The sequence below is a fragment of the Shewanella sp. GutDb-MelDb genome, from assembly GCF_002836075.1.
GTDB lineage: Bacteria > Pseudomonadota > Gammaproteobacteria > Enterobacterales > Shewanellaceae > Shewanella.
On sequence record NZ_PJBM01000125.1, the window covers coordinates 1 to 51,726 of the forward strand.

The window sequence follows — 51,726 nt, forward strand, 5'->3', positions numbered from 1 at the left end:
CAAATTCCCGAGGAGATTTAACTCTCTAACACCGCTGCAAGTCCCGTACTACCTAAGTAGTTGGCCTGCTGTGCCGTGTCAGTGGATGCGCATTATAGGGGAATACTGATGGAGCACAAGAGGCTTTCTGAATAAAAAGGTTCTATTGTTGCTGTTTGATGATAAAACACCCTGACTAGCTACTTTTTAGGCTTTATAATGCCTAAAACAGCCACTTTAAGGATTTTAAGATGACTAGCTCGCAAAATAACAAGTCACTACGCTCATACAAAGGAACGGTGCCACAGCTTAAAAATGATGTTTATGTCGATGAAGCATGTGTTTTGGTAGGTGATATCACCTTAGATGATGATTCGAGTATTTGGCCTTTAGTTGCTGCCAGAGGTGACGTTAACCATATTAGCATTGGCAAACGTACAAACATTCAGGATGGCACTGTACTACATGTCACTCGCAAGTCTCCTTCATTACCTGAGGGTCAGCCGTTAATTATTGGTGACGATGTCACGATTGGGCATAAAGCGATGCTGCATGGCTGTAAAGTGGGTAATCGTATTTTAGTCGGTATGGGGGCGATCATCCTTGATGGTGCGATATTAGAAGATGATGTGATTTTGGGTGCGGGTTCCTTAGTGCCGCCCAATAAAGTATTAAAAAGTGGTTATCTTTATGTCGGTAGCCCGGCTAAGCAGATCCGCGCACTGACCGAAGCTGAGTTTGCCTTCTTACCTCGATCTGCTGACAACTATGTCAGACTTAAAAATGAATATTTGCAAGAAGGCGAATAAAGAACCTAGCTATATAAGTTTGACCCCATCTAACTCATCGAATGCCTCTTGTTCGATGAGTTGCTCAATCTCATCTTCAATATCAAATCGATACTCGTCAAAAATAGCCAATGCCTTGCTAGCGATATCATGTTGATCCGCACTCAGTACTGTCGCAGACAATTCAGCTAACTTTGCTAAGCCTATTCGACACTCTATATTGACGCCTTCCACCTGAACGGGGAAAACAACACTCAGGGCTTGTGGTTCCCAATCTTGTAAGTCAGGAAACAATATACTTTGATTCATTTTGCTCTCTATTAAAGCTCTGCTCTCAACTGCGTTAAAACTGCTTCAACGCCAGGTTTAACCTTACGCCAAATCAAAAAACTCTGCGCAGCTTGTCCCACCAGCATCCCTAAACCATCAACTGCTTGCTTGGCGCCTTGCGCTAGTGCCCAAGCGTTAAAGGCGGTTTGTTCTTTGCCATACATCATATCGTAGCAAACAGTGTCACCAGCTATTGTTTGATGACTGATCTTGGGTACATCACCGCTTAAGCTAGATGAGGTCGAATTGATAATAATATCGTAGCTTTGCCCTGTATGCCCGATAGGTAATGTGACGACATCACCGTACTCAGCAAATATGTCGACCAATGCTTTAGCTTTAGATTGAGTGCGATTAACGATCGTCAACTTAGCGATACCAGCCTGCAATAATGGCAATATACAGCCTCTAGCCGCTCCCCCCGCACCCACCAGCAAAATATTTAAGCCTTTTAGGCTACCGAATTGTCGCTGTAGATCGGTAACCAGGCCCAGCCCGTCGGTATTATCCCCACGAATTGTGCCATTGCTTAATACTGATAGCGTGTTTACTGCCCCAGCAAGCTGCGCTTGGTCACTTAATTCATCGCACAGTGCAAATGCTTGTTCTTTGAAAGGCACGGTAACATTTGCCCCCAAGCCTTGGTTGGCAACAAAAGTACGAAAACTAACTTCAAATGCATCCACTGGAGCCAAAATGGCTTCATATCGTAATGACTGATTTGTTTCAGCAGCAAACACGGCGTGGATTTTCGGTGACTTACTGTGCCCAATAGGGTTACCAAATACTGCGTATCTATCCGTCATCATCAACACTCTGTTGCTAGCTAAACTTAGTGGGGGTTAGTTTACCGCGGATTTAGCGACTAGCAATCTATTCTGTCGCCGTTATTTTCACTGTGCATAATTGCTATAATGGCGGCATGACGAGTAATAGAAGATGAAAGATGAATTGGTTAAAACGCCTGGTAAGTAAAAAAGAGACCACAGAAGAGCGAGATCCGCAGCAATCGAATGCTTATGATCGTATTGGTGGCGAGAAAACCATTCGCGCAGTTGCTCATCAGTTTTATTTGCAGATGCAGTCTAAACAGGAAAGCAAACAGTTACTCAGTATTCATCGAGCGCCGCTGAGTGAATCAGAACAAAAGTTATTTGAATTTCTAAGCGGTTGGTTAGGCGGACCGCAGCTATATCAGCAGAAACATGGCCACCCCGCTTTAAAAGCAAGACATATGCCGTTCAACATTGACGAGAACATGCGCGAACAATGGTTAGCTTGTATGAAAACGGCTATTGAAATAGAGATAGAAGATAAGCAACACCAACAAGCCATTTACGCTGCGATATCGACACTTGCGGATCATATGCGAAACCAGTAACGCCCTTTTATCGATGCGTGACTGATTTCACCTTCTATATAATCATTGCAGTTTATGCACTTAACCACTCTCTTGGCTTAAGGAAGTCACTGTATAACGCGGCTTCTGGGCTGCCGGCTTCTGGAGTGTAGGCATATTCCCAACGTACCAGTGGTGGCATAGACATCAAAATTGACTCGGTACGGCCTCCGGTCTGTAATCCAAACAAGGTGCCACGATCATAAACCAAATTAAACTCAACATAACGACCACGGCGATACAGTTGGAATTGGCGTTCATGTTCGCCATACTCAGTATCCTTACGGCGTTCAACAATGGGTGCGTAAGCTGTTATAAAGCCATTACCTACTGCTTGCATAAAGGCAAAACTCTTATCAAAGCCCTCTTTATTGAGATCATCAAAGAATAACCCGCCAACACCACGGGTTTCATTGCGATGTGGTAACCAAAAGTATTCATCACACCATTGCTTATATTTTGGATATGCCTCATCGCCGAAGGGTTCACACAAAGACTTGGCATTTTGGTGCCACTCCACAACATCTTCTAGGTAAGGGTAATAAGGGGTCAAGTCAAAACCACCACCAAACCACCATACCGGATCCGCGCCCTCTTTATGCGCGATAAAAAAGCGTACATTGGCATGAGTTGTTGGTATATGTGGGTTCTTTGGATGAATAACTAACGAAACCCCCATCGCCTCGAAGCTACGCCCAGCGAGTTCAGGACGGTGAGCGGTTGCCGATGCAGGCATAGATGCACCTGTCACATGAGAAAAGTTAACCCCCGCTTGCTCGAATACCGCACCATTGGTCAATACGCGACTTTGTCCGCCACCGCCCTCTTCACGTTTCCAAGAGTCCTCCACAAATTGTGCAGAACCATCTAGTGCTTGGAGTCCATTACAAATTCGAGTTTGAAGATCGAGTAAGAAAGCTTTTACTATTGCAGAATCTGGTGTGCTCATACTTTTCCTTGATTAACCTTTTCTTATAATGTTGCCGCTCTTGGCATCGATAATCGTTGAAGGAGCAGTCTGACTTCCTAGCTCTCCAACCACTAACCCAGCAATAATGCCCTCAAACTGCTGTCGAACGGCTATAGGTGATAACGCGGGCTCTTGACCTGATAAATTGGCACTGGTTGAAACAATGGGTTTATTGATTGCAGCGCATAGCCCTTTCACACCGATATGCGAGGTAACTCGTACGGCTATGGAATTAAAGGTACCGCTTAATAATTTAGACAGCCCAGATTTGATTGGCATGATAAAGGTAAAAGGGCCGGGCCATTTACTGTGAACAAATGCTAGCTGCTCAACACTAAGCTGAGATTCATCAATATAGGGAAGGAGTTGTTGATAGTCACCCGCAACGAGTATCAAGCCTTTGTGCCAAGGACGCTGCTTTATTTGCAGCAACTGATGAATAGCTTCATCATTGTCGGGATCGCAACCTAAACCATAAACGGCCTCCGTTGGGTAGGCGATGATGCCTCCTTGTTCAATAAGCTCAGCCACTTCAGCAGGCAATACTTCTAACATTTATCTCACTGTTCCTTACTCAATATAAGCTGCACTGTTTAATGTCACTATGATTACTCAAAAGCGACATTAGTGGAAGGTAATATGATTATTTAGACAGGCCGTTTATATTTGCACGTTTTCTCGGGACATTCTAAGCGCATTCCTGCCGCCCCTTTACGCTCAACTAAAATCCCAAAACCACAATCAGGACACGCTTCAGCTCTAGGTGGATAGTTCACCAAAAACTTACATTTAGGATAAGCACTGCAAGCATAGAATGATTTACCAAATCGACTGGTTCTATGCTCAACATGACCCGACTTACACTTTGGACAATCAATTTCATCTTCTGCGTCGGCTTGATCGTGTTTTTCGATGTGACTGCATTGAGGGTAATTGGTACAACCAATAAAAATACCAAATCGACCAGACTTAACGGCAAGCTCATTACCGCACTCGGGGCAGCTTGAGCCTTCAATCACTTGAGTTTCTATAGACTCATGCTGCACTAATGGCCGAGTGTAATCACAACTAGGATAGTTATTACAGCCGATAAACCCACCATGCTTACTGTGTCTTACTGACAGTTCACTGCCACACTTAGGACAGAGTTCATACTCTTTTTCTAATGCGTGTTCATGTGTTGTAAACAGTTGCTTATCGATTTTAGCCATGATTATCTCAGTTCTTCAATATAGCGCTATTCTACCAAGTATTAGCGTAACTTTTGTATTCATCTAATAGGTTTTGATAAAAAGTGGTGGTATATTGTATCCAAAAAAATAAAGGGTTAATTGATGAATACAAAAAATAAAATTGCTTTAACTATCATAGCGGCGCTATCTGGCTCAATATCTGGCTGTTCAAGCACAAACAATCCCCCACTTCAGCCAGAACTAGTACAACAAATATCTACAGCTTCAGAAAGTACACTCTTTGATGCTTCAAGCCCACTGTTAACCGTTGCTCATTTCCAACAAGCAAGCGCGGCTTTAGCAACCACAACTGAATTTAATAGCCTTGATAAGCTACTCTATTACTTCCGTGCATTTAGTTATTATGGTCCCATAGAACAGCTAGAAGCGACCGACTATGCTGGGTTATCTGTTGCGCTTGAACAACTTGCAAGCTCAGGTCAATTAAATAACCAAGCTCGCTTGCAGGAGCAGTATGCGGTAACGGTTTATCGCTATTTCTCAAGCAATGAACGTGCAGTGCAACTCGCACCATTACTACCGCAGCTAAACACTCAACTAGCCCAACTGGCAAGCACTGCCAGCCTACAGTCAAACGACTACGCTTTGCTTGAAACATTAAAAGCCTATGGTTTTTTGTTTAACGTCAGTCGCAAGGAGATTGATGGCGAACTCAATGCCACGTTACTCTCAGCACAGCTCAATGAGCCTTTAGTTTCATTTGCAGCCAGCGATGCAAGTATTCGCGCAGATAAAGACTGGCCGCGAACCAATGCATATTGGGCGTTAGCACTCTATAGACTATCATTACCATCATCAGAGGATGGCGAAACAACTGCACTTGAAAAAGCCGTCGATGAGGCCGTTGCAAATATTGCTAAGCAAGATGTCGCTAAACGCGGAGAGAGCGCCAAAGATGCATACAGCAAGGGCTATCATGTTAATACCTTTGCAGCCCAAGAGCGTTGCCAAGAAAATAGCGAAATATGCCGTATCCCAGAACTTAAAGAAGCGCTGCCGATAGAGCACCGTTGCTCTGACTCGTTATTTATTTTAGCGCAAGATCTTAACCAACAAGAGCTAACTGACAGCTGTACTAAGCTCACATCTCAAGAGTCGCATTTTCATCAACTGCTTGAAACACAGCAGCAGCCCACAGCCAACGATAACAATGATGCATTAAGAGTCGTGGCATTCAAAAACTGGAGCCAATATCACTACTATGGCCAGTTAGTCTTCGACATTCAAACCGATAACGGCGGCATGTATATCGAAGGAAAACCGTCCAAACCGGGCAACCAAGCGACTTTCTTTGCCTATCGCCAATGGTGGATAGAGCCTGAGTTTGCGATTTGGAACTTAAATCATGAATATGTTCATTATTTAGATGGCCACTTTGTAAAGTATGGCGGTTTCGGACACTTCCCTAGCAAAATGGTGTGGTGGTCAGAAGGCTTAGCTGAATACATTGCGCGGGGAGATCAAAACCCAACCACGCTTAAAATCATCAAGCGCGACATCGAAGAGGCCCCGTCATTAGAAGATATATTCGCGACTGAGTACAAAGATGGCGTAGATATGACCTACAAATGGAGTTACATGGCGGTGCGTTTTCTTGCCGAGCATCACCATAGTGATTACGTGAAGCTGAGCCAGTTCTTGAAAACAGATTACTTTGAAGGTTATGAGTCACTACTCGCCGAGTTGACTCAACATCAGCAGGAGTTTGCAGGTTGGCTTGCAGCCCAAGTCGAACAATTCGATGACAGTGAAGAAAAAGCTAAGCCTAGACTGCATAAACAGAACCGCTATGCTTATCGTGACTACTTGCAGCCAGAGCACTTAACTCAAGACAGCAAACACTTACATTTTTAGTGCTAGCTAATAATGATACTAAAAAGGAGGCGTTAGCCTCCTTTTTATATGCTCAAACAGATGCTTACTTATGAATGTAGACGACCATCAGGTTGCTCAAAGATGAGATCTTCCATCTGTTCATAGGCCAACTCATGGCCTGGCGCATTAAATAACACCATTAAGATAACCCATTTTAGATCATCTAAATTTAACGTCGTTTCGTCGAGCTCCATCACCCGATCGATAACCATTTCACGCGTTTCGACACTGAGCACTTTAATTTGCTCTAGAAACAGCAGAAAGCCGCGGCTCTCCACATCAATTTTATTTATCTCATCTTTGGTATAAATACGGAAAGATTGTTGATCATGATTGCAAAGGTAAGGTGTTCCCGCCTCTTGCAACTCGGCTAGGCCTTCCAACCAAGTCAAAGCCTTAATTATCTCCGACTGGTGAAAGCCAGCACGCGTTAATTCTTTTGTGAGTTCGTCTTCATCGACTAAAAACTCAGCTTCACTATGCACATAGTTTTCAAATAGATACATGAGGATATCAAACATGGCTAGCTCCTCTTAAGTCTTACATAACCACCGGGTACAGCAGTAACCCAACCTTGTAATTCAAGCTCAAGCAACTGCTCCAATACTAGCTCTATGGCTTTTCCACTATGCTCAACCACGTTATCGATCGTTGTGGTTTCATAACCTACACTAGCTAACAGCGAAGCAAATGGCAAATCAGAGACTATCTCACCCCCTATATGGTGGCAGGCCTTCACTTCTTCAAGGTGGTAGCCAGATAAAACCGCGATTTCTTCTAAAATGTCGCCAGCAGACTCCACTAATTTGGCCCCATCACGAAGAAGTTGATGACAGCCTTCACTCTGACCACTCAATACACTTCCCGGCATCGCAAACACTTCTCGCCCTTGCTCATTCGCTAACCTAGCACTAATTAAAGAACCACTTTTTAAGCTAGCTTCTACAACAAGGGTTCCTAGAGTTAGACCGCTAATGATCCGGTTTCGTTTCGGGAAATTACCAGAATAGGGTTTCACCTGCGGCCAAAATTCGGTCATAACGCAGCCATCATTCTGAATATCATGATAAATACTCCGATGCCTTTTGGGATAAATAACTTCAGCCCCTGTGCCCAGAACCGCAATGCTGACGCCTCTGTTATCAATAGCTGCCTGATGCGCAGCCCCATCGATCCCTAACGCCATACCACTGACAATGCAAAGCTGCTGATCCACCAGCTGCGAAGACAACGAGTAAGCCATTTTCAATCCCCCCGGCGTGGCATTACGACTACCAACTATCGCAATACCCGGGCGTATTAAACTGGTGATATTACCTTTGATGAACAGGACGGTTGGCGGGTCACTAATCTGTTTAAGCAAAGGCGGATAGAGAGGATCAGCCAAACACAATAAGTGGTTGAACTCACTTTGTTGTTGCCATTCAAGTGCAGTATCAACTAAGGCGTAATCGGGGGTTAAATTAGCATTGAGTAATGACTCTGGTAGAGGTAATGCATCGGGTTCATGGGTTAACCTTTGCCTTAGCTCTTCCACATCCATGTAGTTTATTAATTGTTTAATCCGAGCGGGTCCTAACCCGGATACAGCAGAAACAACTAGCCAATCGACCAGCTTGTCATTAATAACTTAGCCTCTAATGTCAGTGCAGCACTATCGCTGCACTGGTATAAGCTCTAACTCTAGACTATTCACCCGCTATCAGCGAATCGGGAATAGTGAGTTTATCCGCAATGCGGACAGGCCTTTCATTTTTGAGGATAATTCCTAAGCTGACCTTTTCGAAAACTTTGAAGACCATTAACTTACCACGATATAGATCCGGCATTTGTACTGCATTATCCGCCGAGACATTGGCTAACATCTTCTCGTAACGATTACGATCGTTAGGCTGTACAGGTATACCATCACCATCGATAACGACGACATCACCCTCTTTGAAAATAGAGAACACATGCCCAGTTTCAACACCGTCAATATAGCCTCGGTCAAGGTAGGCGACATCTAGCTTACCCATTGCTCGAATGTCTTTACCCGATGCCAAAACGGTCGTAACAGCGGTTAACTCCGCAGCTCTCGGCATAAAGTAGGCTGACATCAACGAGTCATCTTCAATCGGTAAGATACGGTTGCCAGCTCTTGTTTCGCGTAAGCTACTGAGTAATTCAACCTTAGAAACAGCGCCGGATTCAACCACTCGACCACTGGCCGCCAACACAACTTCTAACCCAAGAGACTCGCCCTCAGCATTAGAGAACTCACGGCCCTGCGCATAAACGCCAAATTTATCACCGACGGTCAGCTCACCTTGAACATAGACAATATCTGACACCACATGATATTTAGACGGACTTTCACCGCCCATAATCATAGGCTGCGCTTCAAACCACTCTGCATCGACAACTCTGTTTTGCAGTAAATAAGGTTGAATAAGTGACAAATCGACCGCGGGGATGGCACCGTTCTTTGCCGAGATACGCCCAGCAGGGCTCTTGCTTAAATGAGGTTTAACCACCAAACGTGGCACACCATCAATAAACACCAACGTCAGTTTATCACCGGGATAAATTAAGTGCGGGTTCGCCACTTGCGGGTTCGCTCCCCACAATGTTGGCCATCGCCAAGGATCCTTTAGGAAAAAAGTTGATATGTCCCAAAGGGTGTCGCCTTTTTTGACAACATAGGACTCAGGGTGTCCAGATTTAAGTGTCAAGGTATCAGCGAATACGAACGTACAACCAAGCATAAGTGAGGCAAGTAATAGTAACCGTTTCATCAGGGTATCCATGCTATTTGCTCTTTATTAGATTATAAGTAGAGCTTTTGCTGTTATTGAATGCCGCTAAAGACTAAAATTGAGTCATTAGCCAAAGCCAGTATAACCAACTGACTTAGATTTGACAGACCTGTTAAGAGTTTAGGTATGAGTTTACTAAAAGTGTTACGTTTTCCAGATGAAAGATTACGCACGATTGCCCAGCCAATCACTGAGTTTAGCGCTGCACTGCAGACGCAAATCGACGATATGCTTGAAACCATGTACGAAGAAAAGGGCATTGGCCTAGCAGCCACCCAAGTTGATTTTCATCAGCAACTCATCGTATTAGACTTACAAGATGAGGTCGAGCGGCCAAAAGTGTTCATTAATTTAGAGATTACCGCCAAAAGTGGTGATTTTCGTAATGAAGAAGGCTGTCTGTCTGTTCCAGGGATATATGCCGAAGTGGATCGGGCAGAGTTTGTCACCATCAAAGCGCTTGACCGTGACGGTAATGAGTTTACGTTAGAAGCAGAAGGCTTGTTTGCGATTTGCTTGCAACATGAACTCGACCATTTGGCAGGAAAGCTGTTTGTTGACTACTTATCACCATTAAAACGTCAACGTATTAAGCAAAAGCTAGAAAAAGCAGCTCGATTAGATGCAAAACAAGGATAAATTTTTGAAACCATTAAATGTCATTTTTGCGGGCACGCCTGACTTTGCCGCTCGTCACCTTCAAGCACTAATCGAATCGCAGCATAATGTTGTCGCTGTATATACTCAACCCGACCGCCCTGCCGGCCGAGGTAAGAAACTGCAATCGAGTCCAGTAAAGGCGTTGGCACTCGAAAATGACATTCCAGTGCTACAACCCAAATCTTTACGTGATGAAGCAGCGCAACAAGAGCTTACCGCCCTCAATGCAGATATCATGGTCGTTGTTGCCTACGGTTTGATTTTACCTAAAGTGGTACTCGATACTCCACACCTAGGTTGTATTAACGTGCATGGTTCGATATTGCCTCGCTGGCGAGGCGCTGCGCCAATTCAACGCGCTTTGTGGGCGGGAGACAGCGAAACTGGCATCACGATTATGCAGATGGATGTTGGTTTAGATACCGGTGATATGCTACTCAAAACTAAGCTCACCATTGAAGATGAAGATACCTCTGCGACTCTATATGAAAAATTAGCATTGCAAGGTCCTGACGCGCTTATTGGAGCACTTGCCGCGCTAGCGGAAGACAACTTACCCGCTGAAAAGCAAGATGAAAGCTTAGCAAATTATGCCGCCAAGCTTTCAAAAGAGGAAGCGCGCTTAGATTGGTCAAAATCAGCACTGGCACTGTGGCGTGAAATCAGAGCCTTTAATCCGTGGCCAGTGAGTCACTATCAGCATGAAGCTAACACCATTAAAGTGTGGCAAAGTCATGTCAGCACCAACAGCACCACTGCAGCGCCAGGCACGATTATTTCAGCAGATAAAACCGGTATCAGTATCGCTACTGGTGATGGCGTATTAACCATTACCAGTATGCAACTTCCAGGTAAAAAACCACTCAGTGTGGCCGACATCCTTAACTCTCGAGCAGACTGGTTTATACCAGGCACCCAACTCACTCATAAAATGGACGACCAAGCCTAATGGCAATGAATTTAAGAGCGCTTGCCGCAAAAGTGGTATTTCAGGTCCTTGAAAAAGGGATATCACTCTCAGTCGCCCTACCCGATCAACAGCGACATATTGAAAGTGGTAAAGACAAAGCCCTGTTGGCCGAACTTTGCTACGGCGTAATGCGCCACTTGCCACAAATAGATAAGCAAGTGAGTGATTGCATGAGCAAGCCCCTTAAGGGCAAACAACGCATTGTGCATCAACTGTTATTAGTTGGCTGTTATCAGCTTTACTTCACCCGCATACCTAGTCATGCCGCTATATCAGAAACAGCAGAAGCATGTCGTCAGTTAAAATTCGAGGGTATGGTTAAGGTCGTCAATGGGGTATTGCGCACCATCCAGCGCCAAGAAAAACCACTATCCACCGATAACGATACGCTAGCGCATAATACTCCCGCATGGATCATTAAGCGGCTTAAAGATGCTTATCCAGAAAACTGGCAAGAGATTATTGAGCAAAGCCATCAGCGCCCGCCAATGTGGTTGCGTAACAATCAGCAATCACAAACGCGTGATGCCTATTTAAGTGCATTGGCCGATATTGAAGTCGAAGCTTCAGCAGGCAGCAGCAGTGACGCGATTTTATTGGCAAGCCCACGCGATGTAATGCAGCTCCCTGGCTTTGAGACAGGCTCGGCTTCGGTACAAGATGGGGCAGCACAATGGGCGGCAACGATACTGGCACCACAGGGTAACGAGCTCGTTCTCGATGCCTGCGCAGCACCGGGCGGTAAAACCTGTCATCTATTAGAGCTTGCTCCTAACATTCAATTGGTTGCGGTTGATAATGACGCCAAAAGACTTGAACGAGTACAACAAAACTTAGACCGACTATCATTGAAAGCAGAATTGATACATGGTGATGCTGCAGATATTGATTCCTGGTGGCAAGGTGATAAGTTTGATCGCATATTATTAGATGCACCTTGCTCTGCAACGGGCGTTATTCGACGTCATCCAGATATCAAATGGCTCAGAAAAAACGACGACATCGAAGAGCTGGCAGCATTGCAATCACAAATAGTTGATCATTGCTGGAAGTGGCTAAAACCTGGTGGCACGCTCTTATATGCGACCTGTTCTATTTTGCCTCAGGAAAACAAAGATCAGATCAGTGCCTTCTTACAAAGAACACCTGACGCGACTTTAGTTCCAATCGAACAACAACCAAACCCGAGTGATGTGGGTTGGCAAATTGTTCCTGGACAAGAAAACATGGATGGCTTTTATTACGCTCGCCTAGTGAAGGATTAGTACGGCAATGAAAATTATCATTTTGGGTGCAGGACAAGTTGGCGGTACATTGGCCGAAAACTTAGTCGGTGAAAATAACGATATCACCATCGTAGACACCGATAAAAAGCGCTTACGTACCTTACAAGATAAGTACGATTTACGCGTGATTGTTGGCCATGGTGCTCACCCAGATGTATTAAAAGAAGCTGGAGCCGAAGACGCCGACATGCTGATTGCGGTCACCAACAGTGATGAGTGTAATATGGCAGCGTGCCAAATTGCTTATTCACTGTTTGGTACTCCAACCAAAATTGCGCGGATCCGTTCAGAGCAGTATTTAAACCTTCGCGATAAATTGTTTATCGATAGCGAAACTAAGCACTCAGAAAATCGCCCACGAGGCGGTTTTATTATTGATGAGCTCATTGCCCCAGAACAACTGGTCACGGCTTATATTGGCCGTTTAGTTGAATATCCTGGCGCACTGCAGGTACTTGAGTTTGCTGAAGGTAAATTAAGCCTTGTTGCCGTTCGTGCCTATTATGGTGGCCCACTTGTCGGTAATGCTTTAGCTGCGCTACGAGAGCACATGCCTAATATTGATACCCGGGTTGCCGCTATTTTTAGGCAAGGTCGACCCATCATGCCGCGTGGCACCACGATTATTGAAGCTGATGACGAAGTCTTCTTTGTGGCCGATAGTCGCCATATCCGTGCAGTTATGAGTGAAATGCAAAAGCTCGATAACTCTTATCGCAATATTATGATTGCCGGCGGCGGTAATATTGGCCTTGGGTTAGCGAAACAACTGCAACGCAACCACTCGGTGAAACTGATTGAACATAAGCAAGAACGCGCTGAAGAGCTATCAGAAAAGTTAGAAAATACCACGGTATTTTGTGGCGATGCCTCAGATCAAGAATTGCTACTTGAAGAGCACATAGACCAAACTGACGTATTCATTGCGGTCACTAACGATGATGAAGCCAATATTATGGCCGCATTGCTCGCTAAGCGCATGGGGGCTAAAAAAGTCATGGTGCTGATTCAGCGAGAAGCTTATGTTGATATTGTGCAAGAGGCCAATATTGATATCGCCATCTCCCCGCAGCAAGCCACTATCTCTGCATTATTAACCCATATCCGCCAAGGTGATATTTGTAATGTTTACTCACTGCGACGTGGGGCAGCAGAAGCCATTGAAGCCATTGCCCATGGCGATAAAAATACGTCCAAAGTTGTCGGTAAGAAAATCAGCGATATAAAGCTACCACCAGGTACGACTATTGGCGCAATTGTCAGAGATGATGAAGTGTTAATGGCACACGACAAAACAGTTATTGAGCAAGGTGACCATGTCATCCTATTCTTAGTAAACAAGAAGTTTATTGGTGAAGTAGAAAAGCTATTCCAACCTAGCGCCTTCTTCTTTTAAACCTGTTCAGGGAACTTAATTCAACACTATGCTGAACTTTAGGCCTCTGCTGTTTATATTGGGGATTTTTCTATCAACGCTAACCGCGTTTATGTTAATCCCCGGTGCGTTTGCACTTTATTACGGTGAAGAAACCGTCGGTGCATTTATGATCTCATCTCTGGTTGCAGGTACTGCGGCCAGCTTTTGCATGCGCCAAGGTCAATCCCAAACACTGCACCTCAACATCAGAGATATGTTTCTACTCACCAGCCTGACCTGGTTTATTGTCAGCTTATTTGCCGCGCTACCTTTTACCCTATATCACGGCATAAATTACACCGATGCCTTTTTTGAAACCATGTCAGGGATCACCACAACCGGCTCAACAGTGCTTTCGGGGCTCGATAGCATGGATCATAGCATCCTGATTTGGCGTTCCTTATTGCAATGGCTCGGTGGTATCGGCTTTATCGTCATGGCCGTCGCGGTACTGCCATTTCTCAACGTCGGCGGTATGCGGCTATTTAGAACAGAATCCTCCGATTGGGGCGACAAAGCGACTCCTCGCACCCAACATATGGCAATGAGCCTGTTTATTGTTTACACCCTACTCACTTTTCTGTGTTTTCTGGCTTATCACAACAGCGGTATGAGTTGGTTTGAGGCCATCAACCACGCCATGACAACCCTTTCAACTGGCGGCTATTCCACATCTGACAATTCAATGGCGGCGTTCTCTAATCAAGCACACTGGGTCGGCATTACCTTTATGCTTGCTGGTGGTCTACCTTTGCTAATGTTTGTCTATATGGTGCAGCAGAAGTCGCTAAAAGTATGGAATGATGCGCAGGTAAAAGGCTTTTTAAAGTTTATATTTTTAGTATCTTCATTACTGGCGCTTTGGTTATGGAGCAGCCGAGAAATCGATCCTATTGATGCCCTTCGTCTAGCCAGTTTTAACGTTGTCTCCGTAGTGACCACCACAGGGTATGGCTTAACGGATTACTCCGCTTGGGGCGCCGTGGCCAATATTGTATTTCTGTTCTTAATGTTTGTTGGCAGTTGTTCGGGCTCGACATCCGGTGGGATTAAGATTTTCCGTTTCCAAATTGCTGGCGTTATTATGCGTGAGCAGCTCAAACAACAATTCCATCCGAATGGGGTGTTTAAAGAGCGCTATAACAACCGCATAATCAGAGATGATATTGTGCGCTCGCTGGTCACCTTTATGCTGCTCTTTACCATGGTCATTGTGGGTTTATCTATCGTATTAGTGCTAACGGGATTAGATCCAGTCACCAGTTTTACCGGTGCGATTACTGCCGTCACAAACGTTGGACCAGGACTTGGAGCGACAATTGGCCCCGCAGGTAATTTCTCTACGCTGCCCGATACCGCCAAATGGGCACTTTCAATCGGGATGCTACTCGGGCGGTTGGAGATCTTAACCGTTGCAGTGCTGTTCCACCCCAGCTTTTGGAAGTACTAAAACTCTGAGTCTATTAAACTCAGAGACTAAAAAGCCGCATCAAATGCGGCTTTCATTTCACTCAAGCGATTAAACTCAAACTCGATTATTTGGCTAACTTAATGAGATGGTCGGCGTAAACATTAACGTCTTCCCAATCGGTGTAATCAATGACCGATGTTGGATCGGTTGGACCGTTAGTCATCTTCATAATAAATTGGATCATCCAACGATCATACCAGCGCCATGATGGGTAATCGACTTTACCCGCAATCACTTTAACGTCTAGTGGCTTCCAAGGTGAAAGCTCAATAAATTTTTGTAGGTACTTATTGTTTTCTGGAATACGTTTTTCAGGATTACGCGCAACCACGTTAACACTGAAAAAACTGGCCGATTTTGCCGTGAACTGCGCCTGATGCTCAGTGACAAATTCAAACACCGACTTATGATATGAGCCATAAAGCACACACGCGCCAAGGGCAACAACGTCATACTTTGACCAGTCCAGCCCTTCAGCCTTAGCTTCATTAATGTGCATCATATCGCACTGATGCCCTTCACTAACGATACGGTCGGCAATCGCGCGGCTAATCCTAGCGGTATGACCGCCACGAGAGTAGTACAGGACCAATACTGATTTATTCATTATTCAAACTCGGAAGATTCCATATTGAATTCATTGTTACAGTAAATTAGCGATTTAACAGGATAATAGATCACAAATTAGGTATAGCTCATATTATCAGCATCAAAAATTGAGATCCCTGTGTTGCAGAGGTATATTGTTTTATAATCACAACTCAATTAGAATTAACTAATTAAAGGCGATAAAAGAGAGTAACCGTATGCAAAAAGAAATTGATGTAAGTGCAATGGTGACTAATGCCGAAAGCGCTGCAAAATGGCTAAAAGCAATTGCCAACCCATACCGGTTAATGATTTTGTGCTTACTGCTAGACAAAGAGTTAAGCGTAACCGAGTTAAATGCAACGGTGCCACTGAGCCAGTCAGCATTATCACAGCACTTAGCTGTATTACGCTCTGAAGACTTGGTCGCTACACGCAAGAGTTCTCAAGTGGTTTTTTATACCTTAAAGAACAAAGAAGTGACCGAAGTTATCTCCATTTTGTATCGTAAATATTGTGCTTAAGCTTATTTTAGACATAAAAAAGCCTGCGAGTGAGCAGGCATTTTTATGTCTTATAGAATTGAAACCACTGTAAAAATTAGCGCTCGGCAAAAGCACGGGCAAACTCGTCTACTTTATTCCAATCAGTAAATTCGAACGTACCACTGGTATCCGTCGGCCCTTTGGTCATCCACATAATAAAACGGATCATGGTCTTATCGAAGAGTCGATATTTAGGGTAGTCAATTTTACCAGCAAACACGGCTAGTTGCTGCGGTTGCCACAATGAAAGCGCTAAAAACTTTTTCACGTAAGGATTAGTTTCAGGGGTATTTTTTTCAGGTTTTCTCGCCACCACATTAACCGTAAAAAAGGCATTTTTCTTCGCATCTAATACCGCATGGTGGCGATTTATAAATTGGTACAACTCTGGTCGATGTTTGCCATACCGAATACTCGCGGCAACTAATATTTTGTCAAATTGAGCCAAACCTAAGCTTTCCGCTTCATCTAATGATGCCAGCGTTACCGTCGCGCCAAGTTCTTGATTTATTTTCCTAACCTGCTCACAAATTGCTTTGGTTTGACCATCAACGGTCGAATAGATAACTAGTGTATTACTCATTAACGTCCTGCTATTTTCTGATTCAAATTATGGCAAAGGGCCACGACTGATTAATATAAAACTGAATGATTAAAGCTAGCTTAGTCGCGAACGTCGTGCTGTACTTTTTTTAGTTTTTCCAAAATGTCGGTGTAAACAAGATCAATAACGTAAAGACCTCTAAGCGACCAAATAACATGGCAAACAGCAGTACCCATTTTGCGCCATCACCAATGCTGGCATAGTTACTAGCAACCTCACCTAAGCCTGGACCCAAGTTATTTAAGCATGCCGCTGTCGCACTAAATGCGGTAATGGCATCCATTTCCATCGCCATTAAAATGAGCATGCACACCACAAAGACTAAGGCGTAGGCAGAGAAAAAACCCCACACTGCATCGATGACCCGATCGGGTAATGCTTTACCACCAATTCGAATGGAAAACATGCCACGTGGATGTACTAATCGCTTAAGCTCACGAGACCCCTGCAGCAGCAATAAAATCATTCTCATCACCTTAATACCGCCTGCCGTTGATCCGCCACTGCCACCAATGAAACTCGAAAAAATCAACAGAATCGGTAAAAATAGCGGCCAAGTATGAAAACTTTCAGTCCCAAAACCTGCCGTAGTAGACACTGATACCGCTTGAAAAAGTGCGTAATCAAGTGTTTCCTCAGCTGAGTCATAAATGCCAGAATGATACAGAGTCAAGAAACAGACTGTTGTTAATGCCAACTGAATGGCAATCAACGCTTTAAATTCAGCATCTTTGAAATAGACTTTGAGGTTGATCCCTCGACGTGAAAAAGCAGCAAAATGCAGGCTAAAATTTAGGGCGGCGATTAACAGAAAAACGACACAGACCATATTTATCGCGGGACTATCAAAATAGCCTATGCTGGCGTCATGGGTTGAGAAACCGCCTATCGCAATGGTTGAAAACGAGTGACATATTGCATCAAATACATCCATACCTGCAGTCCAATAGGCCACTGCACATGCTACCGTTAATGCAAAATAAATATACCAAAGCGCCTTGGCTGTTTCAGCAATTCTCGGTGTCATCTTACTGTCTTTAACAGGCCCTGGTGTTTCGGCACGATATAACTGCATCCCCCCCACACCCAGTACAGGCAAAATGGCTACGGCGAGTACAATAATCCCCATTCCACCAAGCCACTGCAGTAAGTGTCGATAGAAAAGGATGGCTTTGGGGAGGGCGTCTAACCCGACGATAACGGTAGCCCCCGTTGTGGTTAACGCTGAGAAGGATTCGAAAAAACTATCGGTAAGGCTAAGGGAGGGTTGACCTGAGAAAATAAACGGCACCGCACCAATAGAGCCCAGTACCACCCAGAAGAGCACCACTAACAGAAACCCCTCTCGGGTACGCAGATCTTTACGATGATGGCGGTTAGGATACCAAAATGTAAACCCGAGTATGAGACACAAAACAAATGCCTGAATAAACGCCATGCCGCCACCATCTTTATAGATAACAGCAACAAGGGCTGGCGGAAGTAAAGACAAGGAAAACAATCCCATTAATAGGCCTGTTATTCTTATTATTGTTCTATATTGCATTCGATTCCATTACTAGCGCATTTTTGCTCAAACGCATTTTCGCATACTTAGTGGTTTTGTTCACAACCGATTCACTTCCAGTAACAGTCATCCTATTCAGTTGACTTAAATACCGCAATCAACTGCCCTTGACTCATGGTTGCCAATTCTTGGTTCAAGTCCTTTTTAAAGCACTTGGGGATCGCAAATTGAATACTGATGGTGTCACTAAAGACTTTATCTTCAATAACGACATCAAGCTGTGAAAAAAGATGTTCAACATCTTTCAACTGATGGTATCCACACACCAGCTGACCTGGGTAACGGATCTGTTTTAGCTGAGTCTCTAGTAAAGGTAGCCCTTTTTTAAGCCCCAAGCTATACGCGCGCACAAGTCCACCGACACCGAGTTTAGTACCGCCAAAATAACGGATAACAACAGCACCGATCTCACCAATATTGGCACCTTGTAGCGAAGCCAGCATAGGACGCCCCGCACTCCCTGACGGCTCACCGTCATCGCTAGAACCAATATTGATGCTGTCAGACGGTGCTCCTGCCACAAACGCATAACAATAATGGTTTGCCCCTGGATACTTAATTTTTAATTGAGAGAGTTCACGTTTAAACTCTACAGCTGAACCGCAATGAAATACGCAGGAGATAAATCGGCTATGTTTTATCTCTTCCTCAATCAATAATTCGGCAGCAGGGATAAGATAACTCTCACTCAAAATAAACGACTCATTGAAGTTCTTAGGATTAATATTGGACTAGGACAACGCATAACGTTACCGATTAAGCCCAAAGTTTCGTGTCATATTTTCAGTACGGTCGCTATGTACGATCACGTTATCTTCAATACGTATCCCGCCAAAAGGACGCAATATATCAACCGTGTCCCAGTTTATCTGTTGCTGACGCTTATCTTGCTTCAACTCATTCAACAAAGAGTCGATAATATAAACACCGGGCTCAATCGTTAACACTTGGTTTTCAGCTAAAGTGCGAGTACAACGCAAAAATGGGTGCGCATCAGGGGAAGCAATATGGGTGCCTTTCTCATCCGCAAGGAATCCCCCCATATCATGAACCTGTAAACCAAGCATATGCCCTAGCCCATGAGGGAAAAATACACTGGTGATCCCTTGCTCAACCAAACCATTTATATCACCTGAAACGATATCAAAATCAATCAGTATTTGCGCGAGTTTATAATGCGTCGCAACGTGTAAATCGGCGTAATTAACCCCGGGTTTCATCATGGTAATGATCTGCTGCTGCATGGTGTCTATCGCGGTGATCAGATCATCGAAAATATTTTTTTCAAATGCGTAAGTTCGAGTGATATCTGACGCATAACCATGAAAATTAGCCCCTGCATCAATCAAAAATGAGTGCCTATGTGCCGGTGTTGTTTGTTCAAGTGCGGTGTAATGCAATATCGCCGCATTTTCATTTAATGCCACAATACTACCGTATGGCACTTGGTTTTCACCTTGCGCGATAGCGCTGAGGTAGACTTGCAGGATTTCAAATTCGCTGCCGCCATTGTAAAAAGCCGTCTTTGCAGCTTGATGCCCGGTGACTGCGATGTCGTTAGCCTTTCTCATACAAGCTAACTCATAGGCCGTTTTATTGGCTCTATGGTAGTTAAGATAACTTAAGACTGAATCTGGATTGCGTCTTGTAAACCCAAGTACATCAGCAACATCTAAATGCTCACCAATATAGGCCCAATCATTGATATCTTTTGGCAACAACTCTGCGACTTTATCGGCTTTGGTCAGGTATTTAATATCGACATGCTCAGCCCAAAAGTCCGTTGGTTTATCTGCAACCTTATGCCAGAAATCAACAGGACGATAAAAAATGAGAGTAGGCTTATCTCGACCATTAACCACTAACCAAGAGTTGGGATTATCCGTCACCGGTAACCAAGCTTTAAAATGAGGATTAACCTTAAACGGATAGTCCATGTCATCTAAAAACTGTCGATGTAGTTGGCCAGAGTGGATCACTAGACCTGACAAGTTTTCACGTGAAGTGATATCAGCCACGCGGCGATTTAACTCGCTAATATGGTCACGATAAAGATGCGCTAACTGTTCCATGAGGGTTACCTTATTGTTATATAGTCTGGTATCGACGTTGGCTCAGTCTATCACAAGGTCGGTAAAACTCTAGATTTGTCGCAGTAGGACTGCCCCTAAAAAAGCATGTTTACAGAGATGTATAAAGGCATAGGTAAAGGGATAATATTCATCCGGCATTAAAAGGCGTAGTGAAGGCTAAACCTAGCAAACTCCTCACTTTTAATGCATATAAGCGTCAAACATCCAGATTTACAGGCAGCACGCCCATCATTTGACTTTAATCCGCAAATCACTCAATCGATATTGGCAGCTCAGCGTATTGACTGGCATATTCCAAATCATAGCGGTATAGCACTCTTACCTGAGCTGCGTTTTCAATGAAGTCTAGTGCCTATAAACAGGTCATTCTGCGCTTGGATTTAGCACTATCGCCCTGAGCATTAAATACATACTCAGCAATCCCCTCTAAATCTTATTTTTTGGCTTAACTATCAGCGGATGCCTCCACCAAAAACCACGTAAAGTTGTTGCGCTGATAACAAAAAAGTCGCGCTTTAATCACAGCAACTCTAACCAGAGTGATTTACAAATGAGAAAGCGTACACCCTAGTTTATTTAATATAAAAATTTAGCACTTCAAACATTTAATGCCTATTTTAACACTATAGTTTTAGGTTAAAACAAGAGGCACACACAAAACAATCACATTAAACCACTGATATAAAACCATTAATGGTAACGCACAAGCAAAAACAAAACGGTCGTTTAAATTGGGTGTTGTAATTTAATGTGATTAGTCGCACACTGAGCAACAACTGGTCAAATGATGGCCGAAGCTGCTGTGAAGAAGAGAGTTATATTTACTCACAAAAGTAAGAGTGGATATTTAACTTAAGCTATAAGGAAGCAAGCAATGATCTACCAAAGCCCTACAATTGAGGTTGAGTTACTTGAGGACAATATCGCTCATTTGTGTTTTAACGCACAAGGTTCGGTCAATAAGTTCGATAGAGAAACCATCGACTCTTTAAATGCTGCACTCGACAGCATTAAGCAAAATAACAATATCAAAGGTTTAATGCTAACGTCAGCAAAATCTGCATTTATTGTTGGTGCTGACATTACTGAATTCTTGGGGCTTTTTGCTGAAGAAGATTCAGTACTACTGTCTTGGTTGGAAGAAGCTAATGTTGTTTTCAACAAATTGGAAGATCTGCCTTTCCCGACGATTTCAGCCATTAATGGATTTGCACTCGGCGCTGGATGTGAAACCATTCTAGCCACCGATTTCCGTGTTGCAGACACCACCGCTCGCATTGGTCTACCAGAAACTAAGCTAGGCATCATTCCAGGTTTTGGCGGCACTGTTCGCTTACCTCGCGTAGTCGGCGCAGACAATGCCCTTGAGTGGATCACGTCAGGCAAAGATCAACGACCAGACGCCGCATTAAAAATGGGTGCTATCGATGCGCTTGTCGCACCAGAAAAGCTGCAAAGTGCAGCACTTAGAATGTTGAAAGATGCCATAGCAGAAAAGCTCGATTGGCAGACGCGCCGAGCTAGAAAGCTAGCGCCACTAACACTGCCAAAACTTGAAGCGATGATGTCATTTGCAACCGCTAAAGGCATGGTCTTTAAAGTTGCAGGAAAACACTACCCAGCACCAATGGCTGTCGTCAGTGTTATCGAGCAAGCGGCACAATGCGATCGCGCTGCGGCACTAAAAATTGAACATCAAGCCTTCGTGAAACTGGCTAAAACCGAAGTAGCTCAAGCACTGATTGGTATTTTCCTAAACGACCAGTTGGTTAAAGGTAAAGCCAAGAAAGCAGGCAAACTTGCTAAGAAAGTTAATTCAGCCGCAGTATTAGGGGCTGGGATCATGGGCGGGGGTATTGCTTACCAGAGTGCAAGTAAAGGCACCCCAATTGTGATGAAAGATATTGCGCAACCTGCGCTAGATTTAGGCCTTAACGAAGCATCTAAACTGCTAACCGCACAAGTTAAACGTGGTCGTTCTACCCCTGCTAAAATGGCAGTGGTACTCAATAACATCACCCCAACGCTGGATTACGCTCCCGTTAAAGCGGTTGATATTATTGTTGAAGCCGTTGTTGAGCATCCAAAAGTTAAATCGATGGTGCTAGCAGAAGTTGAGCAGCATGTTAGTGAAGATACGATCATCACTTCAAATACCTCGACTATCTCAATCAACCTGCTTGCTAAGAGCCTTAAAAAGCCTGAGCGCTTCTGTGGGATGCACTTCTTTAACCCAGTGCACAAAATGCCTTTAGTAGAAATTATTCGCGGCGAAAACAGCTCTGAAGAAACGATTGCTTCCGTTGTTGCTTACGCCAGCAAGATGGGTAAAACCCCTATCGTTGTTAACGACTGCCCTGGTTTCTTCGTTAACCGTGTATTGTTTCCATATTTTGCAGGCTTCAGTGGCCTACTCGCTGATGGCGCAGACTTTGCGGCTATCGATAAAGTGATGGAGAAGCAGTTTGGCTGGCCTATGGGTCCTGCATACTTACTTGATGTTGTTGGCCTTGATACGGGTCACCATGCTCAAGCCGTTATGGCGGAAGGTTTCCCAGAGCGTATGGGTAAAACAGGTAAAGATGCCATTGACGTTATGTTTGAAGCCCAGCGTTTTGGTCAGAAGAACAACAAAGGCTTCTACCAATATTCAGTTGACCGTCGCGGTAAGCCAAAGAAAGATTTAGACCCAACGAGCTATGCGTTACTGCAAGCTGAGTTTGGTGAGAAGAAAGCATTTGAGTCAGATGAGATCATCGCTCGTACAATGATCCCAATGATTATCGAGACAGTACGCTGTCTTGAAGAAGGTATTATCGCTTCGCCTGCTGAAGCGGATATGGGCTTAGTTTATGGCCTTGGTTTCCCACCATTTAGAGGCGGTGTATTCCGTTACCTAGATACTATGGGTGTCGCTAACTTTGTCGCTCTCGCTGACAAATATGCTCACCTAGGTGGCCTATATCAAGTAACCGACACTATGCGTGAACTCGCCGCCAACAATGGCAGCTACTACCAGCAGGCTTAAGCAGCAAGGATTAGAACAATGAAAAATGCCGTAATCGTAGATTGCATTCGTACTCCAATGGGCCGCTCAAAGGCTGGTGTATTTAGAAATGTACGTGCAGAAACTCTTTCTGCTGAACTCATGAAGTCACTGCTTGAGCGTAACCCTCAGCTTGACCCGAACACCATTGAAGATGTGCTATGGGGTTGTGTACAACAAACTCTTGAGCAAGGCTTCAACATCGCACGTAACGCTGCGCTACTTGCAGGTATTCCTAAGCAAGTCGGTGCTGTTACTATTAACCGTCTGTGTGGTTCATCAATGGATGCACTTCACCAAGCTGCCCGTGCAATTATGACAGGCCAAGGCGATACGTTTATCGTCGGTGGTGTTGAGCACATGGGCCACGTACCAATGAGCCATGGAGTGGACTTCCACCCAGGTCTTGCTAATAACGTCGCTAAAGCGTCGGGTATGATGGGCCTTACCGCTGAGATGCTCGGTAAAATGCATGGCATTACCCGTGAACAGCAAGATGCATTTGCAGTACGCTCACATCAACGTGCACAAGCTGCAACGGTTGAAGGTCGCTTCGCCAATGAAATCGTTGCCATTGAAGGCCACGACGCAGACGGCGCACTGATTAAAGTTGAGCATGATGAAGTGATCCGCCCTGAAACATCAATGGAATCACTCTCTGGGCTACGCCCCGCTTTTGATCCTGTCAACGGCACAGTTACCGCAGGTACTTCATCTGCATTGTCTGATGGCGCATCTGCCATGTTGGTGATGGAAGAAGAAAAAGCCAAAGCACTCGGTTTGCCTATTCGAGCGCGTATTCGTTCGATGGCGATTGCCGGTTGTGATGCCGCTATTATGGGTTACGGCCCAGTACCTGCAACTAAGAAAGCTCTGGCTCGCGCTGGGTTGACGGTTGACGACTTAGACGTTATTGAGCTCAACGAAGCCTTTGCTGCACAGTCGCTCCCTTGCGTTAAAGAGCTAGGTTTGATGGATGTTGTCGACGAGAAGATTAACCTTAACGGCGGCGCAATTGCATTGGGTCACCCGCTAGGTTGTTCAGGCACGCGTATCTCGACGACCCTTATCAATCTAATGGAAGCAAAAGATGCAAAATATGGTCTTGCAACTATGTGTATTGGTTTAGGCCAAGGTATCGCAACCATATTTGAACGTCCGTAAGCTTTCTTCGCGGATCAAAAAAGCCAGCATTCGCTGGCTTTTTTATTGTTTCAATTATCAGCCTTAATTCAGGTTAGATCTTATTTTGATAAAGCTCAATTCGGCTACTGACCTTCTTAAGATAATGCTTAGTCTCATCATAAGGTAGATTATGTAACAAGTGCTGATAAACCTCATCTGGCGCCATCTTATTAATCACTTTAGCAGCCCTTCTGATATTTCTAGCACCATCAGCATTAAAAGCTTTCGCCACATTACCCGCGCCAGTGTTGTACGCTGCGATCATGCAATACAGTCGACTCTCGTCATTTTCAATAGACTTAAGATAACGTTTATCCAAAATATTAAGATAAGCAGCGCCTGTTTCAACATTGATGCCGGGAACATAGAGATCCCCCGAAGACATAGGTTCGCTAATTTTCCTAACGATCTGATTTACATCATAACCTGCTGTTGTAGGGACAATCTGCATTAGCCCATAAGCGGGTATCGGTGATGTGGCTTTAGGGTCGAAACTCGATTCTGAGTGAATAACCGCCATGATCAGCGCTGAAGAAATATGCCATTTTTCACCCTCCGTTTGAGCAAAATCAACCACAGCACTGGCTCGTGAGCTAAGGCCATTCTTAGGCAATTTAACCTTGTACTCAACGATCTTCTTTTCAGTCAATGTCGCCGTCTTTTGCGCTCTTTGCTTATCGTAATCATCTGCCACTGCGACGAGCCTCTCCTTGGCCACAATAATTAGCTTTTTCTTTTTCTGAATAGAAACTTGCTCAATCATATCAATAGATAAATTGTCAGCTTTAGTCAGCTGCGCCTTATCAGACTCTTTATCTATCTCTCTTAATTGCGCTTTTGTTTGTTCAATAATGACCTGTTTAGCTTCTTTTTCATTCTCTGCTGAGAATGCCACCGGCGTGATATTAACCGCGGCTATCGCTTTTGGCTCCACTGACATAATCACTTTCGACGCATTAGACGTTGGCACAGCGACAAGCAGCTCAATCTGCTTTTGTAACTCCGCTTTAGCATCTTCATCAGAGGTATTACTATCAACAAGTATCGAGATCGATACCTCATTTTTGTCATAATCAATGATTGATTTTACGGTTTGATCCGCTGAATACTCAACATTTTTGTGGCGTTCGGATACATCACCAACACCCCATTTCTTGATGATTTCGGCTCGATATTCATCAAACTCTTTTAAGTACTCGACTCGCCAATTTTCATATTCGGCCATATACGCAAAAACAAAATCTTGATATTCCTTATCCTTTTGCTCTTGAGTAAAATTCGATTTATCGATTTCAGCATCTATCTCTGCAAAGCGATCAGCCGCAAAAACTGACGGCACGCTCAACATTAAGCAGGCCATCAAACCTGTTAAACGAGTTTTCATTGTTGAATCCTTTCGTCACTACCTGAAAAGTAAAATACTTAACCTTAAGCAAGAAGGAAGCGAATCGCTTCCTTCTTTCCCTGCTAAATACTAAAGTTTTTGTAACGTTGAAAGCACTGCATCTAACTCTTCAGCCGCTTTCTTATTATTAAACTTGTTCCATAATTCAGGATCTTTCTTACTTGCTGCAGTCACAACTTTTGCGATGTTTTCATCATAAGTTGCTTTATCCATACCCACTAACGTATAAAGTCCGCCACCTGGGCTGCGCTGAGTAACAATCACTCGGCTATTAGACAAGGTTCGGCTAGTGACGTTTTTAGTGACAGATTCAAAGTACTCATTTACCTCTTCAGACACGCTTTCAGTCGTAGACACTATGTTCGCTGTCGTCGCTTGCTTAAACAGTGTATTTACATTGGACTCGAACTGCTGAGCAAGTCTTGCACGTGCATCGTTAGTGGCAACATCACGCATTATGCTTAAACCCGCTACGCTCTTCTTAGCATAACCGACAGCTCCCATCTCTATGCCTTCAGGCATTACATCGCACACCCAACGAGGTGCACTTACCGTTGGTGCATCAGGATAAAAACAGTCTATTTGTTGAACATTTTGAACGGTATCGTTACTTGAACAACCACCCAACAATCCGAGTACAGCAGTTGTAATTAATAATTTTTTCATTCTATTCCCTTAAAAACTAAATGTTTTTGACATTGATTCTGATGTTTTATGGCACAAGCTAGAAAGAAAACCCATTTCATTACAGTCATCTTCAAACTTTACTTTCACTGTATCGCCACGCTTTACTTTACCCGCCATGTCCTTATCGATCATAACCCATGCATAATCTGGTTTAATGCCGTGTTCGGCATTATTAATAACCTCACCTTCACCGTATCCGCTGGTCTCAATTTCAATTTCACCAGCATAGTTAGTCACTTTCTCATGGGTAATAAAATCAACTTCCCACTCAGGTTCTACACCGCTGCGACTTCCCATATCGATACGCACCATAGTGCCAGCATCACATTGACGCATTTCAACAACACTGGCACGTGGCGCCAATAAGTTCTTAAGATCATCGTTACGTGTCACCGCATATTTAGCCGCTTCGGCAATCATGCTATTAATTTGCTCTTGAGAGATAGGACAACGTGAGTTATTGGTATCAAAAGAGTAGGTGCTGTCGCCTGCAAATTGAATTTGGTCCAGCGTTATCATGTCAGGTAATGATACAGCGCGTGTACTAGCTTCGATTTTAGCCTCAAAGTTACACGCCGCTGCAACCATCACACGCTTATCTTTTATCGGATCGTAAGACTCATGAGCAGCACTAAATTCTCGAGAAAAATTTGCGACACCAATATCCGTAAAAATAGCAAAATCAGCAATAGGCACGCCTTCTGAGCTGTATCGACCGCTAGCTTCTGCAATCTGTAACTCTGACTTCAATTTTGTAGCTAAGCTTCGATCAACAATTGTTGACCCCGTCATATCGACTTGTTTGCTTAGTGACTGATGAAAAGAGGCTGTAATACTCTTAGCGGTGCGGGTGTCAACTTTAAGATCAGGTTCAAAAATGATGACCTTAGTGTTTGCAGTTCCCTTAACCACATGACTGCTGACAGGTAGCTCTACTCGTGTTGAAGCAGAACAAACATTAGGACCCGTTGACTTACACCCTGTAATAGCAGTTAACACGGCAACGGCAACAAAAGCTTTTTTTAACATATCAATATCCATATTTATTTATAAAAATCTTACTAAAGCCCTAAAGCTTTCCAAAAGTTCTGCTCTTTTAATTTGGCAGAGAAATGGCGTGAGGCACCTTCATTGGCGCGCTCAAAACTGGTCACTGAATTGGCGTTGGCGATGATTTCGTTACTCGCAACAACTAAATTATGACTATCTTTAAGTACAAGATTCACTTGCACTGTAGAGATGTACATATCGGAGATATGACTCTTACGCCAATCAGTATCAAGAATAAGCTGGTGGCTAAAATGACTTTTAGCACTGTCAACGACCTGAATTTTATACTTAGTTAAATAAGCCGTTATCGACTTTTTCATCCACCGATCTTGTGGATTTGCAGCTATCACGACCTTAATGCTGGAGTGCACTTCAGCCACTTTAGCTTTCAATTTAGGAATGAGATTGTTAGGTGTTTTTTCTGTTGATGAAAGAGCCGATAGCATTGATAACCTGCTGGCCATGTTGCTCTCAAGGTCACTCACATCGACATTTCTTAACCACCAAACTAATGGGTCAGTTTGCGCTAAGGTGTCCAATTCAAATTGAGCTAGTCCGTTGTAGTTTTTAACGTCCGCCATTAGCTGAGCTTTAACATTATCCTTAGCCACTTTAGCTTCAACGTAAAACGTATCACCCGCTTGCTGAGCTTTAGAAAAGGTCACGCCGTTTAGGATAACGGCCGATGTTTTGGTGTTAACACTAAAATCATTAAGTTGCTGATAATGCTCTTTACCATTGATATCATTGGCTATATTGCGACTCTGCCCACTCGATTTAACTTCAGTCCACAATTGTTGATTCAGCGCACTCATTGCCTTCTGCTTGGCTTTATCAAGAGATGTGCCTTGACCAACAGCAACTAACTCCGCAGCATTTGTCACGATAGGCTCTAAGTACCAATCAGGCGTCTTACTTGTCGACTGACAAGCAACAACCAGTGTTAGCCCCAGGAAAATAGCGCTAAGTTTTAGATTCATGTTTCGTCCTTGATATTAATCTATTTTTAAAAGTGTTTTATATTCAAAATGCGTTAATAGCCCTTCAATCATCACTTTAGGGGCGAGCTCCGTAACGGCAAAATAATTAGGCTTTAAATTTCTGCTGGCCTCTAAAGCACTGCTGACATCTTCAATGCCACGGTCCAAATCTGCATTCAATTTTTTTACAGCTGAACTGTCGTCATGGCTAAAGTTGCCATAATTCACCGAGCCAATGATTAAGTTATAAAACATCACTTTCTTGCCTAAATCATGTGATTCAGCGTAATACTCAATGTTATTTGCGTCAGAAAAGTAGCTATCTGTTTGAGTAAAATAGCTGTCTAACGGACTCGATAGTAACGCCTGCTCAGTGTAGGGAACGGAGACTTGGAAATCTGCTTTTAAACCAACAACAGCATAGCCAGATAAACGTTGATCTTTGATGGCCAGTGTTAGTTGGTATTTTTTATTACCGTAATAAAAATAAACGATACCGGTATCAGACTTAGATTTTTTGGATACGTGAGGATTGCCGAAAACACTGGTTATGTAAGCCTGAGTTTGGCCAACGTGTAGAGTCGATATTTGCTTATATTCAATATCGTTAGTCCAGTTTGCGACAAATGATTCATAAACTGCACTAAGTGCATCTTTAGTGTCATTCCACTGGCCCAGAGACAACATAATAGCAACAACTGTCAGGGCGACACTTTGTAGCTTGCTCCAGAAACTAACCTTGATTGGTTGTTCACAACTGTCCATGTAGGTGTAATCTTCCTTGAAATAACAATGATGGCTGAACACACTAGCCAATTACAATAAACATACGATATCACAACAACTTAGAGTAAGTTAAGTAAAAGGCATGTAAAAGTTATAACTTATAATAAAACAGGTGATAGCTCCCAAAATTGAGTTTTATTCATCCTTCGATCGGGTATATTGACCTGTTTTCGATATAAAAAACCATACTCTCGATCTGTTTTACTCGATACTATATAAGTAATTGTTAAATTAAAGTAGCGTTAATCACTAAAGGGGTTCAGCGTAGATGCAGCTGTATTTACTCGCAGAAAAGCCACAAGCAATACACCAGATAGCGACATGGTATAGCAATGAGTGGGGATATATTGGTGAAGGTCGTAGCGTTGGTGAGCTTGAACTAAAACTTAAAGAGTATCTTAATCACGATAAGCTACCGCTTATCATGGTGGCATTTGATAAAGGTACATTCTTCGGGGCGGCGCAACTGCGTTGTCATGAAATGGACATCTATCCACAGCGTGAACATTGGCTTGGCGGCGTTTATGTTGCACCATCATCTCGCGGTATAGGTGTAGGTAAAGCGCTCGTTGAAGCCATGATAGAGAAAGCTAAAGCGTTAGGCGTAACAAGTATTAACCTACAAACAGAAGATATCTCTGGTGGCCTTTATCGCAGCTTAGGTTGGCAAACAGTAGAACAAGTGACTTATCACGGTATTGATGTATTAGTTATGGAAAAATCACTTTAAAGTTAACTACAGTCCACACTAGGTTATAAAATGACGCCAGCCATAGACTTGCTCGTTAAGCACAATATTACACATCAAGTTCATGAGTATAAACATGACCCTGCATGCCAAGCATATGGGTTAGAAGCAGCTGAAAAAATCGGAGTCGAAATAGGTTTGGTCTTTAAAACCTTAGTGGTAAAGCTAGACGGCAAGCAACTTGCTGTGGCGATTATCCCAGTCGCGGATAAGCTCAGCTTAAAAGCTATCGCCAAGGCATGCAAAGCTAAAAAAGCTGTTATGGCTGAGGCTATCGAAGTTCAGCGTAGCTCTGGCTATGTATTAGGCGGCGTTAGCCCTTTAGCCCAAAAACGGCAGCTACTCACCATCATTGATAATAGCTGTGCACAATTGGTTCAAATGTACGTTAGTGGCGGACGTCGCGGGTTAGATATCGAGATAGCACCGACCGACTTACAGCAATTACTCAATGCCGATATCACCTCAATAACGGCCTAAAATAGGATTTTAATCCTTAAAGATGTTCCACGTGGAACCTAGCGTTTTCAGCAAATAAATCCAAGTTCACAAAATCTGGCGACAAGCTTGGATATACCCATCCGCTGGAGTAATATTAGCCTCTTCTGTTTAATCGTTCTGCTGAGGTAATATGAGCGACCAATTTAATACTGCACAACACCAACTCGATGCTTTAGGGCTAAGATGCCCTGAACCCGTGATGATGGTGCGTAAGTCAGTTAGACGCATGAACAATGGTGAAACTTTATTGATCATTGCTGATGATCCAGCGACGACTCGTGACATCCCTAGCTTTTGTGAATTCATGGACCACACTCTTATTGCTAGTCAAACAGAAGCAACCCCTTATCAATATTTGATAAAGAAAGGCTTATAGCCTTAATTACCTGAAACGGACATAAGGACTTTTCCGATGGCAAAGCTAATTGGTATTGCATATAAAACAGAAAAACGTGGCGAGATGATAACGGTAGAACATGCAGCCGTGACTCAAGCCAAGGGTGTTGAAAATGACATCTTTGGCCGCCCAGGTAAGCGTCAAGTGACCGTAATGTCTATCGAGCAGTGGCAACTGGCCTGTAATGAGGTTGATAAACGTCTTCCTTGGTTTACCCGCAGAGCCAATATTCTAGTCGAAGGCATTGCGTTTTCTGCAGAAGATAAAGGCAAGCAACTTGTCATCGGTGAACTCACCCTAGAGATAACAGGTGAAACAGATCCGTGTAAAAAAATGGAAATCGCCTATCCCGGTTTAGAAAAAGCACTGCAGCCAGATTGGCGCGGCGGAGTTACTTGCCGTGTAATAACTAACGCCTGTATTGCTATTAACGACACGGTTTCACTCAAATTAGCATAACAACTCATATTGTAGATAACCGCTTTAAGTAAAAACAAAGCGGTTGCCGTCCCCTTGAACACCCCACCAGATCATTCAACTCAACCTCTTCTACACAATAAAATCCTACTGGCCCATATTCTAATTTACTGCGCTGCACCGTTCAGCAGATCTTAACTAATTGAAACAGTATTTCTGTTTTACTGTTAACGAATTTATGCGATAACAGTTATCGCAGTAGACTCTACTTGTTACCAATACTGCCAACTCCTGAACAATTACAACAAAAAATAGGACAAGCATGTTAAAAAATAAGCTTACCCCTCTATATGCAGCAATTGCACTTAGCTTCAGTACCCCTATTGTCGCCGAAGAAGACAAAAAAACATGGCAAGTGAATGCACCGGCAAATGCACCACTTCAGCAAGTTAAGATTGAGGTTAATGAAGGCACTTGGATGAATGTCAGTGTCAGCCCTGACGGTCAACACATCGTATTTGATCTGCTCGGAGATATCTACCAGATACCTGTCGACGGTGGCGACGCAATACCATTAGCCAAGGGTATTGCTTGGCAGATGCAACCAGTCTATAGCCCAGATGGAAAGTATATTGCGTTTACCTCTGATGAAGATGGCGGCGACAACATTTGGGTTATGGAAGCCGACGGTAGTAACCCTCGCGCTGTCACCGAAGAAACATTCCGTCTGCTTAACAGCCCTGCATGGAGTCCTGACGGACAATACCTAGTTGCACGTAAACATTATACTGGTAGCCGCAGTTTAGGCGCTGGCGAAGTCTGGATGTACCACGTTGCGGGTGGTGAAGGCGTAAAATTAACTAAAAGACCGAATGAACAAAAAGACTTGGGCGAACCTGCATACTCGCCTGATGGCCGTTACATCTACTTTAGCCAAGACGCTACTCCAGGGAAGACCTTTCACTATTCTAAAGATTCAGTGAAGGGCATCTACAAAATCAAACGTTACGATACCCAAACGGGCGATATCGAAGTTATTATCCAAGGCACTGGCGGCGCAATCCGTCCAACTCCAAGTCCTGATGGTGAAAAGCTGGCTTATATCAAACGCGATGGCTTCCAGTCATCTCTGTATCTACTCGACTTGAAGTCAGGGAAAACAGAAAAACTTTATGGCGAGCTAGATCGTGATATGCAAGAAACCTGGGCTATTCATGGTGTATATCCTACGATGAGTTGGACCGCCGACAACGAAGAGATTGTATTCTGGGCTAACGGTAAAATTAATAAACTCGAAGTCGAGTCTAAGACAGTTAAGCAGATCCCTTTCAGTGTAAAGTCAGAACGCACAGTACAGCCTGCCGTTCGCTTTAAACAAGATCTTGATAAAGATGTCTTCGATGTGAAGATGTTGAGAATGGCGCAAGTCTCACCAGACGGTAAAAAGGTCGCTTTTGAAGCACTGGGTAAGATTTGGGTTAAAAGCCTACCAGATGGAAAAATGGAACGCTTAACCAAGCTAGACAGTGAACTTCGCGAACTATTCCCACAATGGTCTCGGGATGGCAAGCGTATTGTATTCACCACTTGGGATGACCAAGAACAAGGAACGGTGAGTCTAGCAACGGTGCGCAATAAGCGCGTAAAAGTGCTGACTAAAGAGCCAGGTAAGTATGTAGAACCTACCTTTTCACCCGATGGCGAAACCGTCGTTTATCGCAAAGCTAAAGGTGGCTATATCACCCCAAAAACTTGGTCGCAGGAAACAGGCCTTTACCAAGTTGATGTAGATGGCGATAAAAATACTAAGATCACAGCTTCGGGTTACCAACCTCAATTCGGCGCAGATAACCAACGCGTCTACTTTATGGAAAGTGACGAAACACCGCAGTTAGCATCAATCGGCTTAAACGGATTTGAAAAGCGAGTCCATTACACCAGTAAGCATGCAACTGAATTTAGAGTTTCACCAGACGGCAAGCAACTCGCTTTTGCCGAGCGCTTTAGGGTTTATGTTACCCCTTTTGCTAAGCATGGCGAAACGGTTGAAATTGGACCCAAGGCGAGTAATTTACCCGTCACTCAACTCAGTGTTCGCGCAGGCGAAAGCATTAGCTGGAACAACACTAACGACCAGATTTATTGGACGCTTGGCCCTGAACTTTACCAAGTTAAAGTCGATATTCAATATAAAGAAACTGCGACTGATGATACCAATAAGGTCGAGCCAAAGATTACCGATCTAGGCTTTACTAAAAAAGCTGATGTTCCACGTGGAACAATTGCTTTTGTTGGCGGCAACATTATCACTATGGAGAATGATGAAGTCATCGAAAATGGCACTGTTATCGTCAAAGATAACCATATTGTCAGTGTCGGTCCTGCATCTATAATCGATATTCCAAGTGATGCCAAGGTCATCGACATTAAAGGCAAGACACTAATGCCTGGTTTGTTTGACGCCCATGCACACGGAGCTCAAGGTGAAAGTGAAATTATCCCACAGCAGAACTGGGAACTTTACTCGAACTTATCTCTTGGTGTGACCGCGATTCATGATCCATCAAACGATACTACCGAAATTTTTGCCGCATCGGAGCAGCAAAAAGCAGGTAACATCGCTGGCCCACGTATTTTCTCAACCGGAACCATCTTGTATGGTGCTAATGCGCCTGGTTATACATCGCATATTGACTCACTAGATGATGCGAAATTCCACTTAGAACGCCTAAAGAAAGTCGGCGCCTTTAGCGTGAAGAGTTATAACCAACCGCGTCGTAACCAACGTCAACAAGTTATCGCCGCAGCCCGCGAACTTGAGATGATGGTCGTTCCTGAAGGCGGTAGTTTGCTGCAACATAACCTCACCATGATTGCAGATGGTCACACAGGTATTGAGCACTCTTTACCAGCGGCTAATATCTATAGCGATATAAAACAGTTCTGGAGTCAAACTGATGTGGGTTATACACCGACACTCGTTGTGGCTTATGGTGGCATCTCAGGTGAAAACTACTGGTACGACAAAACAGATGTTTGGGCTCACCCACGTCTTTCAATGTATGTCCCATCAGACATTTTGAATGCGCGTTCAATGCGTCGCCCTACTGCACCCGATGAACATTACAATCATTTCAATGTTGCACGTGTAGCCAATGAACTGAACGAAATCGGTGTTAAGTCAAATATTGGTGCTCATGGTCAGCGAGAAGGTTTAGCAGCCCATTGGGAAATGTGGATGTTCGCTCAAGGTGGAATGAGTAATCTTGAAGTGCTAAAAACAGCAACCATTAATCCGGCTAAGCACTTTGCAATGGATCATCAAATTGGTTCAATCAAGCAAGGTAAGTTGGCCGACTTGATTGTTATCGACGGCAATCCGCTTGAAGATATCCGTGTAACAGATCGCGTCACTTATACCATGGTTAACGGTAAGCTCTACAATGCGGAAACGATGGACCAGTTAAATGGCGGTTCAAAAAATAATGGGAAAGAGAGAAAACCATTCTTTTTTGAAAAATAAATTCTATTTTAAATTTTACAATCTGGCTAACTTAGCTCTGGATTTTTAGTTTCATGGAAATTTATTTTTGACACAAAAATGAATATTTTAAGCCAGTAACCAAAAAGAATGTTCCACGTGGAACATCCTTTTTTATTTAATGCCAAAAACTTCCGCTAACGGACTAATTGCTCTATGCTGCAAAACAGAGAAAGGACTTCTTTGTCAAAAATTAACGGAATAATAAATGAAAATAGTTAATGTCATAGCGCTAATATTCGCCACCATAATCGTATCGGTCATCTTTACTAACTACTTTATAAAAAAACCAACAACCACTCCAGAGTTAACGTCTATAGCCCCACTTGATTCTACAGATGTGATCAATCAAAAAATAACAGCAACTCTCGTCTCATCTAATCAACAAAGCCCAGAAGAAAACCAAAAGGTAGAAATTCAACCGATTGCAAACACAAGCATATACTCTGAGATCACTGATCATCAATCAACAGATGCCTTCTTTATTAATAGCCAAGGTACTGTAGATAGCGGAGCAATAACAAAGGTAGCGAAGAATATGAATAAATTTATTCAGCACATATCTAATCTACCTTTAGACAGTGAGCTCGCCATCAAAAGAGACAGCCAGCTCAAGCAACAGCTATTAGAACTTAAAGAGGCGAATATATTTGACCAACACCTAGCATGCGCAGGTCGAATCTGTGCCATCTCGCTAATAGCAGATGAGATATCAGCAGAAAATAAAGCTCACTTAGCTAGGTTTGACTCCAACATCAGCTTTGTAAGTTTGAATACAAATGAGTCTGGTGAAGTGGAATTTAAGGCTATCTACTTACACACTGACGACCCATCGAATTTAGTAATGACACAACCTTAGTTAAAACCTATTTTTTGTAACAAAAACAATCTATTGTGTGGTCATCGAACATACCAACGGCTTGCATGAACGCATAGCAAATTGTCGGCCCGACAAAGTTAAATCCCATTTTTCTTAGCGCTTTCGACATTGCTTCTGATTCACTAGTTTGTGTAGGGAAATCTTTACTTGAAGTAAAATGATTCACTATGGGTTCACCACCAACAAAGCTCCATAAAAACTCTGAAAAATCATTACCATGCTCTACATAAGCCATGTAGCCCTTGGCGTTTTTAATAATCGAATTCACCTTTAAACGATTGCGAACAATCCCAGGGTTAAGCAACAGTTCTTCTATTTTATCGTCATCAAAAGTAGCAATAATTGCCGGGTCAAAATGGGCAAAAGCAGCTTCGTAATTCTGTTGTTTCTTCAAAATAGTTAACCACGACAGCCCTGCTTGCTGTCCATCAAGGCAGAGTTTGGCAAACAGTTCATGGCTGTCGTATACAGGTCGACCCCACACTTTATCGTGATACTCTTGATAGATAGGATCTTTTCCGACCCAACCGCAACGTGTCACTTCCATTGTCATAATCCTATATTTTTAATCTATGAGATAAAAAATAACCTATATAAGCTTAATCCTACAAGGTATAATCGACACCATTTTCTATTTAAGCTTCCAGGCAGTAGACAAGCGGATATGACGACCAAACACGACGTAAAAACATTCCAAGGTTTCATAATGACCCTTCAGGAATACTGGGCGCAGCAAGGTTGCGCAATCGTACAACCATTGGACATGGAAGTAGGTGCTGGAACATTCCACCCTATGACCTTCTTACGAGCCTTAGGCCCAGAGCCAATGAGCTGTGCCTATGTTCAACCTAGTCGCCGCCCTACTGATGGCCGTTATGGCGACAACCCGAATCGCCTTCAACACTTCTATCAATTCCAAGTCGTGTTAAAGCCATCTCCAGATAATATTCAAGAGCTTTATCTGGGTTCGTTGGCTGCCGCAGGTGTCGACATGAACATTCATGACGTGCGCTTTGTTGAAGACAACTGGGAATCACCGACTCTAGGTGCCTGGGGTCTAGGCTGGGAAGTTTGGTTAAACGGCATGGAAGTGTCGCAATTTACTTACTTCCAGCAAGTAGGTGGATTGGAGTGTAAGCCTGTAACAGGTGAGATCACTTACGGCCTTGAACGTCTTGCAATGTACATTCAAGAAGTCGACAACGTGTACGACCTAGTATGGACAGACGGCCCATTGGGCAAAGTGATGTATGGTGATATTTTCCACCAGAACGAAGTTGAGCAATCAGCTTATAACTTTGAACATGCTAATGTTGAAGTGTTATTCAGAAATTTTGATGACTGCGAGAAAGCCTGCCAACATCTGCTAACACTTGAAAAGCCGCTACCATTACCTGCTTACGAGCAAGTCATGAAAGCCTCTCACGCATTTAATTTGCTTGATGCACGCCACGCTATTTCGGTTACTGAACGCCAGCGCTATATCTTACGCGTTCGTACCATGGCTAAGGGTGTTGCTGAAGCTTACTATCAAGCACGTGAAGCTCTTGGCTTCCCAATCGGTAAGTAGAGGAATAACTTATGAATTTTGAAAACTTACTGATTGAAGTAGGCACTGAAGAACTACCTCCAAAATCTTTGCGTAAGCTAGCTGAGTCTTTTCTTAGCAACTTTACAGATGAACTAAAAAAAGCTGAGCTTAGCTTTGAAACTGCGGTATGGCATGCAGCCCCTCGCCGTTTAGCTATCTGCATTAACCAACTTGCTTTAGCTCAGGCTGACAAAGTGGTCGAAAAACGTGGACCAGCAGTAGCGCAAGCATTCGATGCAGACGGTAACCCCACTAAAGCCGCTATGGGCTGGGCCCGTGGTAATGGCATTACTGTAGAGCAAGCTGATCGTCTTAAAACCGATAAAGGTGAATGGTTACTACATCAAGCTAAAGTGGTTGGTGTTGAAACAAAAAGCCTTATTGCCGCGATGGCACAACGCTCTTTAGACAAGCTGCCTATCCCTAAGCCTATGCGCTGGGGTAACAACACCACTCAATTTATTCGCCCAGTTCACACAGTGACGATGCTGCTTGGCAGTGATGTTGTTGAAGGTGAGTTGTTAGGTATAAAGTCGGCTCGCGTTATTCGTGGTCACCGCTTTATGGGCACACCAAGCTTCGAGCTTGATCATGCCGACAACTATCTATCAGCACTAAAAGAACAAGGTAAAGTAGAGGCCAACTATGAGGTGCGTAAAGCACTGATTAAAGCCGATGCAGAAGCAGCAGCGACTAAACTAGGTGGCGTAGCCGATCTAGAAGACGACTTACTGGAAGAGGTTACATCACTGGTTGAATGGCCAGTAGTGCTAACGGCGAGCTTCGAAGAGAAGTTCTTAGACGTGCCGGCTGAAGCCTTGGTTTACACCATGAAAGGCGACCAAAAGTACTTCCCAGTATTTGATAAAGCGGGCCAGCTAATGCCTAACTTTATCTTTGTCACCAATATCGAATCTAAAGATCCGCAGCAGATTATTGCCGGTAACGAGAAAGTGGTTCGCCCACGTCTTGCCGATGCAGAATTCTTCTTCGAAACCGATAAGAAAAACTCACTAGAGTCTCGTCTTACAAGTTTAGAAACTGTGGTATTCCAAAAGCAGCTTGGCACCATCAAGCAGCGCGTAGAACGCATATCAGCAATGGCCGGTTATATCGCCACCAGCATTGGTGCTAATAGCGAAGAAGCTGCGCGTGCAGGGCTTTTATCTAAGTCTGACTTGATGACTAACATGGTCATGGAATTCACCGATCTTCAAGGCACCATGGGTATGCATTACGCACGTCTTAATGGTGAGACTGAAGCGGTAGCCGTGGCATTATCAGAGCAATACAAGCCTAAGTTCTCAGGCGACACAGTGCCAACCGCCCCTATCTCAATTAGTGTTGCCTTGGCTGAAAAGCTAGACACCTTAGTGGGTATTTTTGGTATTGGCCAAGCACCGAAAGGCGCAGCGGATCCATTTGCACTACGTCGTGCAGCCATTGGTATTCTACGTATCTGTTTAGAAAACAACTTACCACTCGATCTTGTTGATTTGATTGCTAAAGCACAAGAGTTACATGGTGAAACGTTAACGAACGACAAGGTTGCAGAGCAAGTACTTGAGTTCTTTATGGGTCGCTTCCGTGCTTGGTACCAAGATCAAGGAGTGAGTGTAGACGTTATTCTAGCCGTATTGGCTCGTCGCCCTACCGCACCTGCAGATTTTGAAAGCCGCATTAAAGCTGTTGCTCACTTTAGAACGTTAGAGCAAGCATCAGCACTGGCTGCCGCTAACAAGCGTGTATCAAACATCTTGGCTAAAGTAGAAGGTGAACTTCCTGCGACTATCGACGCTGCACTGCTCGTTGAACCAGCAGAAAAAGCCCTCGCCACTAAGCTAAATGAACTGCAACCACAATTAGCACCGCTGTTTGCTGCGGCTAACTATCAAGAAGCGCTAGCATTACTGGCAAACCTACGTGAAAGCGTGGATACCTTCTTTGAAGATGTGATGGTGATGGATGACGATGAAGCCCTTAAGAACAACCGCCTAGCGCTACTTACTAGCCTACGTGAACAGTTCTTACATGCTGCTGATATCTCACTGCTGCAGTAATGTAATTTTGTTACTGTAACCCAATAAAAAGCCCCTTAATTAGGGGCTTTTTTGTATCTGCCCATAGGTGATAACCGCAAATTAAAACATAATAAGCTTTTGATGTAGCTCATCAAAACCGCCTCTATCAAGACCAGCTTCTAGCAACAACCGATTAAGTTGCTGCTCATTGAGCTTATCGGCTTCAAACAACATAGAGCATTCACTGATTAAGTTAGCCCGCCAAACAACTTCAGCTAAGCCACCAACAGGCTTAGAATCCACAACTGCCAAACGACCAAGCTCAGCCTCAAATACTGCTGGTAACTGCCAGTGCTGGGCAAGTAAGGCGCTTAAACTTAACGATTTCGCCGTCATAACCTGTCGAAATAAGCTTGAGCAAGGTTGCTCACCCGGATCCGCCTGCTTCAAGGCTTCTAATAGCAACTTGAAAATAGCGATTTTACCAACATCATGAATAAGCCCTAATAGAAATGCACTGTCAGCATCTTCATCAGTTAACTCGCTTGCAAGGTAAGCGACTTGCATTGAGTGACGCCAGATCTGTGAGCCAAAACGGCGAAAATAGATAGCTTTGATCTCGATACAGTCCCGCAATAACGCCGTAGTAATAAAGCGCCTTATCTGCTCTCGGCCCAGTTGCACAATAGCCAGTTGTAAACTGGTGATCTCTTTTTCACTGCGCCTAAACAAAGGAGCATTACATAGCTTTAGCACTTCAACACTCAGCACAGGGTCTTTTTCTATGAGCGCCAGTAAAACCTTAGTGTTGCTGGATTCATCTGCTAACTGTTTATCTAGCGCCGCCACTTGTGTCGGGAGTTTCAACACTCTTTCCGCAATGGCTTTCGGAGAAGACAGTGCTGCCTCTACCCGTCTAAATACGCTCTTTTCTAACTCGTTAGCCACACCATTTTGTAAGGTGCTAGGAAATAACAAACTATAAAACAGTGCTGATATATCGACAGGCGCTACAGGCAGTATGGCTGAAGGAGTATTGTTTATTGGAGGTACTGATGAGATAGCTTGAGAGTATTCTGCCTGACCGCTGAAACTTTTAGGTTTCTCAATGATCACTTTATCTCTGATATTAAACAGCTTTTTAAACGCTTTTTTGAACAATTTCGATGACCGGGAGTAATAATATCCACCACTGTTAAGGCTGTGGTAAAGACTAATATGCAATACAACAAAAAAAATCGGCGCTGTATGCGCCGATTTCACTATTTGCAAAGTAAGTACTTTCGCAATAAGACTATACGTCTAAGTTAGCCACGTTAAGCGCGTTAGACTCAATAAACTCACGACGAGGCTCAACGTGATCACCCATCAAACAAGTGAATAACTGGTCAGCACCAATCGCATCTTCAATGGTCACTTGCAGCATACGACGAGACTCTGGATCCATTGTAGTTTCCCACAACTGCTCAGGGTTCATCTCACCCAATCCCTTATAACGTTGGATATATTGACCACGTTTAGCTTCACTCATTAACCAATCAAGTGCTTCAATAAAGCTAGTGACATCTTTAGTCCGTTCGCCACGCTGAACATAACCGCCAGCTTCAACTAGACCATCAATCTCAGCACCTAACTTAACAATGCGCTGATAATCGGTAGACTGGAAAAAGTCATATGTGAACAGATAGTTAGTATCAATACCATGCTTACGAATAGTAATTTTTGGTAGATAAACCTGACGCTCTGGATCAAGAATAGGCTCTGCACTATACAAGATACCGCCAGACTCTTTTTCAATTAAGTCAGCAATAAAGGCATCAGACCAAACTTTAACTTGTGCTTCATCACTCAACATCTCGTTAGTTAATGTTGGGTGGTACAACATCAAGTCAACAATGTTAGTTGGGTAACGCTTTTCAAGACGCTTAATAACCGCTTCTACTTCGCGGTACTGCTTAACCAATGTCTCTAGCGGCTGGCCAGACATACCTGGTGCACCTTGCGAAGGATAAACATTAGCGTTATCCAATGCTTGAGTCGTTAGGTACTCAGTTAGTGCAGGATCATCTTTTAGATACTGCTCTTGCTTACCCTTTTTCACTTTGTACAAAGGTGGCTGTGCAATATAGATATAACCACGTTCGATAAGCTCAGGCATTTGACGGAAGAAGAAGGTCAATAGCAAGGTACGAATGTGCGAGCCATCGACGTCGGCATCGGTCATGATAACAATGTTGTGATAACGGGTCTTATCAGGATCATATTCATCACGGCCAATACCACAACCGAGTGCAGTAATCAGCGTGACTACTTCTTGCGAAGACAACATTTTATCAAAACGTGCTTTTTCAACGTTTAAGATCTTACCTTTAAGCGGAAGAATCGCTTGGTTCTTACGGTTACGTCCCTGCTTGGCTGATCCGCCAGCAGAGTCACCTTCCACTATGTATATTTCAGAAAGACCTGGGTCCTTCTCTTGGCAATCGGCCAACTTACCTGGCAAACCACCTAAATCTAATGCGCCTTTACGACGTGTCAATTCACGGGCTTTACGCGCCGCTTCACGAGCACGAGATGCATCGATGATCTTACCAACAATCAACTTAGCTTCATTTGGATGTTCAACTAGGTAATCAGCTAACTGCTCACCCATTGTCTGCTCAACAGCCGTTTTAACTTCACTCGACACCAATTTGTCTTTGGTCTGTGAGCTAAATTTAGGATCTGGAACCTTAACAGAGATAACAGCGGTCAAACCTTCACGAGCATCATCGCCAGTCGCGTTAGTCTTGCCCTTCTTGTTATAACCCTCTTTTTCCATGTAGTTGTTCAGGTTACGCGTCAACGCACCACGGAAACCCGCTAAGTGAGTACCACCATCGCGTTGAGGAATGTTGTTAGTAAAACAGAAGATGTTCTCTTGGAAACCGTCATTCCACTGCATAGCCACTTCAACGGTAATACCGTCGTCACGCTCATGAATAAAATGGAAAACTTCTTTGTTTACCGGTGTCTTGTTAACGTTTAAGTAGTCAACAAACGCACTAATACCGCCTTCGTACTTGAAGAACTCATCTTTATCATCACGCTCATCAATTAAGCGAATACCTACACCTGAGTTTAGGAAAGACAGTTCACGGACACGCTTGGCAAGAATCTCAAAATGAAACAGGACATTGGTGAACGTATCGGTACTTGGCCAGAATCTTAGCTCAGTACCGGTATTAGTCGAATCACCAATCTCTTTAACAGGCGCATCAGGTACACCGTGGGTGTAAAATTGCTCATAAAGCTTACCGTCACGACGAATGGTCAACTGCACCTTACTAGAGAGTGCGTTTACCACTGAAACACCTACACCGTGAAGACCACCAGAAACTTTATACGAGTTATCATCGAACTTACCGCCAGCATGCAGTACCGTCATGATCACTTCAGCCGCAGAAATACCCTCTTCTGGGTGAATCGCAACTGGGATACCACGTCCATCATCTTTAACCGAAACGGAACCATCGGCATGAATAGTAATAATGACGTCGTTACAGTGGCCGGCTAATGCTTCATCGATAGAGTTATCGACCACTTCGAATACCATGTGATGTAGACCGGTGCCATCATCGGTATCACCAATGTACATTCCTGGTCTTTTACGTACCGCATCAAGGCCTTTTAATACCTTAATACTCGAAGAATCATAACTATTCTCTGACATATTATACTCTCGTCGGTTATTCAATTACCGTTACACACCCATGTTCCACATGGAACACCTTACTTGGCGGCGTGATTAACGAATCGACTATTGCTGCTGGTTCGATTGCCGTGACAAAAACTTGTGCCCCGGTATCTGCTAACTGCTGTAGCAATAGTTTTCTATGCTGTGCATCCAATTCCGATGGAAGATCATCCACCAGATAAATACTTTTTTTATCTATTTGTTGTTTGAGCAACTTTCCTTGTGCAATACGCAATGCACAGACTAACAATTTCAACTGTCCGCGGGACAAAGCATCTTGTGCAGGTAGTGTTCCTACCCGCAACCTTAAGTCCGCTTTATGAGGTCCGCTGACGGTAAAGCCTGTGGCTAAATCTCTGGGATACTGCGTCTCGAGCAGCTGTGCATACTCTGTTTTACTATCCCATCCTCGGGTAAAAGAAACCTTCACATCAACCTGAGGTAAAAACTCTTCGATTATACCCTTAAGTAGCTCATTTAACGAGTCTACATATTGCTTTCGTATATCGGTAACCAGTTCAGCATAACGAATAAATTCTTTATCCCAAAATTGTATCGAACTATAGGGCGATTCATCCCTGAGCAACTGATTTCGTTGCTTTATAATTCGTCGTACATTTACCCATGCCGCATAAAAACGAGGGTCAGAATGGAACGCACCCCAATCAATAAACTGCCGTCTGGCTTTTGGCCCCTCAAAAAGCAATGAAAAGCTTTCGGGAGTGATCACCTGAATCGGTAATGTTTCCGCTAACGTCGATAAACGTTTAACTTTATCGCCATTAATTTTAACTTCAATCTCGCCGCTTCTAAAACGTCTGAGGCCTATCTTACTGTCCTCTTCACCGGTTTGCATATTGGCAAATAACGTCAGCGCATCTTGATCATGTTGAATAACTCGCTGCGACAGATGACTGCGAAAAGAGCGCCCCATTCCCAAAAAATAGATGGCTTCTAAAATGCTGGTCTTGCCACTGCCATTTTTGCCATAAATTAAATTGAGCCCTTCACCTGGCTGCAACTGCGCAGAGACAATATTACGGAAAGCTTCAATATGAAGACGGTTAAGGCTCATTAATACCCTTTAAATGCAACGGGGAGGATTTTTCTGAAGTGGTCATTTATACCAGATAAAGCCGACGGTGTGTCGAAGTACTTTATCTGGTCTCTAAAGCAGAATAAAACAGTCTGTTATAAGCGCATTGGCATAACAACATACATAGAGTTCTGCTCTATGTGATTATCGATAAGTGCGCTTGAATTACCATCAATAAGCGTAATACGCACGTCATCAGAAGGTAAGTTGTTTAATACATCCAGTAGATAACTGACGTTAAAACCAATCTCTAACGGAGTGTTTTCGTATTCAACATCTAAGATCTCTTCCGCTTCTTCCTGTTCAGGGTTATTGGCAGTGATCTTAATCAGGTTGTTTTCTAACTGTACTCGCACACCACGAAACTTTTCATTCGATAAAATAGAAGCACGTAGCAACGCCTGTTTAAGCTGCAGACGGTTGGCAATAACAATCTTATCGCCGCCTTTTGGCAACACTCGGCGATAATCAGGGAAACGTCCGTCGACCAGCTTACTGGTAAACACAGCAGTCGCTGTCGTCGCTCTAATGGCGTTGTCACCAATAGCGATGGTGACATCTAAATCATCACCTTCGAACGAGCGCATCAGCTCTAACACGCCTTTACGCGGCACAATTACCTGCTTTTCAGGCAAAGTGGCGTCAATAATACGATGACTCAAAGCAAGACGGTGACCATCGGTTGCGATAGCACGCAAAACATTACCTTCGGTCTCTAATAACAAGCCATTGAGGTAGTAACGTACATCTTGATTAGCCATTGAGAACTGAGTCGCATCAATCAAGGACTTCATCGTGCCTTGCTTGAGGGTAAATTCAATATCAGCTGTAAACGCTTCTACATTAGGGTACTCTTCAGCAGGCAAGGTTGCCAACGTAAAACGGCTGCGACCAGAACGTAACAATAAACGGTTTTCTTGCTGTTCAATCTTAAGCTCGACCAGATCAGGTAAAGACTTAACAATATCTAGAAATTTTTTCGCTGGAACCGTGGTTCGCCCTTCAATGACGTCACCCTCAAGTTGAACTTCACCCACCAATTCAACTTCTAAATCGGTGCCAGTCAACTTAAGTGAGTGAGCACTTACTTCTACTAAAAGGTTCGCCAGAATAGGCAAGTTGTGACGTCTCTCCACCGCTCCACTAACTAACTGAAGTGGCTTTAATAGGGCATCCCTATCAATAGAAAATTTCATTCGTTTCAACTCCCTGATATTAAGAAGATAAGGTTCTTATCAAGTTAGCATAATCTTCTTTAATGTCATGACTTTCTTCACGCAACTGCGCAATTTTACGACATGCATGTAAAACGGTTGTATGGTCACGGCCACCAAATGCATCACCAATCTCAGGCAAGCTTTGGTTGGTAAGTTCTTTTGATAATGCCATCGCCATTTGTCTTGGACGTGCCACACTGCGTGAACGACGCTTCGACAACATATCAGCCATTTTAATTTTATAGTACTCAGCCACGGTCTTTTGAATATTATCGATAGTGACCAGCTTTTCTTGCAGTGCAAGTAAGTCACGTAATGCTTCGCGGACGAAATCGATAGTAATTGGACGACCGGTAAAATTCGCATTAGCGATAACACGGTTTAACGCGCCTTCAAGCTCACGAACATTAGAACGCAAACGCTTAGCAATAAAGAATGCCACTTCATCAGGTAAGTTAATGCCACTCTCTTGCGCTTTACGCATCAAGATCGCCACACGAGTTTCTAGTTCAGGTGGTTCAATAGCAACCGTTAAGCCCCAACCGAAACGAGATTTAAGACGATCTTCAACACCATCGATCTCTTTTGGATACTTATCTGACGTCAGAATGATCTGATGATTACCTTCTAATAGTGCGTTAAAGGTATGGAAAAATTCTTCTTGTGAACGATCTTTGTTGGCAAAGAATTGAATGTCATCAATAAAGAGTGCATCAACACTGCGGTAGTAACGCTTAAATTCTTCAATTGCATTGTTTTGTAGGGCTTTAACCATATCCTGTACAAAACGCTCTGAATGCATGTAAACCACTTTAGCATCAGGCTTGTTCTTAATAATGCCATTACCCACGGCGTGCAAAAGGTGGGTTTTACCCAAACCAGTACCGCCATAAAGAAACAGTGGGTTGTAAGCACCGCCCGGATTCTCAGCAACCTGCATTGCAGCCGCTTTACCTAATTGGTTTGATTTACCTTCAACGAAGTTATCAAACTGGTAGGTCGGATTAATGTTGCTACGATGATTAGCCGAGGGCGCTGGAGCAGAATGCGGAGTATTAAAAATAGGTTTCTCTACCGCTTGTCTAACCGCAGGTCGACTTCTGATCGAAGCGGTAGCCTGCACAATTGGCTTAGCCGATGGACGACTGCCTATATCAAAGCGCAAGTTAGGTGCATCAGCACCCATTTGTTCAATAAAGAATTGATTGATGATATTAAGGTATTTGTCTCTAACCCAATCTAAAACGAAACGGTTAGGTGCATATATGACAAGCGTATCGCCTTCCATCTCTGCCTGTAACGGTCTTATCCACATACTGAATTGCTGAGCAGAAAGCTCATCTTGCAGCCTTGCGATACATTGTTGCCAAAGTGAAACCGCCACGTACTTATCCCCAAAACATCTTACAAAAGAGGTGTATTCTATAGTGAGATCACGCTGATCGCTATCCTTTAAATATATTTATCCCCAGATAGATAAGGCAATCGATAAGATCTCGATCTTAAGGGATCTGCTGCGATCAAAAATAGTGCAAAAACCCTCAAATCCAGCTTTATAAAGCGATCCAGAACGATCTATAATAGATTAACTTCGATCTGCTTTTAGATCAGTGGAACCACTAGATATAGTGGTAACTCACAGAGTTATCCACATTTTATAGTAGTTTTTAATGTTCGAAGAAAAAACGGAGATGGCATTATTTAATCACTTAAGTCGATTGCGTATTGACGTGCTCAATTAAAGTGATTACAATTCGGCCTCTTTTTTGCCCTTACCTCTAATTTCTAGAGACTAAGGTTTATTAACCTAACAAAGACGGATTGCCATAATGAGTAAACGTACTTTTCAACCTAGCAACCTGAAGCGCAAGCGTTCTCACGGCTTCCGCGCTCGTATGGCTACTGTAGGTGGCCGCAAGGTTATCGCACGTCGCCGTGCTAAAGGTCGCACTCGTCTTTCTGCTTAAGTAGAGATGCAAGTGACCAGCTATACCTTTACGCGGGAGTTACGTTTGTTAACTCCCGCGCAATTTAAATCTGTCTTTACCAAACCTATCAAAGCGTCTTCCGCTGAAATAACCTTACTTGCTATTCCTAATTCTGAACAACATCCACGTTTAGGACTAACGATTGCTAAGCGTTATGTAAAGAAAGCTCATCAACGAAACCGTATTAAACGTGTAATTAGAGATAATTTTCGTTTACATCAGCATGATCTTCCCGCTGTAGATATCGTTGTGCTCGTCAGAAATGGCGTACTTGATATGGAAAGTGCAGAACTCAAAAAATTGGTAGAAAAGCTATGGCGAAAACTCTCTCGCCGTTACAATGGCTAGCAACTACGATTATTCGTGGCTACCAAGTACTCATAAGTCCCATGCTGGGACCTCGTTGCAGGTTCAATCCAACATGTTCACACTATGCAATAGAAGCAATTCGTTTGCATGGATTTGTGACAGGATGTTGGTTTGCAGCGAAACGCATATTAAAATGTCACCCTTTACATCCGGGTGGTGAAGACCCCGTCCCTCACAAAAAAAATAGGTGCGATAAATAGGCTATGGAATCTCAACGCAATATATTGCTTATCGGTCTGCTTTTTGTCAGCTTTTTACTTTGGCAACAATGGCAAACGGATCAAGCTCCTCAACCGGTTGTAGCGCAAACTCAATCTTCAGTAGCGGCGTCTACTGTCGCCGATGCTCATAGTTCAGATGTTCCAAATGCTGATTCAGCATTACCAGAAGTGATTACTGCTTCTAAAGAACTCATCACTGTGACCACTGACCAACTTGAAATCAGAATTGATCCAATTGGCGGTGACATCGTTTATTCAGCTTTGCTGTCTCATAAACTGAAAGAAGAAGCTGAAGACCCATTTGTTCTGCTAGAGCAAACTAATGACATCTATTATGTCGCTCAAAGTGGTCTAATTGGTCGTGATGGTATCGACAGCAGTACTACAGGTCGTGCACATTTCGATAGCACAGCCCGTGATTTTGACTTAGCAGCAGGCCAAGACACATTAAATGTGCCATTAACCTACTTAGCACCTAACGGTGTGACCTACACTAAAATGTTTACCTTCTACCGCGGTAAACATAATGTTGATGTTGCTTACCAAATCAACAACGGCTCTAGTGCACAGCTTCAAGTTCAGATGTATGGCCAAATCAAGCACAGCATCAAGAAAAGCGAAAGCAGCATGATGATGCCGACTTATCGTGGTGGCGCATTCTCAACAGCAGATACACGCTATGAGAAATACAGCTTCGACGATATGGCTGATAAGAACCTAGACAAATCGACTCTTGGTGGTTGGGCAGCAATGCTACAACACTATTTCGTTTCTGCTTGGGTACCACCAGCAACTGATAAAAACGTTATCTTCTCAAGCGTAAGCGCGGGCGGATTAGCTAACATCGGTTTCCGTGGCGCGCTATATGATATCGCACCTGGTAGCGAACAGACCATTAAAGCCCAGTTCTATGTCGGCCCTAAAGATCAAGAAGCGCTATCTGCTATCTCTGAATCATTAAATCTGGTTGTTGACTACGGTTTCCTTTGGTGGCTAGCCATTCCAATTCACTGGTTATTGATGTTCTATCAATCATTTGTGGGCAACTGGGGTGTGGCAATTATCCTTATTACGCTTACCGTTCGTGGCATGTTATATCCACTAACGAAAGCGCAATACACCTCTATGGCGAAGATGCGTAATCTACAGCCTAAACTTGCGGAAATGAAAGAACGCATGGGTGATGACCGTCAGAAGATGGGTCAGGCGATGATGGAACTGTACAAGAAAGAGAAAGTTAACCCTATGGGTGGCTGTCTACCAATCTTGCTACAAATGCCAATTTTCATCGCTCTATACTGGGTATTGTTAGAAAGTTACGAGCTACGTCATGCACCATTCATGTTATGGATTACTGATTTATCAGTACAAGATCCATACTATGTGATGCCTATTCTAATGGGTATCTCAATGTTTGTGATGCAAAGAATGCAGCCAATGGCACCGACTATGGATCCAATGCAAGTTAAGATGATGCAATGGATGCCAGTTATCTTTACCGTATTCTTCTTATGGTTCCCAGCGGGTCTGGTTCTATACTGGTTGGTAGGTAACTTAGTCGCGATTACACAGCAGAAGATTATCTATGCTGGCTTGGCGAAGAAAGGGTTAAAATAACTCTTAGTTCCAACTAAGCAAAGCGGCTAGATACTTCGGTATCAGCCGCTTTTCTCATTTAATGAGAAACACTTTTTGTTAATCACCTTTCATATTTGAACTAGGAAACACAGTAATGACAACAGATACTATCGTGGCACAAGCGACCGCTCCAGGTCGTGGCGGTGTCGGTATTATTCGAGTGTCTGGCGACTTAGCTAGCAATGTGGCTATGGCGGTAATTGGGCGCATACCTAAAACCCGTTATGCCGACTACTGTGACTTTAAAAATGACCAAGGCGAGGTTATCGACCAAGGTATCGCTTTATATTTTAAAGGCCCTAACTCATTTACCGGTGAAGACGTACTAGAACTTCAAGGTCACGGTGGCCAAATCGTGCTTGATATGCTCATTAAGCGTGTGATGGAAACCACGGGTTTGCGTATCGCCAAACCCGGTGAGTTCAGCGAGCAAGCTTTTATGAACGACAAGCTTGACCTAACGCAAGCAGAAGCGATTGCAGACCTAATTGATGCCACTAGCGAACAAGCAGCTAAAAGTGCTTTAAACTCGCTACAGGGCGAATTTTCAACCCAAGTACACGAACTTGTCGAACAGACCACCAACCTACGCTTATACGTTGAGGCTGCCATTGATTTCCCAGATGAAGAAGTCGATTTTTTATCTGACGGCAAAGTCGCGGCATCGCTGTACCGGATCATCACTCAGCTCGATTCAGTGCAAGCAAGTGCAAAACAGGGTTCTATCATCCGTGAAGGCATGAAAGTGGTTATTGCAGGCCGTCCTAATGCAGGTAAATCAAGCTTACTCAATGCTCTCGCCGGTAAAGAGTCCGCTATTGTCACCGAAATAGCAGGCACCACTCGCGATGTATTGCGCGAACATATTCACCTAGACGGCATGCCACTGCACATCATCGATACCGCGGGCTTGCGTGATACTGTCGATACCGTTGAAAAGATAGGTATTGAACGCGCATGGGACGAGATAACAACCGCCGATCAAGTATTGTTTATGGTTGATGGCACCACGACGACCGCCGTTGATCCTCACGAAATTTGGCCAGACTTTATCGATCGCCTACCAAAAAACTTAGGTATAACAGTCGTCCGTAATAAAGCCGATCTCACTGGCGAAACATTGGATGTTACCGAAGAAGCAGGACACCCCGTTCACCGTATATCGGCTAAAACGGGCCTAGGTGTAGCAACGCTGCAACAACACCTAAAATCCTTAATGGGTTATCAAAGTAATCTAGAAGGTGGTTTTATCGCGCGTCGTCGCCATTTAGAAGCACTTGACCTTGCTAGCAGCCATCTGCAATTAGGTAAAGAACAACTCGAAGTCTATCAAGCAGGCGAGTTGTTGGCCGAAGAACTACGCATGACTCAAATGGCATTATCGGAGATCACTGGCAAATTTACTTCAGATGACCTATTAGGAAAGATTTTTAGCTCTTTTTGTATTGGTAAATAACGCCCTGCAAAATATTGTTCTGTAACTCCGCGACAGCAGTAAAACATCCCTTAGTCTAGATCTTGATGTCAGGATCTAGACTGACATTCAAGCCCCCAATGTAAGCCTATATTTACACCGCGATCGCAATTGATCGCCAACTGTAAACCTCCCTTTATAGACCACTAAAAGTAAGAT

The 51,726-nt window shown here is 43.7% G+C and carries 48 protein-coding genes; 24 read left to right on the plus strand and 24 right to left on the minus strand.

Annotation, left to right across the window (positions count from 1 at the left end):
* Window positions 1-230 precede the first annotated feature (230 nt).
* Complete coding sequence (locus CXF82_RS03385; RefSeq protein ID WP_102043657.1) at window positions 231-788, plus strand: gamma carbonic anhydrase family protein; 558 nt, start codon at window positions 231-233, stop codon at window positions 786-788.
* A 9-nt stretch (window positions 789-797) separates the two neighbouring features.
* Here CXF82_RS03385 and CXF82_RS03390 read toward each other — a convergent pair whose 3' ends face one another.
* On the minus strand, window positions 798-1,076 hold the full coding sequence (locus tag CXF82_RS03390; protein WP_102038645.1) for a DUF1488 family protein: 279 nt from the start codon (window positions 1,074-1,076) through the stop codon (window positions 798-800).
* A gap of 11 nt (window positions 1,077-1,087) precedes the next feature.
* The gene (gene aroE, locus CXF82_RS03395) at window positions 1,088-1,903 is read right to left on the minus strand and encodes a shikimate dehydrogenase (RefSeq protein ID WP_101089039.1); all 816 of its coding nucleotides are present in this window, start codon (window positions 1,901-1,903) and stop codon (window positions 1,088-1,090) included.
* A 140-nt stretch (window positions 1,904-2,043) separates the two neighbouring features.
* Between aroE and CXF82_RS03400 the strand changes: the two genes are divergently transcribed.
* Window positions 2,044-2,478, plus strand: a complete 435-nt coding sequence (locus tag CXF82_RS03400; RefSeq protein WP_102043658.1) for a group II truncated hemoglobin — start codon at window positions 2,044-2,046, stop codon at window positions 2,476-2,478.
* A gap of 52 nt (window positions 2,479-2,530) precedes the next feature.
* Here the strand turns inward: CXF82_RS03400 and hemF are convergent, their stop codons facing one another.
* The 3 genes from hemF to CXF82_RS03415 all read right to left on the minus strand — a co-directional run bounded on the left by hemF (window position 2,531) and on the right by CXF82_RS03415 (window position 4,677).
* Window positions 2,531-3,445 carry an oxygen-dependent coproporphyrinogen oxidase gene (gene hemF / locus CXF82_RS03405; RefSeq protein ID WP_102038648.1) on the minus strand — a complete coding sequence of 305 codons (915 nt, stop codon included), beginning with the start codon at window positions 3,443-3,445 and terminating at the stop codon, window positions 2,531-2,533.
* A gap of 12 nt (window positions 3,446-3,457) precedes the next feature.
* Window positions 3,458-4,021: an L-threonylcarbamoyladenylate synthase type 1 TsaC gene (locus CXF82_RS03410; RefSeq protein WP_101089032.1), complete on the minus strand. Its 564-nt coding sequence runs from the start codon at window positions 4,019-4,021 to the stop codon at window positions 3,458-3,460.
* A gap of 92 nt (window positions 4,022-4,113) precedes the next feature.
* Window positions 4,114-4,677, minus strand: a complete 564-nt coding sequence (locus CXF82_RS03415) for a DNA topoisomerase family protein (protein WP_101089031.1) — start codon at window positions 4,675-4,677, stop codon at window positions 4,114-4,116.
* 123 nt (window positions 4,678-4,800) lie between these two features.
* On the opposite strand from CXF82_RS03415, the gene CXF82_RS03420 reads away from it, so the two are divergent.
* Window positions 4,801-6,573: a collagenase gene (locus CXF82_RS03420; protein ID WP_102043659.1), complete on the plus strand. Its 1,773-nt coding sequence runs from the start codon at window positions 4,801-4,803 to the stop codon at window positions 6,571-6,573.
* Window positions 6,574-6,641: 68 nt separating this feature from the next.
* On the opposite strand, the gene CXF82_RS03425 is transcribed toward CXF82_RS03420, so the two are convergent.
* The 3 genes from CXF82_RS03425 to CXF82_RS03435 all read right to left on the minus strand — a co-directional run bounded on the left by CXF82_RS03425 (window position 6,642) and on the right by CXF82_RS03435 (window position 9,383).
* Window positions 6,642-7,115, minus strand: coding sequence for a DUF494 family protein (locus tag CXF82_RS03425; RefSeq protein ID WP_101089029.1), 474 nt, complete (start codon window positions 7,113-7,115; stop codon window positions 6,642-6,644).
* 2 nt (window positions 7,116-7,117) lie between these two features.
* A complete protein-coding gene (gene dprA / locus CXF82_RS03430) occupies window positions 7,118-8,137 on the minus strand; it encodes a DNA-processing protein DprA (protein WP_101089028.1) in 1,020 nt (339 codons plus the stop codon).
* 145 nt (window positions 8,138-8,282) lie between these two features.
* A complete protein-coding gene (locus CXF82_RS03435) occupies window positions 8,283-9,383 on the minus strand; it encodes a LysM peptidoglycan-binding domain-containing protein (RefSeq protein WP_101089027.1) in 1,101 nt (366 codons plus the stop codon).
* Between the two features lie 135 nt (window positions 9,384-9,518).
* Between CXF82_RS03435 and def the strand changes: the two genes are divergently transcribed.
* From def to CXF82_RS03460, 5 genes are read left to right on the plus strand one after another with little or no spacing between them, the layout of a single operon-like run.
* Entirely contained in the window at window positions 9,519-10,031 is a 513-nt protein-coding gene (def, locus tag CXF82_RS03440; RefSeq protein ID WP_101089026.1) for a peptide deformylase, read from the plus strand.
* A 4-nt stretch (window positions 10,032-10,035) separates the two neighbouring features.
* Window positions 10,036-11,001 (plus strand): methionyl-tRNA formyltransferase, encoded by a 966-nt coding sequence (gene fmt / locus CXF82_RS03445; protein ID WP_102043669.1) that lies wholly within the window; start codon window positions 10,036-10,038, stop codon window positions 10,999-11,001.
* A gap of 5 nt (window positions 11,002-11,006) precedes the next feature.
* Window positions 11,007-12,287 (plus strand): 16S rRNA (cytosine(967)-C(5))-methyltransferase RsmB, encoded by a 1,281-nt coding sequence (gene rsmB / locus CXF82_RS03450; protein ID WP_101089037.1) that lies wholly within the window; start codon window positions 11,007-11,009, stop codon window positions 12,285-12,287.
* Window positions 12,288-12,294: 7 nt separating this feature from the next.
* Window positions 12,295-13,704, plus strand: coding sequence for a Trk system potassium transporter TrkA (gene trkA, locus CXF82_RS03455; RefSeq protein ID WP_101089025.1), 1,410 nt, complete (start codon window positions 12,295-12,297; stop codon window positions 13,702-13,704).
* Between the two features lie 28 nt (window positions 13,705-13,732).
* Window positions 13,733-15,175 (plus strand): TrkH family potassium uptake protein, encoded by a 1,443-nt coding sequence (locus CXF82_RS03460; protein ID WP_101089024.1) that lies wholly within the window; start codon window positions 13,733-13,735, stop codon window positions 15,173-15,175.
* 85 nt (window positions 15,176-15,260) lie between these two features.
* On the opposite strand, the gene hemG (CXF82_RS03465) is transcribed toward CXF82_RS03460, so the two are convergent.
* Entirely contained in the window at window positions 15,261-15,803 is a 543-nt protein-coding gene (gene hemG, locus CXF82_RS03465) for a menaquinone-dependent protoporphyrinogen IX dehydrogenase (protein ID WP_101089023.1), read from the minus strand.
* A 199-nt stretch (window positions 15,804-16,002) separates the two neighbouring features.
* Here hemG (CXF82_RS03465) and CXF82_RS03470 point away from each other — a divergent pair, with 199 nt between their 5' ends.
* A complete protein-coding gene (locus CXF82_RS03470; protein WP_101089022.1) occupies window positions 16,003-16,308 on the plus strand; it encodes an ArsR/SmtB family transcription factor in 306 nt (101 codons plus the stop codon).
* Window positions 16,309-16,384: 76 nt separating this feature from the next.
* On the opposite strand, the gene hemG (CXF82_RS03475) is transcribed toward CXF82_RS03470, so the two are convergent.
* The 4 genes from hemG (CXF82_RS03475) to pepQ all read right to left on the minus strand — a co-directional run bounded on the left by hemG (CXF82_RS03475) (window position 16,385) and on the right by pepQ (window position 20,572).
* Window positions 16,385-16,912 carry a menaquinone-dependent protoporphyrinogen IX dehydrogenase gene (hemG, locus tag CXF82_RS03475; protein ID WP_101089021.1) on the minus strand — a complete coding sequence of 176 codons (528 nt, stop codon included), beginning with the start codon at window positions 16,910-16,912 and terminating at the stop codon, window positions 16,385-16,387.
* Between the two features lie 109 nt (window positions 16,913-17,021).
* A complete protein-coding gene (locus CXF82_RS03480) occupies window positions 17,022-18,479 on the minus strand; it encodes a TrkH family potassium uptake protein (protein ID WP_102043660.1) in 1,458 nt (485 codons plus the stop codon).
* 92 nt (window positions 18,480-18,571) lie between these two features.
* Window positions 18,572-19,192, minus strand: a complete 621-nt coding sequence (locus CXF82_RS03485; RefSeq protein WP_102038651.1) for a YigZ family protein — start codon at window positions 19,190-19,192, stop codon at window positions 18,572-18,574.
* A 57-nt stretch (window positions 19,193-19,249) separates the two neighbouring features.
* Window positions 19,250-20,572 (minus strand): Xaa-Pro dipeptidase, encoded by a 1,323-nt coding sequence (gene pepQ / locus CXF82_RS03490; RefSeq protein WP_102038652.1) that lies wholly within the window; start codon window positions 20,570-20,572, stop codon window positions 19,250-19,252.
* 895 nt (window positions 20,573-21,467) lie between these two features.
* On the opposite strand from pepQ, the gene fadB reads away from it, so the two are divergent.
* Window positions 21,468-23,621, plus strand: a complete 2,154-nt coding sequence (gene fadB, locus CXF82_RS03495) for a fatty acid oxidation complex subunit alpha FadB (protein WP_102038653.1) — start codon at window positions 21,468-21,470, stop codon at window positions 23,619-23,621.
* An 18-nt stretch (window positions 23,622-23,639) separates the two neighbouring features.
* Entirely contained in the window at window positions 23,640-24,803 is a 1,164-nt protein-coding gene (gene fadA / locus CXF82_RS03500) for an acetyl-CoA C-acyltransferase FadA (protein WP_101089016.1), read from the plus strand.
* 73 nt (window positions 24,804-24,876) lie between these two features.
* Here fadA and CXF82_RS03505 read toward each other — a convergent pair whose 3' ends face one another.
* The 5 genes from CXF82_RS03505 to CXF82_RS03525 form a co-directional block, all read right to left on the minus strand.
* A complete protein-coding gene (locus tag CXF82_RS03505) occupies window positions 24,877-26,208 on the minus strand; it encodes a transglycosylase SLT domain-containing protein (protein ID WP_101089015.1) in 1,332 nt (443 codons plus the stop codon).
* 90 nt (window positions 26,209-26,298) lie between these two features.
* Window positions 26,299-26,895 (minus strand): LPP20 family lipoprotein, encoded by a 597-nt coding sequence (locus CXF82_RS03510; protein ID WP_101089014.1) that lies wholly within the window; start codon window positions 26,893-26,895, stop codon window positions 26,299-26,301.
* 9 nt (window positions 26,896-26,904) lie between these two features.
* Window positions 26,905-27,945 (minus strand): hypothetical protein, encoded by a 1,041-nt coding sequence (locus tag CXF82_RS03515; protein WP_101089013.1) that lies wholly within the window; start codon window positions 27,943-27,945, stop codon window positions 26,905-26,907.
* Between the two features lie 32 nt (window positions 27,946-27,977).
* Window positions 27,978-28,946: an LPP20 family lipoprotein gene (locus CXF82_RS03520; protein WP_102043661.1), complete on the minus strand. Its 969-nt coding sequence runs from the start codon at window positions 28,944-28,946 to the stop codon at window positions 27,978-27,980.
* Window positions 28,947-28,961: 15 nt separating this feature from the next.
* Window positions 28,962-29,711 carry an ETEC_3214 domain-containing protein gene (locus tag CXF82_RS03525; protein ID WP_101089011.1) on the minus strand — a complete coding sequence of 250 codons (750 nt, stop codon included), beginning with the start codon at window positions 29,709-29,711 and terminating at the stop codon, window positions 28,962-28,964.
* A 289-nt stretch (window positions 29,712-30,000) separates the two neighbouring features.
* On the opposite strand from CXF82_RS03525, the gene CXF82_RS03530 reads away from it, so the two are divergent.
* From CXF82_RS03530 to CXF82_RS03555, 6 genes are all read left to right on the plus strand, one after another.
* Complete coding sequence (locus CXF82_RS03530; RefSeq protein WP_102043662.1) at window positions 30,001-30,462, plus strand: GNAT family N-acetyltransferase; 462 nt, start codon at window positions 30,001-30,003, stop codon at window positions 30,460-30,462.
* 30 nt (window positions 30,463-30,492) lie between these two features.
* A complete protein-coding gene (gene ybaK, locus CXF82_RS03535; protein ID WP_101089009.1) occupies window positions 30,493-30,960 on the plus strand; it encodes a Cys-tRNA(Pro) deacylase in 468 nt (155 codons plus the stop codon).
* Window positions 30,961-31,111: 151 nt separating this feature from the next.
* Window positions 31,112-31,357, plus strand: coding sequence for a sulfurtransferase TusA (tusA, locus tag CXF82_RS03540; RefSeq protein WP_101089008.1), 246 nt, complete (start codon window positions 31,112-31,114; stop codon window positions 31,355-31,357).
* Between the two features lie 36 nt (window positions 31,358-31,393).
* Window positions 31,394-31,837 (plus strand): MOSC domain-containing protein, encoded by a 444-nt coding sequence (locus CXF82_RS03545; RefSeq protein ID WP_101089007.1) that lies wholly within the window; start codon window positions 31,394-31,396, stop codon window positions 31,835-31,837.
* 280 nt (window positions 31,838-32,117) lie between these two features.
* Complete coding sequence (locus tag CXF82_RS03550; protein WP_102043663.1) at window positions 32,118-35,318, plus strand: amidohydrolase family protein; 3,201 nt, start codon at window positions 32,118-32,120, stop codon at window positions 35,316-35,318.
* A gap of 226 nt (window positions 35,319-35,544) precedes the next feature.
* Entirely contained in the window at window positions 35,545-36,195 is a 651-nt protein-coding gene (locus CXF82_RS03555) for a hypothetical protein (RefSeq protein ID WP_102043664.1), read from the plus strand.
* A 7-nt stretch (window positions 36,196-36,202) separates the two neighbouring features.
* Here CXF82_RS03555 and CXF82_RS03560 read toward each other — a convergent pair whose 3' ends face one another.
* Window positions 36,203-36,763 carry a DNA-3-methyladenine glycosylase I gene (locus CXF82_RS03560; protein WP_102043665.1) on the minus strand — a complete coding sequence of 187 codons (561 nt, stop codon included), beginning with the start codon at window positions 36,761-36,763 and terminating at the stop codon, window positions 36,203-36,205.
* A 117-nt stretch (window positions 36,764-36,880) separates the two neighbouring features.
* Here CXF82_RS03560 and glyQ point away from each other — a divergent pair, with 117 nt between their 5' ends.
* Both glyQ and glyS read left to right on the plus strand, forming a co-directional pair.
* Window positions 36,881-37,786: a glycine--tRNA ligase subunit alpha gene (gene glyQ, locus CXF82_RS03565; RefSeq protein WP_101089171.1), complete on the plus strand. Its 906-nt coding sequence runs from the start codon at window positions 36,881-36,883 to the stop codon at window positions 37,784-37,786.
* Window positions 37,787-37,797: 11 nt separating this feature from the next.
* Window positions 37,798-39,867, plus strand: coding sequence for a glycine--tRNA ligase subunit beta (glyS, locus tag CXF82_RS03570; RefSeq protein ID WP_102043666.1), 2,070 nt, complete (start codon window positions 37,798-37,800; stop codon window positions 39,865-39,867).
* Between the two features lie 81 nt (window positions 39,868-39,948).
* Here the strand turns inward: glyS and CXF82_RS03575 are convergent, their stop codons facing one another.
* The 5 genes from CXF82_RS03575 to dnaA form a co-directional block, all read right to left on the minus strand.
* Window positions 39,949-40,989: an HDOD domain-containing protein gene (locus CXF82_RS03575; protein ID WP_102043667.1), complete on the minus strand. Its 1,041-nt coding sequence runs from the start codon at window positions 40,987-40,989 to the stop codon at window positions 39,949-39,951.
* Window positions 40,990-41,122: 133 nt separating this feature from the next.
* Complete coding sequence (gene gyrB / locus CXF82_RS03580) at window positions 41,123-43,540, minus strand: DNA topoisomerase (ATP-hydrolyzing) subunit B (RefSeq protein WP_101089169.1); 2,418 nt, start codon at window positions 43,538-43,540, stop codon at window positions 41,123-41,125.
* 16 nt (window positions 43,541-43,556) lie between these two features.
* Window positions 43,557-44,639 carry a DNA replication/repair protein RecF gene (recF, locus tag CXF82_RS03585; protein WP_101089168.1) on the minus strand — a complete coding sequence of 361 codons (1,083 nt, stop codon included), beginning with the start codon at window positions 44,637-44,639 and terminating at the stop codon, window positions 43,557-43,559.
* A gap of 116 nt (window positions 44,640-44,755) precedes the next feature.
* On the minus strand, window positions 44,756-45,856 hold the full coding sequence (dnaN, locus tag CXF82_RS03590) for a DNA polymerase III subunit beta (protein ID WP_101089167.1): 1,101 nt from the start codon (window positions 45,854-45,856) through the stop codon (window positions 44,756-44,758).
* Between the two features lie 19 nt (window positions 45,857-45,875).
* On the minus strand, window positions 45,876-47,261 hold the full coding sequence (gene dnaA, locus CXF82_RS03595; RefSeq protein WP_102038657.1) for a chromosomal replication initiator protein DnaA: 1,386 nt from the start codon (window positions 47,259-47,261) through the stop codon (window positions 45,876-45,878).
* A 445-nt stretch (window positions 47,262-47,706) separates the two neighbouring features.
* Between dnaA and rpmH the strand changes: the two genes are divergently transcribed.
* The 5 genes from rpmH (at window position 47,707) to mnmE (ending at window position 51,549) form a co-directional block, all read left to right on the plus strand.
* Window positions 47,707-47,844: a 50S ribosomal protein L34 gene (rpmH, locus tag CXF82_RS03600; protein WP_101089165.1), complete on the plus strand. Its 138-nt coding sequence runs from the start codon at window positions 47,707-47,709 to the stop codon at window positions 47,842-47,844.
* A gap of 12 nt (window positions 47,845-47,856) precedes the next feature.
* A complete protein-coding gene (gene rnpA / locus CXF82_RS03605; RefSeq protein ID WP_101089174.1) occupies window positions 47,857-48,213 on the plus strand; it encodes a ribonuclease P protein component in 357 nt (118 codons plus the stop codon).
* Window positions 48,180-48,434, plus strand: coding sequence for a membrane protein insertion efficiency factor YidD (yidD, locus tag CXF82_RS03610; RefSeq protein WP_101089164.1), 255 nt, complete (start codon window positions 48,180-48,182; stop codon window positions 48,432-48,434). The genes rnpA and yidD overlap by 34 nt, the downstream gene beginning before the upstream one ends.
* A 3-nt stretch (window positions 48,435-48,437) precedes the next feature.
* A complete protein-coding gene (yidC, locus tag CXF82_RS03615) occupies window positions 48,438-50,072 on the plus strand; it encodes a membrane protein insertase YidC (RefSeq protein WP_102043668.1) in 1,635 nt (544 codons plus the stop codon).
* Between the two features lie 115 nt (window positions 50,073-50,187).
* Complete coding sequence (gene mnmE, locus CXF82_RS03620) at window positions 50,188-51,549, plus strand: tRNA uridine-5-carboxymethylaminomethyl(34) synthesis GTPase MnmE (RefSeq protein ID WP_101089162.1); 1,362 nt, start codon at window positions 50,188-50,190, stop codon at window positions 51,547-51,549.
* The last annotated feature ends 177 nt before the right edge of the window (window positions 51,550-51,726 follow it).

What these genes read in the sequence shown, in the direction of transcription:
- CXF82_RS03435 (WP_101089027.1), bottom strand. Translation starts at nt 9,383, where the DNA reads ATGGATACCCTGATGAAACGGTTACTATTACTTGCCTCACTTATGCTT.
- yidD (WP_101089164.1), top strand. Translation starts at nt 48,180, where the DNA reads ATGGCGAAAACTCTCTCGCCGTTACAATGGCTAGCAACTACGATTATT.
- CXF82_RS03470 (WP_101089022.1), top strand. Translation starts at nt 16,003, where the DNA reads ATGCAAAAAGAAATTGATGTAAGTGCAATGGTGACTAATGCCGAAAGC.
- CXF82_RS03410 (WP_101089032.1), bottom strand. Translation starts at nt 4,021, where the DNA reads ATGTTAGAAGTATTGCCTGCTGAAGTGGCTGAGCTTATTGAACAAGGA.
- tusA (WP_101089008.1), top strand. Translation starts at nt 31,112, where the DNA reads ATGAGCGACCAATTTAATACTGCACAACACCAACTCGATGCTTTAGGG.
- dnaN (WP_101089167.1), bottom strand. Translation starts at nt 45,856, where the DNA reads ATGAAATTTTCTATTGATAGGGATGCCCTATTAAAGCCACTTCAGTTA.
- fadB (WP_102038653.1), top strand. Translation starts at nt 21,468, where the DNA reads ATGATCTACCAAAGCCCTACAATTGAGGTTGAGTTACTTGAGGACAAT.
- CXF82_RS03520 (WP_102043661.1), bottom strand. Translation starts at nt 28,946, where the DNA reads ATGAATCTAAAACTTAGCGCTATTTTCCTGGGGCTAACACTGGTTGTT.
- aroE (WP_101089039.1), bottom strand. Translation starts at nt 1,903, where the DNA reads ATGACGGATAGATACGCAGTATTTGGTAACCCTATTGGGCACAGTAAG.
- gyrB (WP_101089169.1), bottom strand. Translation starts at nt 43,540, where the DNA reads ATGTCAGAGAATAGTTATGATTCTTCGAGTATTAAGGTATTAAAAGGC.
- CXF82_RS03510 (WP_101089014.1), bottom strand. Translation starts at nt 26,895, where the DNA reads ATGAAAAAATTATTAATTACAACTGCTGTACTCGGATTGTTGGGTGGT.
- CXF82_RS03390 (WP_102038645.1), bottom strand. Translation starts at nt 1,076, where the DNA reads ATGAATCAAAGTATATTGTTTCCTGACTTACAAGATTGGGAACCACAA.
- glyQ (WP_101089171.1), top strand. Translation starts at nt 36,881, where the DNA reads ATGACGACCAAACACGACGTAAAAACATTCCAAGGTTTCATAATGACC.
- ybaK (WP_101089009.1), top strand. Translation starts at nt 30,493, where the DNA reads ATGACGCCAGCCATAGACTTGCTCGTTAAGCACAATATTACACATCAA.
- rsmB (WP_101089037.1), top strand. Translation starts at nt 11,007, where the DNA reads ATGAATTTAAGAGCGCTTGCCGCAAAAGTGGTATTTCAGGTCCTTGAA.
- CXF82_RS03505 (WP_101089015.1), bottom strand. Translation starts at nt 26,208, where the DNA reads ATGAAAACTCGTTTAACAGGTTTGATGGCCTGCTTAATGTTGAGCGTG.
- yidC (WP_102043668.1), top strand. Translation starts at nt 48,438, where the DNA reads ATGGAATCTCAACGCAATATATTGCTTATCGGTCTGCTTTTTGTCAGC.
- CXF82_RS03530 (WP_102043662.1), top strand. Translation starts at nt 30,001, where the DNA reads ATGCAGCTGTATTTACTCGCAGAAAAGCCACAAGCAATACACCAGATA.
- CXF82_RS03420 (WP_102043659.1), top strand. Translation starts at nt 4,801, where the DNA reads ATGAATACAAAAAATAAAATTGCTTTAACTATCATAGCGGCGCTATCT.
- CXF82_RS03460 (WP_101089024.1), top strand. Translation starts at nt 13,733, where the DNA reads ATGCTGAACTTTAGGCCTCTGCTGTTTATATTGGGGATTTTTCTATCA.
- hemG (WP_101089021.1), bottom strand. Translation starts at nt 16,912, where the DNA reads ATGAGTAATACACTAGTTATCTATTCGACCGTTGATGGTCAAACCAAA.
- hemG (WP_101089023.1), bottom strand. Translation starts at nt 15,803, where the DNA reads ATGAATAAATCAGTATTGGTCCTGTACTACTCTCGTGGCGGTCATACC.
- rpmH (WP_101089165.1), top strand. Translation starts at nt 47,707, where the DNA reads ATGAGTAAACGTACTTTTCAACCTAGCAACCTGAAGCGCAAGCGTTCT.
- CXF82_RS03385 (WP_102043657.1), top strand. Translation starts at nt 231, where the DNA reads ATGACTAGCTCGCAAAATAACAAGTCACTACGCTCATACAAAGGAACG.
- CXF82_RS03555 (WP_102043664.1), top strand. Translation starts at nt 35,545, where the DNA reads ATGAAAATAGTTAATGTCATAGCGCTAATATTCGCCACCATAATCGTA.
- hemF (WP_102038648.1), bottom strand. Translation starts at nt 3,445, where the DNA reads ATGAGCACACCAGATTCTGCAATAGTAAAAGCTTTCTTACTCGATCTT.
- glyS (WP_102043666.1), top strand. Translation starts at nt 37,798, where the DNA reads ATGAATTTTGAAAACTTACTGATTGAAGTAGGCACTGAAGAACTACCT.
- CXF82_RS03560 (WP_102043665.1), bottom strand. Translation starts at nt 36,763, where the DNA reads ATGGAAGTGACACGTTGCGGTTGGGTCGGAAAAGATCCTATCTATCAA.
- trkA (WP_101089025.1), top strand. Translation starts at nt 12,295, where the DNA reads ATGAAAATTATCATTTTGGGTGCAGGACAAGTTGGCGGTACATTGGCC.
- CXF82_RS03425 (WP_101089029.1), bottom strand. Translation starts at nt 7,115, where the DNA reads ATGTTTGATATCCTCATGTATCTATTTGAAAACTATGTGCATAGTGAA.
- CXF82_RS03545 (WP_101089007.1), top strand. Translation starts at nt 31,394, where the DNA reads ATGGCAAAGCTAATTGGTATTGCATATAAAACAGAAAAACGTGGCGAG.
- CXF82_RS03415 (WP_101089031.1), bottom strand. Translation starts at nt 4,677, where the DNA reads ATGGCTAAAATCGATAAGCAACTGTTTACAACACATGAACACGCATTA.
- mnmE (WP_101089162.1), top strand. Translation starts at nt 50,188, where the DNA reads ATGACAACAGATACTATCGTGGCACAAGCGACCGCTCCAGGTCGTGGC.
- CXF82_RS03525 (WP_101089011.1), bottom strand. Translation starts at nt 29,711, where the DNA reads ATGGACAGTTGTGAACAACCAATCAAGGTTAGTTTCTGGAGCAAGCTA.
- fadA (WP_101089016.1), top strand. Translation starts at nt 23,640, where the DNA reads ATGAAAAATGCCGTAATCGTAGATTGCATTCGTACTCCAATGGGCCGC.
- CXF82_RS03515 (WP_101089013.1), bottom strand. Translation starts at nt 27,945, where the DNA reads ATGTTAAAAAAAGCTTTTGTTGCCGTTGCCGTGTTAACTGCTATTACA.
- CXF82_RS03550 (WP_102043663.1), top strand. Translation starts at nt 32,118, where the DNA reads ATGTTAAAAAATAAGCTTACCCCTCTATATGCAGCAATTGCACTTAGC.
- CXF82_RS03480 (WP_102043660.1), bottom strand. Translation starts at nt 18,479, where the DNA reads ATGCAATATAGAACAATAATAAGAATAACAGGCCTATTAATGGGATTG.
- dprA (WP_101089028.1), bottom strand. Translation starts at nt 8,137, where the DNA reads ATGGATGTGGAAGAGCTAAGGCAAAGGTTAACCCATGAACCCGATGCA.
- pepQ (WP_102038652.1), bottom strand. Translation starts at nt 20,572, where the DNA reads ATGGAACAGTTAGCGCATCTTTATCGTGACCATATTAGCGAGTTAAAT.
- def (WP_101089026.1), top strand. Translation starts at nt 9,519, where the DNA reads ATGAGTTTACTAAAAGTGTTACGTTTTCCAGATGAAAGATTACGCACG.
- CXF82_RS03400 (WP_102043658.1), top strand. Translation starts at nt 2,044, where the DNA reads ATGAATTGGTTAAAACGCCTGGTAAGTAAAAAAGAGACCACAGAAGAG.
- recF (WP_101089168.1), bottom strand. Translation starts at nt 44,639, where the DNA reads ATGAGCCTTAACCGTCTTCATATTGAAGCTTTCCGTAATATTGTCTCT.